The organism is Ancylobacter sp. VNQ12, from assembly GCF_049445835.1.
Taxonomy (GTDB): Bacteria; Pseudomonadota; Alphaproteobacteria; order Rhizobiales; family Xanthobacteraceae; genus Ancylobacter.
Window position 1 is genome coordinate 57,672 of the sequence record NZ_JBMSDU010000015.1, and the last position, 54,886, is coordinate 112,557.

General features: G+C 66.5%; 53 protein-coding genes and 1 pseudogene (2 of these 54 only partly in view). 33 read left to right on the forward strand and 21 right to left on the reverse strand.

Annotation, left to right across the window (positions count from 1 at the left end; all coding sequences use genetic code 11):
* Window positions 1-742, reverse strand: the 5' portion of a protein-coding gene (locus ACO2RV_RS18080; protein WP_423295533.1) for an ABC transporter permease. It extends 116 nt beyond the left edge of the window; 742 of the gene's 858 nt are visible here — the first part of the coding sequence; its start codon is at window positions 740-742; the stop codon falls past the left edge of the window.
* A gap of 147 nt (window positions 743-889) precedes the next feature.
* Window positions 890-1,510 carry a helix-turn-helix domain-containing protein gene (locus ACO2RV_RS18085; protein ID WP_423295535.1) on the reverse strand — a complete coding sequence of 207 codons (621 nt, stop codon included), beginning with the start codon at window positions 1,508-1,510 and terminating at the stop codon, window positions 890-892.
* A 196-nt stretch (window positions 1,511-1,706) separates the two neighbouring features.
* On the opposite strand from ACO2RV_RS18085, the gene ACO2RV_RS18090 reads away from it, so the two are divergent.
* Together ACO2RV_RS18090 and ACO2RV_RS18095 are read left to right on the forward strand one after the other, a co-directional pair.
* Complete coding sequence (locus ACO2RV_RS18090; protein WP_423295537.1) at window positions 1,707-3,200, forward strand: aldehyde dehydrogenase; 1,494 nt, start codon at window positions 1,707-1,709, stop codon at window positions 3,198-3,200.
* 10 nt (window positions 3,201-3,210) lie between these two features.
* Window positions 3,211-4,116: a dihydrodipicolinate synthase family protein gene (locus ACO2RV_RS18095; RefSeq protein WP_423295539.1), complete on the forward strand. Its 906-nt coding sequence runs from the start codon at window positions 3,211-3,213 to the stop codon at window positions 4,114-4,116.
* A 9-nt stretch (window positions 4,117-4,125) separates the two neighbouring features.
* Here ACO2RV_RS18095 and ACO2RV_RS18100 read toward each other — a convergent pair whose 3' ends face one another.
* Window positions 4,126-5,049 (reverse strand): LysR substrate-binding domain-containing protein, encoded by a 924-nt coding sequence (locus tag ACO2RV_RS18100; RefSeq protein ID WP_423295542.1) that lies wholly within the window; start codon window positions 5,047-5,049, stop codon window positions 4,126-4,128.
* Between the two features lie 157 nt (window positions 5,050-5,206).
* Between ACO2RV_RS18100 and ACO2RV_RS18105 the strand changes: the two genes are divergently transcribed.
* From ACO2RV_RS18105 to ACO2RV_RS18135, 7 genes are all read left to right on the forward strand, one after another.
* Window positions 5,207-6,067 carry an isocitrate lyase/PEP mutase family protein gene (locus tag ACO2RV_RS18105; RefSeq protein WP_423295544.1) on the forward strand — a complete coding sequence of 287 codons (861 nt, stop codon included), beginning with the start codon at window positions 5,207-5,209 and terminating at the stop codon, window positions 6,065-6,067.
* Between the two features lie 55 nt (window positions 6,068-6,122).
* Entirely contained in the window at window positions 6,123-6,998 is an 876-nt protein-coding gene (locus tag ACO2RV_RS18110) for a hypothetical protein (protein ID WP_423295546.1), read from the forward strand.
* 5 nt (window positions 6,999-7,003) lie between these two features.
* Window positions 7,004-7,855 carry an MBL fold metallo-hydrolase gene (locus ACO2RV_RS18115; protein WP_423295548.1) on the forward strand — a complete coding sequence of 284 codons (852 nt, stop codon included), beginning with the start codon at window positions 7,004-7,006 and terminating at the stop codon, window positions 7,853-7,855.
* A 65-nt stretch (window positions 7,856-7,920) separates the two neighbouring features.
* Window positions 7,921-8,931 carry a Bug family tripartite tricarboxylate transporter substrate binding protein gene (locus ACO2RV_RS18120; RefSeq protein ID WP_423295551.1) on the forward strand — a complete coding sequence of 337 codons (1,011 nt, stop codon included), beginning with the start codon at window positions 7,921-7,923 and terminating at the stop codon, window positions 8,929-8,931.
* A gap of 77 nt (window positions 8,932-9,008) precedes the next feature.
* A complete protein-coding gene (locus ACO2RV_RS18125; protein ID WP_423295553.1) occupies window positions 9,009-9,473 on the forward strand; it encodes a tripartite tricarboxylate transporter TctB family protein in 465 nt (154 codons plus the stop codon).
* A gap of 10 nt (window positions 9,474-9,483) precedes the next feature.
* On the forward strand, window positions 9,484-10,989 hold the full coding sequence (locus ACO2RV_RS18130) for a tripartite tricarboxylate transporter permease (protein WP_423295555.1): 1,506 nt from the start codon (window positions 9,484-9,486) through the stop codon (window positions 10,987-10,989).
* Between the two features lie 24 nt (window positions 10,990-11,013).
* Window positions 11,014-11,427, forward strand: coding sequence for a GlcG/HbpS family heme-binding protein (locus tag ACO2RV_RS18135; RefSeq protein ID WP_423295557.1), 414 nt, complete (start codon window positions 11,014-11,016; stop codon window positions 11,425-11,427).
* A 74-nt stretch (window positions 11,428-11,501) separates the two neighbouring features.
* Here ACO2RV_RS18135 and ACO2RV_RS18140 read toward each other — a convergent pair whose 3' ends face one another.
* The 7 genes from ACO2RV_RS18140 to ACO2RV_RS18170 form a co-directional block, all read right to left on the reverse strand.
* Window positions 11,502-12,278, reverse strand: coding sequence for an SDR family NAD(P)-dependent oxidoreductase (locus ACO2RV_RS18140; protein WP_423295560.1), 777 nt, complete (start codon window positions 12,276-12,278; stop codon window positions 11,502-11,504).
* Window positions 12,278-13,657, reverse strand: a complete 1,380-nt coding sequence (locus tag ACO2RV_RS18145; RefSeq protein WP_423295563.1) for an MmgE/PrpD family protein — start codon at window positions 13,655-13,657, stop codon at window positions 12,278-12,280. Before ACO2RV_RS18145 ends, ACO2RV_RS18140 begins: the two co-directional genes overlap by 1 nt.
* Complete coding sequence (locus ACO2RV_RS18150; protein ID WP_423295565.1) at window positions 13,654-15,159, reverse strand: tripartite tricarboxylate transporter permease; 1,506 nt, start codon at window positions 15,157-15,159, stop codon at window positions 13,654-13,656. Before ACO2RV_RS18150 ends, ACO2RV_RS18145 begins: the two co-directional genes overlap by 4 nt.
* Entirely contained in the window at window positions 15,156-15,641 is a 486-nt protein-coding gene (locus ACO2RV_RS18155) for a tripartite tricarboxylate transporter TctB family protein (RefSeq protein WP_423295567.1), read from the reverse strand. The genes ACO2RV_RS18150 and ACO2RV_RS18155 overlap by 4 nt, the downstream gene beginning before the upstream one ends.
* Before the next feature lie 69 nt (window positions 15,642-15,710).
* Window positions 15,711-16,697 (reverse strand): Bug family tripartite tricarboxylate transporter substrate binding protein, encoded by a 987-nt coding sequence (locus ACO2RV_RS18160; RefSeq protein ID WP_423295569.1) that lies wholly within the window; start codon window positions 16,695-16,697, stop codon window positions 15,711-15,713.
* 60 nt (window positions 16,698-16,757) lie between these two features.
* Window positions 16,758-18,194 (reverse strand): MmgE/PrpD family protein, encoded by a 1,437-nt coding sequence (locus ACO2RV_RS18165; RefSeq protein ID WP_423295571.1) that lies wholly within the window; start codon window positions 18,192-18,194, stop codon window positions 16,758-16,760.
* Window positions 18,195-18,213: 19 nt separating this feature from the next.
* Window positions 18,214-18,882 (reverse strand): FCD domain-containing protein, encoded by a 669-nt coding sequence (locus ACO2RV_RS18170; protein WP_423295573.1) that lies wholly within the window; start codon window positions 18,880-18,882, stop codon window positions 18,214-18,216.
* A gap of 241 nt (window positions 18,883-19,123) precedes the next feature.
* On the opposite strand from ACO2RV_RS18170, the gene ACO2RV_RS18175 reads away from it, so the two are divergent.
* Window positions 19,124-20,053 carry an alpha/beta fold hydrolase gene (locus ACO2RV_RS18175; RefSeq protein ID WP_423295575.1) on the forward strand — a complete coding sequence of 310 codons (930 nt, stop codon included), beginning with the start codon at window positions 19,124-19,126 and terminating at the stop codon, window positions 20,051-20,053.
* Window positions 20,050-21,636, forward strand: a complete 1,587-nt coding sequence (locus ACO2RV_RS18180; protein WP_423295578.1) for a rhodanese-like domain-containing protein — start codon at window positions 20,050-20,052, stop codon at window positions 21,634-21,636. Before ACO2RV_RS18175 ends, ACO2RV_RS18180 begins: the two co-directional genes overlap by 4 nt.
* 131 nt (window positions 21,637-21,767) lie before the next feature.
* On the opposite strand, the gene ACO2RV_RS18185 is transcribed toward ACO2RV_RS18180, so the two are convergent.
* From ACO2RV_RS18185 to ACO2RV_RS18195, 3 genes are all read right to left on the reverse strand, one after another.
* Window positions 21,768-23,342: a tripartite tricarboxylate transporter permease gene (locus ACO2RV_RS18185; RefSeq protein WP_423295580.1), complete on the reverse strand. Its 1,575-nt coding sequence runs from the start codon at window positions 23,340-23,342 to the stop codon at window positions 21,768-21,770.
* Between the two features lie 9 nt (window positions 23,343-23,351).
* A complete protein-coding gene (locus ACO2RV_RS18190; protein ID WP_423295582.1) occupies window positions 23,352-23,852 on the reverse strand; it encodes a hypothetical protein in 501 nt (166 codons plus the stop codon).
* Between the two features lie 68 nt (window positions 23,853-23,920).
* Entirely contained in the window at window positions 23,921-24,916 is a 996-nt protein-coding gene (locus tag ACO2RV_RS18195) for a tripartite tricarboxylate transporter substrate binding protein (protein WP_423295584.1), read from the reverse strand.
* A 425-nt stretch (window positions 24,917-25,341) separates the two neighbouring features.
* Here ACO2RV_RS18195 and ACO2RV_RS18200 point away from each other — a divergent pair, with 425 nt between their 5' ends.
* The 5 genes from ACO2RV_RS18200 (at window position 25,342) to ACO2RV_RS18220 (ending at window position 30,178) form a co-directional block, all read left to right on the forward strand.
* A complete protein-coding gene (locus tag ACO2RV_RS18200) occupies window positions 25,342-26,448 on the forward strand; it encodes an AbrB family transcriptional regulator (RefSeq protein WP_423295586.1) in 1,107 nt (368 codons plus the stop codon).
* A complete protein-coding gene (locus ACO2RV_RS18205) occupies window positions 26,432-27,226 on the forward strand; it encodes an SDR family oxidoreductase (protein ID WP_423295588.1) in 795 nt (264 codons plus the stop codon). The genes ACO2RV_RS18200 and ACO2RV_RS18205 overlap by 17 nt, the downstream gene beginning before the upstream one ends.
* Before the next feature lie 11 nt (window positions 27,227-27,237).
* Window positions 27,238-28,341 (forward strand): isocitrate/isopropylmalate dehydrogenase family protein, encoded by a 1,104-nt coding sequence (locus tag ACO2RV_RS18210; RefSeq protein ID WP_423295590.1) that lies wholly within the window; start codon window positions 27,238-27,240, stop codon window positions 28,339-28,341.
* On the forward strand, window positions 28,328-29,434 hold the full coding sequence (locus ACO2RV_RS18215; protein ID WP_423295592.1) for a tartrate dehydrogenase: 1,107 nt from the start codon (window positions 28,328-28,330) through the stop codon (window positions 29,432-29,434). The genes ACO2RV_RS18210 and ACO2RV_RS18215 overlap by 14 nt, the downstream gene beginning before the upstream one ends.
* Before the next feature lie 69 nt (window positions 29,435-29,503).
* Window positions 29,504-30,178 carry an FCD domain-containing protein gene (locus ACO2RV_RS18220; RefSeq protein WP_423295594.1) on the forward strand — a complete coding sequence of 225 codons (675 nt, stop codon included), beginning with the start codon at window positions 29,504-29,506 and terminating at the stop codon, window positions 30,176-30,178.
* 190 nt (window positions 30,179-30,368) lie between these two features.
* On the opposite strand, the gene ACO2RV_RS18225 is transcribed toward ACO2RV_RS18220, so the two are convergent.
* Both ACO2RV_RS18225 and ACO2RV_RS18230 read right to left on the reverse strand, forming a co-directional pair.
* The gene (locus tag ACO2RV_RS18225; RefSeq protein WP_423295596.1) at window positions 30,369-31,397 is read right to left on the reverse strand and encodes a PdxA family dehydrogenase; all 1,029 of its coding nucleotides are present in this window, start codon (window positions 31,395-31,397) and stop codon (window positions 30,369-30,371) included.
* A 4-nt stretch (window positions 31,398-31,401) separates the two neighbouring features.
* Entirely contained in the window at window positions 31,402-32,142 is a 741-nt protein-coding gene (locus ACO2RV_RS18230; protein ID WP_423295598.1) for an FCD domain-containing protein, read from the reverse strand.
* A 296-nt stretch (window positions 32,143-32,438) separates the two neighbouring features.
* Between ACO2RV_RS18230 and ACO2RV_RS18235 the strand changes: the two genes are divergently transcribed.
* Window positions 32,439-33,524: a tartrate dehydrogenase gene (locus ACO2RV_RS18235; protein ID WP_423295600.1), complete on the forward strand. Its 1,086-nt coding sequence runs from the start codon at window positions 32,439-32,441 to the stop codon at window positions 33,522-33,524.
* Between the two features lie 45 nt (window positions 33,525-33,569).
* Complete coding sequence (locus tag ACO2RV_RS18240; RefSeq protein WP_423295602.1) at window positions 33,570-34,997, forward strand: MmgE/PrpD family protein; 1,428 nt, start codon at window positions 33,570-33,572, stop codon at window positions 34,995-34,997.
* A gap of 149 nt (window positions 34,998-35,146) precedes the next feature.
* Here the strand turns inward: ACO2RV_RS18240 and ACO2RV_RS18245 are convergent, their stop codons facing one another.
* From ACO2RV_RS18245 to ACO2RV_RS18255, 3 genes are all read right to left on the reverse strand, one after another.
* Window positions 35,147-35,935, reverse strand: coding sequence for an SDR family oxidoreductase (locus ACO2RV_RS18245; RefSeq protein ID WP_423295604.1), 789 nt, complete (start codon window positions 35,933-35,935; stop codon window positions 35,147-35,149).
* A 65-nt stretch (window positions 35,936-36,000) separates the two neighbouring features.
* Window positions 36,001-37,242 carry a glutamine amidotransferase-related protein gene (locus tag ACO2RV_RS18250; protein WP_423295606.1) on the reverse strand — a complete coding sequence of 414 codons (1,242 nt, stop codon included), beginning with the start codon at window positions 37,240-37,242 and terminating at the stop codon, window positions 36,001-36,003.
* Window positions 37,239-38,165, reverse strand: a complete 927-nt coding sequence (locus ACO2RV_RS18255; RefSeq protein ID WP_423295608.1) for a GntR family transcriptional regulator — start codon at window positions 38,163-38,165, stop codon at window positions 37,239-37,241. The genes ACO2RV_RS18250 and ACO2RV_RS18255 overlap by 4 nt, the downstream gene beginning before the upstream one ends.
* A 301-nt stretch (window positions 38,166-38,466) precedes the next feature.
* Here ACO2RV_RS18255 and ACO2RV_RS18260 point away from each other — a divergent pair, with 301 nt between their 5' ends.
* Genes ACO2RV_RS18260 through ACO2RV_RS18290 form a run of 7 tightly spaced genes read left to right on the forward strand, consistent with a single transcriptional unit; the run spans window position 38,467 to window position 45,254 of the window.
* Window positions 38,467-39,276, forward strand: coding sequence for an ABC transporter substrate-binding protein (locus tag ACO2RV_RS18260; protein ID WP_423295610.1), 810 nt, complete (start codon window positions 38,467-38,469; stop codon window positions 39,274-39,276).
* Between the two features lie 46 nt (window positions 39,277-39,322).
* Window positions 39,323-40,051 carry an amino acid ABC transporter permease gene (locus tag ACO2RV_RS18265; protein WP_423295612.1) on the forward strand — a complete coding sequence of 243 codons (729 nt, stop codon included), beginning with the start codon at window positions 39,323-39,325 and terminating at the stop codon, window positions 40,049-40,051.
* Window positions 40,041-40,817: an amino acid ABC transporter ATP-binding protein gene (locus ACO2RV_RS18270; protein WP_423295614.1), complete on the forward strand. Its 777-nt coding sequence runs from the start codon at window positions 40,041-40,043 to the stop codon at window positions 40,815-40,817. Before ACO2RV_RS18265 ends, ACO2RV_RS18270 begins: the two co-directional genes overlap by 11 nt.
* Window positions 40,818-40,829: 12 nt before the next feature.
* Window positions 40,830-41,993 (forward strand): M20 family metallopeptidase, encoded by a 1,164-nt coding sequence (locus tag ACO2RV_RS18275; protein ID WP_423295616.1) that lies wholly within the window; start codon window positions 40,830-40,832, stop codon window positions 41,991-41,993.
* A gap of 3 nt (window positions 41,994-41,996) precedes the next feature.
* A complete protein-coding gene (locus ACO2RV_RS18280) occupies window positions 41,997-43,094 on the forward strand; it encodes a mandelate racemase/muconate lactonizing enzyme family protein (protein ID WP_423295618.1) in 1,098 nt (365 codons plus the stop codon).
* A gap of 1 nt (window position 43,095) precedes the next feature.
* Window positions 43,096-44,271 carry a M24 family metallopeptidase gene (locus tag ACO2RV_RS18285; protein ID WP_423295620.1) on the forward strand — a complete coding sequence of 392 codons (1,176 nt, stop codon included), beginning with the start codon at window positions 43,096-43,098 and terminating at the stop codon, window positions 44,269-44,271.
* A 59-nt stretch (window positions 44,272-44,330) separates the two neighbouring features.
* Window positions 44,331-45,254: a dihydrodipicolinate synthase family protein gene (locus tag ACO2RV_RS18290; protein ID WP_423295622.1), complete on the forward strand. Its 924-nt coding sequence runs from the start codon at window positions 44,331-44,333 to the stop codon at window positions 45,252-45,254.
* Between the two features lie 42 nt (window positions 45,255-45,296).
* Here the strand turns inward: ACO2RV_RS18290 and ACO2RV_RS18295 are convergent, their stop codons facing one another.
* Window positions 45,297-45,683: a transposase gene (locus tag ACO2RV_RS18295; RefSeq protein ID WP_423295624.1), complete on the reverse strand. Its 387-nt coding sequence runs from the start codon at window positions 45,681-45,683 to the stop codon at window positions 45,297-45,299.
* 407 nt (window positions 45,684-46,090) lie between these two features.
* Between ACO2RV_RS18295 and ACO2RV_RS18300 the strand changes: the two genes are divergently transcribed.
* The 8 genes from ACO2RV_RS18300 to ACO2RV_RS18335 all read left to right on the forward strand — a co-directional run bounded on the left by ACO2RV_RS18300 (window position 46,091) and on the right by ACO2RV_RS18335 (window position 54,123).
* Window positions 46,091-47,344 carry a transporter substrate-binding protein gene (locus tag ACO2RV_RS18300; protein WP_423295626.1) on the forward strand — a complete coding sequence of 418 codons (1,254 nt, stop codon included), beginning with the start codon at window positions 46,091-46,093 and terminating at the stop codon, window positions 47,342-47,344.
* A 70-nt stretch (window positions 47,345-47,414) separates the two neighbouring features.
* Window positions 47,415-49,037 (forward strand): urea ABC transporter permease subunit UrtB, encoded by a 1,623-nt coding sequence (urtB, locus tag ACO2RV_RS18305; protein WP_423295628.1) that lies wholly within the window; start codon window positions 47,415-47,417, stop codon window positions 49,035-49,037.
* Window positions 49,034-50,128: an urea ABC transporter permease subunit UrtC gene (gene urtC, locus ACO2RV_RS18310; protein WP_423295630.1), complete on the forward strand. Its 1,095-nt coding sequence runs from the start codon at window positions 49,034-49,036 to the stop codon at window positions 50,126-50,128. The genes urtB and urtC overlap by 4 nt, the downstream gene beginning before the upstream one ends.
* Window positions 50,128-50,886, forward strand: coding sequence for an ABC transporter ATP-binding protein (locus ACO2RV_RS18315; protein WP_423295632.1), 759 nt, complete (start codon window positions 50,128-50,130; stop codon window positions 50,884-50,886). Before urtC ends, ACO2RV_RS18315 begins: the two co-directional genes overlap by 1 nt.
* 2 nt (window positions 50,887-50,888) lie before the next feature.
* Window positions 50,889-51,581 (forward strand): urea ABC transporter ATP-binding subunit UrtE, encoded by a 693-nt coding sequence (gene urtE / locus ACO2RV_RS18320; RefSeq protein WP_423295634.1) that lies wholly within the window; start codon window positions 50,889-50,891, stop codon window positions 51,579-51,581.
* A gap of 34 nt (window positions 51,582-51,615) precedes the next feature.
* The gene (locus tag ACO2RV_RS18325; RefSeq protein WP_423295636.1) at window positions 51,616-52,551 is read left to right on the forward strand and encodes an acetamidase/formamidase family protein; all 936 of its coding nucleotides are present in this window, start codon (window positions 51,616-51,618) and stop codon (window positions 52,549-52,551) included.
* A 310-nt stretch (window positions 52,552-52,861) separates the two neighbouring features.
* Complete coding sequence (locus ACO2RV_RS18330) at window positions 52,862-53,203, forward strand: ArsR/SmtB family transcription factor (RefSeq protein ID WP_423295638.1); 342 nt, start codon at window positions 52,862-52,864, stop codon at window positions 53,201-53,203.
* Complete coding sequence (locus ACO2RV_RS18335) at window positions 53,200-54,123, forward strand: SRPBCC family protein (protein WP_423295640.1); 924 nt, start codon at window positions 53,200-53,202, stop codon at window positions 54,121-54,123. The genes ACO2RV_RS18330 and ACO2RV_RS18335 overlap by 4 nt, the downstream gene beginning before the upstream one ends.
* A gap of 54 nt (window positions 54,124-54,177) precedes the next feature.
* On the opposite strand, the pseudogene ACO2RV_RS18340 reads toward ACO2RV_RS18335, so the two are convergent.
* A pseudogene (locus ACO2RV_RS18340) lies at window positions 54,178-54,450 on the reverse strand (SDR family NAD(P)-dependent oxidoreductase); the annotation flags it as partial.
* A 112-nt stretch (window positions 54,451-54,562) separates the two neighbouring features.
* Window positions 54,563-54,886 carry the end of an NADP-dependent oxidoreductase gene (locus ACO2RV_RS18345; RefSeq protein ID WP_423295642.1) on the reverse strand. 678 nt of this gene lie beyond the right edge of the window, so the window shows 324 of its 1,002 coding nt (coding positions 679-1,002); its start codon lies off the right edge, out of view; the stop codon is at window positions 54,563-54,565.

A 54,886-nucleotide genomic window follows, 5' to 3' on the forward strand; every position in this document is an offset into this window, starting at 1 on the left:
GCGTCTGCCTCGTGTAGAAGTCGACGAGATTGGCGACCATCATGTCCTGCCGCCCACCGAGGAGGGCGGGGGTGATGTACATGCCGATCGACAGGGTGATGTTGATCAGCACCCCGGCGATCACGCCCGGCATGGAAAGCGGCAGGGTGATCTTCCGGAAGATCCGCAGCGGCCCGGCGCCCATGGTTTCGGCGGCGAGGATGAGGCGGCGGTCGAGCGAGAGCAGGCTGCCGAGGATCGAGAGGATCATGAAGGGCAGCAGGAAGTTGATCATGCCGAGAATGACGCCGACCCGGTTGAACATCATCGGCAGGTTGAGCGTGCCGCCGCTCAGCAGGCCGAGGAGCTGGTTGATCAGGCCCTGATTGCCGAACACCGCCACCAGCGCGAAGCTCTTGACCAGAATGCTGGTCCAGAACGGCAGCATGACCATGATGAGATAGGCGGTGCGCCGGCGCGGCGTCTGTGCGGCAAGGTGGAGGGCGACGGGATAGCCGAAGGCGAGGCTCACCAGCGTGCCGCCGAGGGCGATCTCGAAGCTGTTGCGCAGCACTTTGAGGAACAGCGTGCTGGTGGCGAGATCGGCGTAGGCGGCCAACGAGAACTGCCCGTCATAGACACTGGTCCAGACTGTCAGGCCAAGCGGATAGAGCAGGATCAGCAGCATCACCGCCGTCAGCGGAGCCAGCAGGAGGAGGGCCGTCCCTGAGCTGAGGTCCGATGCGGAGGATGAGTTGGCCAAGGCTGGCGTGTCCTTCGGTTTCCGGGCGGGGCCGGGCAACACGGTGCCCCTGGCGGCTCGGCTTCGCCCCGTGGGGCACGAAGGGACTATGACAGCCGACTTTTAGTTCTGCAATGTTGAATTTCAAAATTCTGAAAACTAAAACCGCTAAATATCCGCGTTCACCCAGAACACCGATGCGGGGCGCGAGCCGGGATTCGCGAAATGGTGCGGCTTGTCGCTGGAGAAGGCGAAGCAGTCGCCCTCGTTGAGGCTGAACGTCTCGCCGTCGATCTGCAATTCGAGCGAGCCCGACAGCAGGAAGCCGATTTCCTCGCCCTTGTGCGAATAGGGCTGGGGGCCGGAGTTGCAGTTGGGCTGGATCACCATGAAGAAGCCGCGCAGCCGCTCGCTCGCTGCCGGCGAGGCGATGTCCTTGCGGATGCCGTCGATGTCGAGCAGGCGCGAGCGGTTGCCGGCCCTTACGATATAACGGCTTTCCGAGGTGCTGCTCTTGATCTGCGAGGGATCGATCAGCCAGGCCGGCATGACGCCGAGGGCGTTTGCAACGGTATAAAGCGTGCGCACGGTCGGCGAGACGAGGCCGCGTTCGAGCTGCGAGAGCGTGCCGATGGAGACGCCGGTCGCCTTGGCGAGATCCGATAGTGTCATGCTCGCCTTGAGCCGGAGGTCGCGAATCCGCTGGCCCAGCTTCTGGGTTTCCTCGTCGGGATTGCTCACGCCGGTCGGCATGCGGGCGGTGTCGTCAGCGATCTTCATGGGCGACATGGAGGGGAAAATTCCGTTTCATTCGACCGGCGATCCCGCCGTGACGGCAGGCGTTCACAGTCTATAGCGATAGCGGCTCGCCGCGAATATGCCAATTCATTTTTCAGAAAACCAAAAATTCGGTAGTGACGCTGAAAAGGACGCCCTATCATGAAGGCCGTCCGCCTCACCGGCCGCATTCTCGGGATTTCCTCTCATGTCCGCTTCTTCCGCTTCCATCGACTGGCACGCGCGTGCCGCGGCGCTGGCCCTCAACGGCCAGGCCTTCATAGGCGGCCGCTATGTCGGCGCGCTTTCGGGCAAGACGTTCGACAGCGTCAATCCGGCGACCGGCAAGGTGCTGACGCCGATCGCCGCCTGCGACAGCGAGGATGTCGACCAGGCGGTGAGGGTGGCGCGCGCCGCGTTCGAAAGCGGAGCCTGGTCGCGCATGGCGCCGCGCGAGCGCAAGAAGCGGCTCAAGGCCTTCGCCGAACTCATCGCCGCCCATACGGAAGAACTGGCGCTGCTCGAAACGCTGGACATGGGAAAGCCGATCCGCGACAGCCTCGCCGTCGACCTGCCGCTCTCGGCGCAGTGCATCGACTGGTACGCCGAGGCCATCGACAAGGTCTATGACGAGATCGCCCCCACCGGCCCCACCGCCCTATCTCTGATCCGCCGCGAACCCCTCGGCCTCGTCGCCGCGGTGGTGCCGTGGAACTTCCCGCTGCTGATGGCGGCGTGGAAGCTCGGCCCGATCCTCGCCGCGGGCAATTCGGTGATCCTGAAGCCGGCCGAGCAGTCGTCACTCACGGCCATCCGGCTCGGCGCGCTGGCGGCCGAGGCCGGCATCCCCGACGGCGTGTTCAACGTGCTTCCGGGCTTCGGCGAGACGGCCGGCCGCGCGCTCGGGCTGCACATGGACGTCGACGCGGTCGCCTTCACCGGCTCGACCGAAGTTGGCAAATATTTCCTTCAATACTCCGGCCAATCCAACATGAAGCGGGTCGGCCTCGAATGCGGCGGCAAGAGCCCGAACATCATCCTCGCCGATGCGCCGGACCTTGACGCGGCCGCCAGCTCCGCCGCCTGGGGCATCTTCTACAATCAGGGCGAGGTCTGTAACGCCGGCTCGCGGCTCGTGGTCGAGGAGAGCGTGAAGGAACAGGTGGTCGAGAAGGTGATGGCGGTCGGTGGCGCCATCAAGCTCGGCGATCCCCTGGATCCGGCGACCGAGATGGGCGCCATGGTCGACGAGCGCCAGACCGAGCGCGTCATGGGCTATATCGAAAAAGGTGTGAGCGAGGGCGCGCGCCTGCGCATGGGCGGCAAGCGCCTCGCTGCGGATGGTTGCTTCATCGAGGCCACCCTGTTCGATGGAGTGACCGGCGACATGACCATCGCCCGCGAGGAAATCTTCGGCCCGGTGCTCGCCACCATCGCCGCCCGCGACATCGATGACGCCATCCGCATTGGCAACGACACCACCTATGGTCTCGCCGCCGCTGTCTGGACGCGCGACATCAACAAGGCATTCAAGGCCTCCTCGGCATTGCGGGCCGGTGTGGTGTGGGTGAACTGCTTCGACCACGGCGACATTTCCTCGCCCTTCGGCGGCTTCAAGCAGTCCGGCTTCGGTCGTGACAAGTCGCTGCACGCACTTGAGAAGTACACCGAGCTGAAGGCGACCTGGATCAATCTGGGCTGAGGGGGCGGAAATGGCCGAATTGATGTTTCGCGGGCTGATACCCGCCTTTCCGACGCCGCTGAACGAGGACGGCTCGCTCGACGAGGCCAACCTCGCCACCATCGTCGACTACCAGATCGTGCGCGGGGCCTCCGGCCTCGTGCCGGTCGGCGGCACCGGCGAAGCCAATTCCTTCGGCCTCGCGGTGCGCAAACGCGTCGTCGAGATCACCGTCGCCACCGCCGCCGGCCGGGTGCCGGTGATCGCCGGGGTGCTCGACCCCGGTCTCGGCGGCGCGCTGGAGAGCGGGCACGCCTATCGCGAGGCCGGTGCCGACGGGCTGATGGTGATCCCGCCCTATTATGCCCGGCCCGATCAGGAGGGTACGCTGCGCTACTTCCGTGCGCTGGTGCCCGAGCTCAAGTTGCCAATCGTCTTCTACGACAACCCCTACCGCACGAACATGGTCACGCTGCCGGCCACCATCGCCCAGCTCGAGCGGGAGGGGCTCATCGTCGGCATGAAGGCCTCAAGCACCGATCTCTATCACTTCGCGCAGACCGCAGGGCTGGTCAGCGACCGGTTCTGCCTGCTGTCCGGCCAGGACACGCTCTTCGTCGAGCAGGTGATGCTGGGCGCGAAGGGCGGGGTCCTCACCTCGGCCTCGCTGTTGCCGGGCTATTGGGACAAGGTGCAAAAGCGCACGCAGGAGGGGAGGGTCAAGGACGCCCTGGCGTTGCAGGAGCGGCTCCATCCGCTGATGGATGCGTTGTTCAGCGAGCAGTTCCCCGAGGCAGTGCGGCGCGCCTTCGCGCTCATCGGCCTGCCGATCGGCCGCTCCCTGCCGCCCGTCGGCGCACTATCCGCCGCGGCGGAGTCGCGGCTCGCCGCGGCCATCCGCGCGCTCCTCGATGACGGGGTGCTGATCGCGCCGTGACGCTCCGGGTCAAAGGGGCGTCTCTGCCGCGTCGATGTCAGCCGGCGGGCGGTCCAGCTGGTTGCGCAGCCATGCGCGGAAGCGGGTGATCCGGCGGGGGGCGGGATGTAAATCCCTGTAGATCAGGAAGAAGCCGTCTCCCGCCTCGTACCAGTCGTCGTCGAACAGCGTGACCAATGTCCCCTTCTGTACATCGGTCTCGAAGAACCCGCGTCGGCCGAGCACGATGCCGACACCGTCGAGCGCGGCGCTGTAGGCCATGTCGGAACTGGTGAACGTCATCCTGTGGGGGAGGGGCACGGGAGGCGCGCCCGTCACGGCGTACCAGCGGTTCCAGTCGTCGGCGCCGAGCGGCGTCTGGAGCAGGACCATGTGTTCCATATCCTGCGGGCGCGTCAAATTCGGGTTGGCCTTGAGATAGGCCGGGCTGCACACCGGCGTCAGGGCGCGCGGTATCAGGAGCTCCGCGCGATAGCCCGTACGACGGTCCATGTCGGAGCCGATGCGGATCGCGACGTCGAAGCTGCCCGGCATCGGATCAGTAGGCAATGCGCTGGTGATCAGCACCTCCTGATCGGGGAAATACTGATGGAAATCGGGCAGACGCGGGATAAGCCACAAACGGATGAAGAAGCGTGATCCCCAGATATGCAAGGGCTGGGAATCACCTTCGGCGCTGATGCGCTGAGTGCCCGCCTCCAGGCGGCTCAGGGCGTCCTCGACCGTCTCGTGATAGGCGCGGCCCTTGTCGGTCAGGTGCACTTCGGTGCCGGCACGACGAAACAGACGAATGCCGAGATGGTCCTCAAGCTTGCGCACCTGGCGGCTTACGGCGCCGGGTGTGAGGCTGAGTTCGGCCGCTGCCTTGCTGAAATTTTCGAGGCGCCCGGCCGCCTCGAAAATGCGGACGGCGTTAAGCGGTGGCAATCGCATGGTGCCGCCGTTTTGAGTTTTTGTCACAATGCCGGGACTATAACTCGTTTGACGCAGGTGGGAAGCCTGCGGCTACTTTCCACCCAGCATGAGTTCCGCTCGGGCCGGCGCGCAACGCGACGGCTGACAGAAGGCGGGCCTGCGGGAGGAAATTCCAGTGAAGGCAACCGCGCGCCGCGAGCGCCTGCGGGCGATTCTGTCCGGATCGTCCTGCATTCTCCCGGCCTCCGTGCATGATCCGCTCTCGGCACGGATCGCCGCCGATCTCGGCTTCGAGGCGGCGATGCTTGCGGGCTCCGTTGCCTCGCTCGCCGTGCTTGGCGCGCCGGACCTGATCCTCGTCACCCTCTCGGAATTTGCCGAACAGGCCCGTCGCATCGTCCGGGTCTGCGACATTCCGCTCATCGTCGACGCCGACCATGGTTATGGCAATGCGCTTAACGTGATGCGCAGCGTCGAGGAACTGGAGGCGGCCGGCGTTGCGGCCCTCACCATCGAGGACACGGAACTGCCGGTCGGCTATGGCCGCGCCGGCACGCGGCTGGTGACGGTCGAAGAGGGCACGGCGAAGGTCAGAGCCGCGCTTGCGGCACGGGACGATCCTTCGCTGCTCGTCATAGGACGCACCGGTGCGGCGGCGATCGCCGGCATCGACGACGCGATCGCCCGTTGCCTCGCTTATCAGGAAGCTGGCGCCGATGCGGTGTTTCTCTCCGGCCTCGCGCGCCGCACGGATCTCGAAAAGCTCGGCGCGCGGATGCGGGTGCCCATTCTACTCGGGGCGCTCTCGTCGGAGTTGCAGGACACGACCTACCTCGCCTCGCAGGGGGTACGGATCGGGCTTCAGGGGCACCTGCCGCTGCGCGCCGCGCTCAAAGCGGTGCACGACACACTGCTCGCGCTGCGCGAGGGGCGGCACCCGGCCGAAATCGACGGGCTCGCCCCCGCTTCCCTCGTGGAGAGGCTCACCCGCGAGGTGGATTACCGTCGATGGACCAGGGAATATCTGAATGGCTGACACAGCGATCGCCATGATGCGGCCTGCCGCAGGTCCGCAAACGGATAGGCGGGACATGGGGCCCATCCTCACCCTCGTCCCGGACGCCCTCTACGCGCTGCAGAATGTCTTCGCGCTGGACGGGCGCGTAAGCTCCTATCCCGCCAATGCCCGCGGCTTCACCGTGTCGAACTGCTACCTGATCAAGCAAGGCGACGATGCCGTGTTGCTCGACAGCGGTTATGCGGCACATGAGCGCTCACTGCTGGCGCAGATCGACACTCTCCTGGAGCCGGAGGCGACGCTTTCCGTCTATCCGCTGCGCATCAACGAATACATGTCGGTGTGCAATGTCGAGGCGATCGCCGCGCGCTTCAACGTCGTCCAGTGCTATTCGGGTAATCCCGACGCGGCGCTCTGGGTGGATTTCGGCGGCCGCTCCGATGCCGCCACGCAAGGCCGAGGTAAGCCCTACACGCTCAAGACGACGCTCGTCGCCCGCAAGCAGACGCTTTATGTCGGCCGCGACGCGAGCCGGGCCATCGATGCCTTCCAGGCACCCATCCGGCTCATCGGCACGCGATGGATCTACGATCCCGCCACGCGCACGCTGTTCACCTCCGACAGCTTCTCGCACGAATGGTCGCCGAGCCCCCATGGCCCCTGGGACACATGGGCCTCGGACAACACCACCGACGCCGCCCACATTCGCAGCTTCCTGCTCAACACCCGCTATTGGTGGCTGGAAGGCGGCGACACCGCATCCCTTCGCCGCAAGATCGCGGGCGTGATCGAGCGCTACGACATCGAGAACATAGCGCCCGGCTACGGGCGGGTGCTGCGCGGGCGCGACCTGGTCGAACGCCAGTTCGCCATGTTCGACGAGGTGCTCGCCGGCCTCGACCGCAGCGCGGTGCGCGCCCGCTATGTCGACCGCGACGAACTGAGGTGACCGCCATGTGCCCGCACGATGTACCGCTCCTCAAGAGGTCTTTGCCGCGCGAGCTCGCTGAGGGTGTGTGGTGGCTCGGCGACTGTCTGGAGCAGCGCGCCAACGGAAAAATCTATCATACCTACAATGCGGCCTATCTGCTGATCGGCCGCGAGGCCTCGATGCTGGTCGAGACCGGTCATCCCAAGGATTTTCCGTTACTGGACAGGCAGTTGCGTGAACTTCTTATCGGCAAGCCGCCGCTCAAGTACCTGTTCGTCACCCATCAGGAGACGCCGCATTCCGGCGGGCTCGGCCGGGTCCTGAGCCGTTATCCCGATGCGTTGCTCTGCGGTGACCTGTGCGACTACCATCTCGCTTTTCCCCATCTGGAAGGGCGCATGCTGCCGATGAAGGGCGGCGACGAGATCGATCTTGGCGAACGCCGTTTCGTCGCGGTCGAGCCGGTCATTCGCGACCTGCGAACCACCTGGTGGGGTTTCGATACCAAGGAGCGCGTGCTGTTCCCGGGCGACGGCTTCGCCTACAGCCACTATCACGAGGATGGCCATTGCGGCCTCTACGCCGAGGAGGCGGTGTCGCTGAACATCCCGGAAGTGTCCGCCGTCTTCGCAGACCGCGCGCTGTTCTGGACCAAGTTCACCGACATGAATCTCTATGCGGACCGGCTGGAGTGGCTGGTCGACGAACTCGATGTCCGGGCGATCGCGCCGGCCCACGGGCTGCCGATTCTCAACCCCGCGCAAACCGTGCCCAGGATCAAGGAGGGGCTGCTGTACGGGAGTTCGGTGCCGGAGTCGGGCACCGAGACCGGGCTTGCCCCGCCGAAGGAAGTCGAGGTGGCGACGTCACGCTAGAGGACGCGCCGCGAGGAAACGCCAAGCTGCACGACAACCACAAATACGAGGAGGGAGCGATGACGATGAATAGGACAATCGAACGTCTCGACCGTGGCGCCATTACGCGCCGCACGCTGATTGCCGGCGCGCTCATGGCGGGCCTTGTGGTGTCTTTCGCGCCGGCCGTTGCGCAGAATTATCCCGACAAGGCGATAAAGCTCGTCGTTCCCGGCACGGCCGGCGGCGGCATGGACGTCATCGCCCGCGTGGTGGGAGACAAGGTCGGCGCCATTCTGAAGCAGCCTGTCGTCGTGGAGAACAAGGCGGGAGCGGGTGGCAACATCGCCGTCGACTATGTCGCAAAGTCTCCGGCGGACGGCTACACGATCCTCATCGGCCAGACCGCGCATTTCGCCATCAATCCATGGCTCTATTCCAAGCTGGCCTTCGACCCGATGAACGACTTCATCCCGGTCGTGCTGCTGGCCGATGCGCCGAACGTGATGGTGGTCGACGAGGAGTCGCCCTATCGCAATCTCGCGGACATCGTCGCTGCGGCGAAGGCCGACAACAAGGGGCTTGCGCTCGCCACCCCCGGCAACGGCACGGTGTCTCATCTCACCGGCGAACTGTTTCAGAAGACCGCGGGCATCAAGTTCACCCACGTTCCCTACAAGGGCGCGGCCGCGGCCCTCACCGACGTCATGGGTGGCCGTGTTCCGGTCATGCTGTCCTCGGTTCCGACCGCGCTGTCGCAGATCCGGGCGGGCAAGCTTCGGCCGATCGCCGTTTCCGCCGACAAGCGCAGCCCTGCGCTTCCCGACATCCCGACCATCGGCGAGCAGGGCTATCCCGGATTCAATGCCGGCACTTGGTATGGATTGCTGGTTCCCAAGGGCACGCCGGCCGAGGTCGTGCAGGCCATCAATGCCGCCGCCAACGAGGCGCTGAAGATGCCGGAGGTCCGCGAGAAGATCCTGCAGGAGGGTGGCGATGTCTATGGCGGCACGCCCCAGCAGTTCGCGACCATGCTGAAGGCCGACTACGAGAAGTGGGGCGCCGTCGTCAAGGAATCGGGCGCGAAGCTCGACTGAGCCTCGGCAAGCCGCGACCGGAGACGCAGAGACGGGTCCGGTCGCCCGTTCGCCCTCTTGCAGACAGGGAATCCGCGATGCATGCCGCGATCCGCGCGCCCAAGGAATTCTGGCTCGGCGTCGTCTATCTGACGTTCGGAGCCGTCGGCCTGTGGTTCGGTCTCGACTACCCGCTGGGCACGGCGGATCGAATGGGACCGGGTTATCTGCCCTGCCTCGTATCGGCCCTGCTGATCATCTTCGGCGTCGTCTCGCTCATGCGGGCGACACGGCTCGAAGGCGATGAGATCGGCGCCATCGCCTTCCGGCCGCTCTTGTGCGTACTCGGCGGGGTATTGGCGTTTGCCGTGCTGGTGGAGCGCGTCGGCCTCGTCTGTTCGATCTTCATCCTGGTCCTGATGAGCGCTGCCGGAAGCCGTGCGTTCCGGTTCGAGTGGCGGGCGGGACTCGGTCTGGTCGCCTTCGTGGTCCTCTGCTGTCTTGTCTTCGTGAAGGCGCTCGGGGTGCCGCTGCCGTTGCTCGGCAGCTGGCTCAGCCGCTGAGGAGCGACAGATGGAACTCGTCTCTCATCTGGTCATCGGCGTCGAGACGGCCTTCAGCGCCACGAACCTGCTCTACTGTTTCATCGGCGTGCTGCTTGGCACCGCGATCGGCGTCCTGCCGGGCCTCGGGCCCGTCGCCACCATCGCCATGCTGTTGCCGCTGACATTCGGCCTGCCGGCCGACACGGCCCTCATCATGCTGTCCGGCATCTATTATGGTGCCCAGTACGGAGGATCGACCACCGCCATTCTGGTGAACCTTCCCGGTGAAAGCTCCTCCGTCGTCACAACGCTGGACGGCTACCAGATGGCACGGCAGGGGCGTGCCGGCGTGGCGCTCGCCACCGCCGCGATCGGATCCTTCGTGGCGGGCACGATCGCGACCTTGGTCATCGTGCTGTTTGCGCCGCCACTCGCCGCGCTCGCCCTGGAGTTCGGACCGGCGGAGTATTTCTCGCTGATGATCCTGGGCCTCATCGCCTCGGTGGTGCTGGCGCATGGATCGCTGATGCACGCCTTCGGCGTGATCCTGCTCGGCCTGCTGCTCGGCTTCATCGGCACGGACGTGAATTCGGGTATGGCCCGCTATAGCTGGGACGTACCGGAACTCGGCGACGGCCTCAATTTCGCAATTCTGGCCATGGGAATGTTCGGCATCGGCGAGATCATCGGCAATCTCGGCAATGAAGCGACGCGGGACGTCCGCACGCATCGGATTTCCAGCCTGATGCCGAGCCGCGCCGATTTCCGGCGCATGGTGAAGCCGATCCTTCGCGGCACCGCCTTCGGTTCGATCCTTGGCATTCTACCGGGTGGCGGCGCCATGCTGGCGGCTTTCGGCGCCTACTCGCTGGAGAAGAAGCTCTCGCGCACGCCGGGGGATTTCGGGCGTGGCGCCATCGAGGGCGTCGCGGCGCCGGAGTCGGCCAACAACGCTGGCGCCCAGACCTCCTTCATCCCCATGCTCACGCTTGGCATTCCCTCCAACGCCGTCATGGCATTGATGATCGGCGCGATGATCATTCAGGGAATTCAGCCCGGCCCCTCCGTCATGACGGATCAGCCCGCCCTTTTCTGGGGGCTCATCGTGTCCATGTGGGTCGGCAACCTGATGCTGCTGGTGCTGAATCTGCCGCTGGTCGGGCTCTGGGTGAAGTTGATCTCGGTGCCCTACCACTTTCTCTATCCCACGATCCTCGTGTTCTGCTGCATCGGCGTCTTCAGCCTCAGCAACTCCACCTTCGACATCTACGTCATGGTCGTCTTCGGGCTGCTCGGCTACCTCTTCAGGAAGATCGGCGCGGAGCCGGCACCGATGCTGCTCGCCTTCATCCTCGGCCCGATGATGGAGGAGTATCTGCGGCGGGCGCTGCTGCTGTCCCATGGCGACCCGCTGACTTTCATCACCAATCCGATCAGCGGCACCCTTCTGGTTCTCGCCGCGATCCTCATCGTGATGGTCCTGCTGCCGTCGATCAGCCGGGGACGGGTCGAGGCATTTCAGGAAGAAGTTTGAAGCGGTTCAACGAGGCGTCACGACATGCAGCTCGAAACGGCGCAGACCATACTTGCAGCCGCCCTCAAGACGGCACGGCAGGCCGACTTCAAGCCGCTGGCGGTCGCGGTGCTCGATGCGCGCGGAGCCATCCGGGCGTTGGCGACGGAGGACGGCACCAGCATAAAGCGCGCCGAGGTGGCCATCGGCAAGGCGCACGGTGCCGTGGCTATGGGAATGGGCTCGCGCGAGCTTTCCCGGCGTCCGGCGCATTTCCTCGCGGCCGTGACGCATGCGGTCGGCGGCTTCCTTGTTCCCGTGCCCGGCGGTGTCCTGGTTCGCAACCAGGCGGGAGAACTGATCGGGGCAGTGGGCGTGTCCGGCGAGACGTCGGACAATGACGAACGGGCGGCTATCTCCGGCATCGAAGCCGCCGGCTTCACCGCCGACGGGGGATGATGCGGCAGGCTTGTCGATCGCACCTTCGCGGCGTCGGCCCACCGGGTGGGCGAGGGGTGTACCTCGGCGCGGTTCTACATATAGGCGCCGCCATTGACGTGCAGCGTCTGTCCGGTGACGTAGCGCGCCGCCGGGCCAACGAGGAAGCGGACCATGGCCGCCACCTCGTCCGGGGTACCGCGGCGCCCCAGCAGGTTGGCGGTGGCGGCGTGGTGATGGGGCCGATGGCCGCCCTCGCGCACGGTTTCGATCAGGCCGGGCGAGACGAGGTTCACGGTCACGCCGCGCTCCGCCATCTCATGCGCAAGGGCCTTGGTCAGTCCGTCCAGCCCGGCCTTCGCCGCGACGACATGGGCGCGGTTGCGCGCGCCGATGTAGGCTGTGAGCCCGCCTATGTTGACGATGGCGCCTTGTCCCGAACGAGCCAGCGGCTCCAGAGCGGCTTTCGCGATCAGGAAGGGCGCGTCGAGCGAGAGCGCCATCACCGCGCGCCAATGCTCATAGGTCAGCTCCGCCAGCGGCGCCTCGCCCCGGACGGCCGCGTTGTTGACGACAATGTCGAGTCGGCCGAAGGCCTTGAGGCAGGCCTCGACCATCGCGGTCACGTCCTCGGGACGAGCGACGTCGCCGAGCACGCCCAGCGCCCTGCCGCCACTGGCGGTGATCGTCGCCACCACGGCATCGACCGCCGCGCGGTCCTGCCGCCCGGCGACCACGACGCTCGCGCCGCCTTCGGCAAGGGCGAGGGCGATGGCGCGGCCGATATTGCGCGAGGCGCCGGTGACGAGGGCGACGCGCCCGGCAAGCTCGTTGCCGGAAAAGGTGAAGGCTTCGGGAACCAGCGCGCTCATCAGGCGTCCCGTCGTGCTGGTGCGAGATCGACGGCGCCGCCTGCGGCGAGGGTGGCGAGGGCCTGTCGCAGCGCGACGATGTCATCGTCTTCCATGCCGCCGAAGCGCAGATTGGCCTCGAACTTGGCGGCCAGCTCCGCCTCGGGCAGCGGTTCATGCGCGCCGCCACGCATATGCGGCTGGCGGAAGTTGAGCGTCCGGCCGTCCTTCAGCATTGCCTCGAGATGGCCGGAGAAGTTGCGCGGGTACTCGTCCAGCGGATCGATCTCATAGGAGATGCGGGCGGCCAGCGCCCGCACGGCGGGATCCTGCGAGCGCACGTCGGTGAACTGGCCGAGCCCGGCTGCGCCGTCAATGAAGGCGACCGCCATACAATAGGGTGTGGAGAACTTGCCGGCATAGCCATTCGGCGGGTGATGCTTGGAGGCGAGCGGCTCCCAAAGCCGGTGGACCGTGCCTTCGCCGACCTTGCAGCGGATTGAGACGATGTCATCCGCCTTGACGCCTGCTGCGGCGAGCTTCAGCGCGCAGTCGACGAAGGGCTGGGTCATGGTTCCGCAGGCATAGGGCTTGAAGGCGAGACCCTCGATCACCCAGCGCGTGCCGAGACCCTCGGTCAGCCGGGCGAAGTCCGGCGTCTTCGAGGGCGCGAATGCCCTGAACATGCCATGCGCTCCCTCGAACACGGTCAGCGGCCCGGCGAAGCCGGCGCGGGCGAGATGCACGGCGCGCAGGCCGGCCTGTGCCGCCGCTCCGGCGTGCAGACGTTTGGTGGAGGAGCCGTCGGCGAGATATTCAATGATGCCGGAGGCGAGGCTGCCGGCGATGCCGAGCGCGCGCGCCGTTGTCGGCGCGTCGAGCCCCAGCACGGCGGCGACTGCGACGGTGGCGGCCGGCGCGCCGAAGATGGCCGTCGGGTGGAAGCCGGCCTTGTGCGTCGCCTGCGGAGCGACGAGGCTGAGCCGGCACATCAGCTCCGCGCCGACGGCGATGCCGCGCATCACCGCTGCGCCGGTGAGCCCGTGCTGCTCGGCGGCGGCAAGCGCCGCCGGCACCACCACCGCACCGGGATGAACCGGGCCGCCCTCGAAGGTGTCGTCGAAATCCTCGCCATGCGCCGCCGTGCCGTTGACCAGCGCGGCGTCGTACATGCCGAGCCGGCGGGCATGGCCGAGCGCGGTGCAGCGGCCCTCGTCCACCGCGCTCGCCAGCGTCGCCCGGACATAGTCGGTGTCGCGTGCGGCGAGGATCAGGCCGGCAATGTCGACGAGCAGGTTGCGGCAGACGCCGGTCGCTGCCGGTGTCGGCTGCGCTCCAGTAGCGAAGGCGCCGATCTCCATCGCCAGAGGTGTGGCGGGTGGCATGCTGTGCTGGTTCATCCGTGCGCCTCCTGGAGCTTGGCTTGTCGGGCCTTGCGCGCGTCGCGCAGCTCGCGCGTCAGTGAGAAGATGACGAAGCCGGCGGCGACGAGCAGCAGGCCGACGCAGATGGGATCCTGCAGGAACACCATCATGTCGCCGCCGGACAGCACGAGCGAGCGGCGGTAGCTCGATTCCACCATGTGCCCCAGTACGACACCGAGGATCATCGGCAGGAACGGAAACCTGGCAAGGCGCATCAGGTAGCCGACGACGCCGAGCGCCAGTGCGATGCCGAGATCGAAGGTCGAGTTGTTGAGGGTGTAGATGCCCGACAGGATCAGCGCGAAGATGAAGGCGGCGCGGAAGGGGCGCGGCCGATTGACCAGCCACACCGCCGCCGGCAGCAGCACCACCCCGACGCCGATCTGCGCGATGATCGCAACCAGGGAGCCGACATAGAGACTGTCGATCACCTGAGGGTTCTGCTCGAACAGGCGCGGGCCGGGGAGCAGGCCGTGCATGAGCAGGCCGCCGAGCAGCACCGCCGTCGAGTTCGAGCTCGGTATGCCGAAGCTCAGCAGCGGGATCAGCGCCGTGCTCGCCACCGTGTTGTTGGCGGCTTCGGGCGCGGCGACGCCTTCCTCCGACCCCTTGCCGAACTTCTCCGGCGTCTTCGACCAGCGCCGCGCCTCATTGTAGGACATGAAGGCCGCGATCGAGCCGCCGCCGCCCGGCGTCAGTCCCTCGAACAGGCCGAGGATGCAGCCAATGGTCTGCGAGCGCTTCAGCCTGTTCATCATCGCGAGGCCGGGCAGGCGGATGCGTACCGAATCCTTGAGCTGGGTCAGCGAGACAGAGCCGGACTGGCTCATAAGTTCGGTCAGCGCGAACAGGCCGACCATGACCAGCACCGGCTCGACGCCGTTGAGCAGGTCCGGCACATCAAAGGTGAAGCGGGTGACGCCGGAGATCGGGTCGGTGCCGACGGTGGCGATCATCAGGCCGATCACCGCCGCCGCCAGACCCTTCACCAGCGAGCCGCCGGTCATCGAGGCGATGACGCTGAGGCCGAGAATGCCGAGGCCGAAATAGGATGGCGGCGTGAAGGCCAGCGCCAGCCAGGACAGCGGCTCGGTCAGCAGAATGAGCATGGCGAGACCGAACAGGCTGCCGACCACGCCGGACATCAGCGAGATGCCGAGCGCCTCGCCGGCGCGGCCCTGCCGATTGAGCTCATAGCCGTCGATGACCGTGGCGGCGGACGAATTGGTGCCGGGCGTGCGGATCAGGATTGCCGGGATCGAGCCGCCATATTCGGCGCCGATATAGACGCAGGCGAGCAGCGCGATCGCCATCGCCGGGTCCATCGTGTAGGTGAAGGGCAGTACCAGCGCCATAGTGATCGAGGCGGAGATGCCCGGCAGCGCGCCGCCGAGTATGCCCCAGACGAGTCCCATGATGGCCACGAGGATGAGCGGCGTGCCGATGAGCAGATGGACGATGTCCCAGAACGTCGTCATGAGAACAGCCCCTGAAACAGCGTGCCGACCGGCTGGTTGACGCCGAGGAGCTTCACGAACACGGCCCAGTAAAGCAGGGCGCCACCGATCGCGGCGGCTGGAACCGTCCAGCGCCTCGGCGCGCCCTCGTAGAGCGCAACCGTGCCGATGAGCAGCGCGACGCCGAGGAGATAGCCGACATAGGGCAGGAGCAGCACATAGGCGGCGCCGAAGGCGAGGAAGCCGAGCGCCCGCGGGATTTTCGCGTCGCGCTCCTCGTCCTCCTCGCCGCCGCCGGCGAGCCCCGCGTCGGCGCGGGCTGCAAGCACCGCACGCGCCACGAGGATAAGCCCGAGTAGCGCCAGCGCGACGGCGAGCGCATGCGGCAGACCTACCGCGCCGACCTCGTCTTCCAGTGTGCTGTTGGCGATGGTGCCGGACGCCCAGTAATAGGCGCCAGCAAGCGCGAGCAGCACGATGCCGCTCCAACCGTCTTTGTTCATGACAGGCCCTTTCCCGGAGCTGCGGCGCGACCGGCGCGATGGCGCACCGGCCCCGTTGAACCGCCGGCGCTACTTGATCGCGCCGGTCTCTTTCAGGAACGCCTCGGTGGTGTCCGCGAAGCCATTTACGAAGGCCGGGTAGTCCTTGTGGCCGATGAACTGGGCCACGAGCACCTCCTCAGTGTACTGCTTCTTGTAGTCGGGGTCCTGAAGCACCTTCTGCAGCGCCTCGTCCCACACCTTGGTCACGTTGTCGGGCAGCCCCTTGGGCCCGGCGAGGCCGCGGAACTTCACCAGCTGCACATCGAAGCCGGCTTCCTTCACAGTGGGGACGTCCGGCTTCTGCGGCAGGCGCTCAGGATTGAAGGTGGCGAGCACGATGATCTTGCCGGCCTCGATCTGCGAGCGCAGTTCCTGATATTCACCGATGCCGATGTCGAGCGTGCCGTTCATCACGTTGAGCATCATGTCGCCGCCGCCCTCATGGGTGACGATGGCGGCATTCACGCCGGCCGCGCGCTTGAGCTGCTCGGCGGCCTGGCGCTCCAGCGAGGCGGGATTCGCCGCGCCCCACTTGCCGCGGTCCTTCTTGGCCTTGTCGATCACGTCCTGCAGCGACTTGTAGGGGCCGTCGGCGCGGGTAAAGATCACCTCACTGTCGGCGAAGAGGTTCGCCAGCGGCTCAAGGTCCTTGTACGTCTTCGGCGGCTTGGAGAGCAGGGACGTGTAGATGTAGGTCGGCGTCGTGGCGTAGAACACGCTGCCGTCCGGCGGGGATCCGGCGACGCGGGCGACGGCCTTCGCGCCGCTGCCGCCCTGCACGTTCTCGACGACGAAGGTGGCGTCGATATACTTGCCGAGATATTTCGTCAGTTCGCGCAGGAACACATCCGACCCGCCGCCGGGACTGGAGTGCGTGACCAGCGTCACCACTTTCTGCGGGTACGGCGCCGGTTGTGCCGCAGCCCTTTCCGCGAAGAGACTGCCGCCGGCCAATGCGCCGGCGAGCATCAGCGTCAAACCCGCCCTGCGGGTCAAGCCTGCCTTGAAGTCCATGTTCGTTCCTCCCAGTAGGGCGGCACCTCTTCGGGTTGCTCGCCGGTTTGTTCGTCCAGGCTATTCCGCGACGGCTCTTATCTCCCCGGTGTCGGAGGCGGACAGCAGCGTCATGAGCCGCCGGATATCCGCGCCGGAGTCGATGCCGCGGGCGAGCGCCAGGACTTCCTTTTGCGCCGCATCCTCCAGCACGCCCTCGGCGCACATGAAGAACTTGCCGTCGAGATCGGCGTCGCTGATCGGGTTGAGGGGGCCGCCGCGATAGCGCTCGTCCGCCCATTCGATGAGGGTCCGGCCGTCCTTCGTCTTCACCTCGATGCGCGAGCGGATGAGGTCGTAGCCGCGCGCGTCGATCTCGGGATCCTCGATCACGTCGGTGCGGGCCTGAAGATCCTGCATCGCGGGGCCTGCCACGAAGGCGTCCTCGAATTCATGATGGCTGGCGCGGCGGCGCAGCACGATCATCGCCAGCAGCGCCGGCATGGAGAACTTGGCCTGCAAATGGTTGCGGGCGATGGGGTAGCGGATCGGCTCGATGATGTTCTTGCCGGCGAAGAAGCGGATGCGTTCCACCTGCTCGGGCCTCAGGTCGTGGTCGAGCACGAGCTTGAGCATCGCGTCCATCGACTGGTGGGTCAGGATGCCGGAGGGATAGGGCTTGATCGACACACCGGGGCTGTCGATGGTCAGCGGCGCGCCGAAGCCCTGCCTGACCTTCTCGGCATCGAAGCCGTCGGCCATCACCGAGAAGAAGCCCCAGGGCCCATCGAGCGCGGCAGGGTCGGCATCGAAGCCGCGTGCCGCAAGCAGGGCCGCCGTGATGCCGTTCTCGCAGGCGCGGCCGACATGCAGCGGCTTGGTCATGGTGCCGAAATTCACCCTTATGCCGGCTGCCAGGCTCGCGGCGATGCCAAAGGCATGGGCGAGGCGCGGGCCGGTGAGGCCGAGCAGCTTGGCTGCGGCGACGCAGGCGCCAAAGGTGCCGACCGTGCCGCTGGAATGATGGCCGCGCCGGTAATGGCGGGGCAGCATCCATTCGGAGATCTTGCACTCCACCTCGAAGCCGAGCTGGAAGGCCAGCATGACCTCGCGTCCATCGCGCTGGCCGAGCATGTCGGCAACCAGCAGAGCCGCCGTCAGCGGCGGGACGGTGGGGTGGGTGAGCAGCCCATAGACATGGGCAGGGTCGTGCGAGACTTGGGTGTCGTCCCAGTCATGGGCGTGGCCCGCCGTGCCCCAGACGCGGGCGGCGAGTGCAGCGGGAACGCGCCGGCTTCCGGCGGCCGGAAGCGGCGCGTCGGTGCGCCCGCCCTGGTCGAACGCATCCTCGATCAGGATGCGGACGGAGGGCTCCTGACTGCCGGCGAGATAGAGGCCCACCGCGTCGACGATGCAGCGGCGGCCGATGCGCAGCGCCTCATCGGGAAGGTCCGCATAGGTCGTCGTCTCGACAAACCGCAGCGCCTGGCTGGTGATCCCGGTGTCGGCAGCAGTCATGAAGCACTCCTGAAATTGGTTAGGTAAGGCGGGCATTGGCGATCAGGCGCTGCTTGGCCGACATCACATGGGCCATGTGCGCCGCCTGGGCTCGGTCGGCGTCGTGTGCCGCGATGGCCTCCACCATCGCGTGATGTTCCCGGTTCGACTCCTGCATGGAGCCGACGAGCATCAGATTGCGGGCGCGGTAGAGCTGCAGCTGCCGGATCAGCGAGAGGTACTGGCTGGCCAGCACCGGATTGGCGGCGTGGGCGACGATGTATTCGTGCAGCGCGAAGTTCTCACGCAGGTAGCGGTCGGTCTCGTCGGCAGCGATCGCCTCGTCCATGGCGGCGACGAAGCCGCGCAGCGCGGCGATCTCAGTGTCGCTCGCGCGCAGAGCCAGTAGCCGGCCTGCGAGGGCGAACAGGAAGGCGCGCACGTCATAGATCTGCGCCGCCTGCTCGGGAGAGAGATGGCGGACGAACACGCCCCGATTGGGGATCTGCTCGATCAGCCCGCTGGCCTCGAGCGAGCGCAGCGCCTCGCGGATCGGCCCGCGGCTGGTGCCGAAGCGCAGCGTCAGTTCCTTCTCGTTGATGCGGTCGCCCGGCGCATATTCGCCGCTGAGAATGACCCGCTGGATCTCCTCTTCGATGAGCATCGGCAGAGAACGAGACTTCAGCAGTTCAATCGCGGGTGTCGGCATATGTCCCCCTCCGTCGCCGGCGATCCAACGGCACTCTCGTCCTAATGTCAATTGAAGATTGTAGGACAATTTATGAACAGTGTTTCCGCTGGAGATGAGCCGTGGACCATGCCGCGGGACTATTCGGTAGCATCCCCACATCCGGCGCCAGACGTGGCGCACACATCGCACCTTGCCACTGCAAAATTGTTGACAGTTGTCAATTGTGCGATAAACCGGAGTCGCATCAGGGAGGACAGCCATGGCCTTAGCAGAAGCCGCACCGGAGCTCGTGCCATCGACAAGGTTGATGGAGGGCTTCACGCTCCAGCGCATCAAGACGCGGGGCGCGGAAATCAACGTCGCCACGGCCGGGGATGGTCCCCCGCTGCTGCTGATCCACGGCAACCCACTGACGCTGGTGAGCTGGCACAAGGTCGCGCCCTCGCTGGCGCGCGACTTCTCCGTGGTCGCCATCGACATGCGCGGCTATGGCGACTCATCGAAGCCCTATGGCGGCGAGGACCATTCCGGCTATTCGTTCCGCTCCATCGGCGAGGACGCCTTCGACGTGATGGACGCGCTCGGTCACAAGACCTTCGCGGTCGCCGGGCATGACCGTGGCGCGCGGGTCGGCTTCCGTATGGCGCTCGACCAGCCTGAGCGCGTCACGCGCTACGCCGCGCTCGACATCGTGCCGACCCATCACGTGCTCAACAACATCACGCTGGGCTGGGCACGGGAGAGCTATCACTGGTTCTTCATGGCGCAGAAGGCGCCGTTCCCGGAAAACCTGCTCTGCGCCGACCTCGACTATTACATGCGTTACAAGCTCAACAAGAAGGGCGTCGGGCTCGACATCTTCACGCCCGAGGCGATCGCCGAGTACATACGCTGTGCGACGCCGGAGCAGATCCACGCCGTCTGCGAGGATTATCGCGCCACCGTCACTGTCGACCTCGACATGGATACGGCCGACTACGGCAAGCGCCGCATCGCCTGCCCGACGCTGGTGATCTGGGGCACCAACAGCCATTGCGGCCGGCATTTCAAGCCGGTCGAGGCGTGGTCGGAATGGGCCGACGACGTCATCGGCCTACCGGTGCCAACCGGGCACTATCCGGCCGAGCATCGTCCGGACCTCGTCTATTCCGCCTTCTACCGCTTCTTCCGCGGTGAGCCGGTGACATGATGCGGATGATCACGGCGGAGGCGGCCAAACGCCGCCTCCATGACGGTTCCGAACTCGCCTTTCTCGATGTTCGCGATCCGGCGGCGTTCGGCGAGGGGCACCCGCTTTTCGCCATTCCCTGCCCCTATTCGCAGCTCGAACTGTCAGCAGTTGCGTTGGTTCCGCGGCGGGACTGCCCGATCGTGCTTATCGGCGGCGGCGACGGTATTGCGGAGCGGGCGGCGCGACGGCTCGCGGCCTGCGGCTACACCGATATTGCCGCGATCGAGGGCGGCGTGCCGGCCTGGCGTGCGGCGGGATTCGGCCTGTTCGCCGGTGTCAACGTGCCGAGCAAGACGCTCGGCGAGATGCTGGAGCATGCCCATCATCCCACGATGATCGAGGCCGCGACGCTCGCCTGCTGGCAGGATGAGGGGCGGCGCCATCTGTTCTTCGACGCCCGTCCGCCGGCGGAATACGCCAAGATGCGCATCAGGGGCGCGTCGTGCCTGCCCAATGGCGAACTCGCCCACCGGCTCGGCGCCGTGCTGCCGGACGCGGAGACGCCGGTGGTGATCACCTGCGCCGGACGCACGCGCGGCATCATCGGCGCGCTCGGGCTCAAGGCGCTCGGCATTCCAAATCCCGTGCTGGCGCTGGAGAACGGCACGCAGGGCTGGGCGCTGGCCGGCTTCCCGCTGGATCGCGGCGGGGTGGCCGATGCCCTTCCCGAACTTGACCCGCAGGCGCGGACTCTCAGCCGGGCGCGCGCCCGGCAGCTCATCGCCTCCGGCAGGCTCTCGAATGTCGACGCCGCAACCGCTCAGTCCCTGCTGGGCGAGGGTGGGCGCACGACCTTCCTGTTCGATCTCCGGAGCGCTTCCGAGCGCGAGGCGCGTGCCGTGCCTGGCTCAGTGCCGGCGCTGGCGGGGCAGCTGGTGCAGTCGACCGATCAATATGTCGGCGTGCGCCATGCCCGGCTGATCCTGCTGGACGATACCGGCCTGCGCGCCGCGCTCGCCGCGCTGTTCCTCAACGCGCTCGGTTTCGAGACACATGTGCTCGCGCTCGACGACGAGCCGGATGCCGCCGCGCCCGCTGTTCCGCCTTCGGGGCTGCGGGTTCCGCCGCTGCCGGCGCCGCTGGGCGCCGGGGAGGGCATTGGCTTCGCGCGCGACGGCGTGCCGGTGCTCGATCTGCGCCCCTCGCAGGAATGGGAACGCAGCCGGCTTGCCAGCGCGCGCTGGGCGAGCCGGAGCACGATCCTTGGCACGCTGCCGGCAGGCGCTCGCCGTGTTCTCCTCCAGGGCGACGCGGCGAGCGTTGCGGCTGCCGCGCTCGACCTCGCCGAAGCCGGCATCGCCTGCGACTGGATCGCGGCGGATCTCGATGCCTGCGCCGCTGCCGGCTGGCTGGTCGACGCCACGCCTCGCCGGATGACACGCGACGAGGCACTCGACCGCGTGTGGTTCGTGCATGATCGGCACGACGGCAATGCCGACGCCTCGCGTCAGTATCTGGCCTGGGAGATGGGGCTGATCGACCAGCTCGACGAGGCCGAGCGCGCCTCCTTCGGCGCGTTGCCGCAGGGCGTGTTCGGCTAGCTCTTCGTCTCCGTCTGAAACGTAAACCCCTCCCGTGGCAAGCGGGAGGGGATTTGTTTTGCGCCACAGGTGGATGCAGAAAGAGAAGGGCGGGTGAAACCCCCGCCCTTGACCTGGATCTGGCGCGGATCTCAGCTTTTCAAGCTGCTGGAGCCGGCTCGTGCCGCTGCTGCTTCCTGCTGGAGGCGCAGCATCGCCGCTTCCTCCGCCGCTTCGGCCCGGTTCTGCTTGCGCTTGCCCCAGGCGGTCATGCCCAGCGACAGCAGCATCACGCCGACGATGACGAGCGCGCCGGGGCGCTGGAGAATATAGAGCGGGTTGCCGCCGCTGAGCTGGTAGGAGCGCAGGAACTCCGTCTCGAGCATGCGCCCGAGCAGGATCCCGACGACCACCGCCGAGACGGGGTACTGGTAGCGCTGCAAGGCGAAACCGAGCAGGGCGAAGACGAACAGCGTGATCGGTCCCGCCGTTTCGCCGGTGACGGCATAGGTGCCGAGCGTGGCGATGACAAGGATCGCTGGCAGCACGTAGCGGGTGCGCACCTTCACGATGTTGCTAGCGACGTAAATGAAGCCGATGCCGACCGCCAGCAGCACGATGGCCTGGACGATGTTGTTGAGGATGATGGCGTAGACCATCGGTTTCTGCGTCTCGATGAAGCTCGGGCCCGGCACGATGTTGTGCATCATGAAGGCCGCGATCAGGATCGCGGTGGCGCCGCCGCCGGGAATGCCGAGCGCCAGCATGGTCGCCATGGAGCCGCCCTCAGCGCTGGCGACGGCGGATTCGGCCGCCACCACGCCCTTCGGATTGCCCTTGCCGAAGGTCGCGCTGTCCTTCGCGGTGCGCTTGGTCTCGGCATAGGCGATGAGGTTGCCGATGGATGAGCCTACGCCGGGCACGGCACCGATGATGATGCCGATGATCGAGCCGCGCAGCAGCACGCCGGGGAACTTCAGCGTGCCCCAGCAGCCCTTCAGGATACGGCGGACGCTGACCTCGCGCGAGCCTTCCGCCTCGATGATGTAGTCGCGTCCGGCAAGGCTGAGCAACTGGCCGGCGGCAAGCAGACCGATCATCGCCGGAATCGGCGCGATGCCGTCCAGCAGCACGGGCAGGCCCATCGTGCCACGGGTGAAACCGGCGGTGTTCATGCCGATCGTGCCGAGCAGGATGCCGAGGGCGGCCGCCAGCAGGCCCCGGCTGATATAGGCCGAGCCGAGCGAGCCGAGCAGCAGCATGCCCCAGATCGCCACCGCGAACATCTCGACCGGTCCGATGCGCAGCACGATGTCGGCGAGCGGCTCGACCACCAGCAGCAGCAGCAGGTAGCCGCCGATGCCGCAGATGGTGGACGCGAACAGTGCATAGCCCAGCGCCTCATTGTGCTCGCCCTTCTGCGACATCGCATAACCGTCGAATGTCGTGGCGAAGGAGGAGGGCGATCCGGGAATGTTCATCAGGATCGCCGGTACCGACCCGCCGAAGCCCGCGCCGGTATAGACCGAGGTGAGGAAGACGATGGCGGAGAAGAAGTCCATGTAGAGCGACATCGGCAGCACGATCGCCATCGCCATGGTGATCGAGATGCCGGGAATGGCGCTGAAGACGAGGCCGACGATCAGGCCTGGGACGATCCATCCCCATGACCCGACGGACGAGAACATGATGCCCAGGGCTTCCTGGAAGGCCGAAATGTCGATCACGTTCGTGCCTCAAAGGATGGTGGTGAACATGGGGAAGGGGATCAGCGCGCGGAAGCCGTAGATCCCGACCAGCGTGACGGCGAGCGAGAAGGCGATCAGGTGGAACGGCCGCCTTTCGCCGCAAATGGCCATCGCCGCCGCGGTGAACAGGAAGATCCCGATGTCGAAGCCGATCACGTCGATCAGAATGACGAGCAGGCCGAGCGAGAGGCCGAGGGCGGCCATGCGGATGACATCCGAGCGTTCCGACGGCAGCGTCGGCGAGAGCGGGTCCTGTTCCCTCGGGGGCAGTGTGGCCACCTCGGCGTCCACGCGGTGGAAGCACTGCGGCACAATGAATAGGTACATGGCCAGCGCGAACAGGGCGATCGGCTGGACCAGAAGCAGATTGTTGATGCTGAGCGACACGCTGCGGGCGTCCAGGAGATACCAGAACACGGCAGCCGCGATGAGCGTGATGAGGGCCAGATGAACATAGTCGATGGTGTATCTGTGTCGACCGATACGCATCATCATCTCCGTTCGTGAAGGGGGAGAGAGCGGGCGAGACCGGGGTCCCGCCCGCGCGGCGATGCGGATTACTTCAGCAGGTCGACGTACTTCGCCATCTTGGTGGCATTATCGAGATAAGCCTTGTTGGAGGCTTCGGGGCCGAACCAGGTGGTGGCGAGGTCCTGAAGTTTGAGGGTTTCGATCGCCTTCGGATTCTTGCTCGCGCGCTCGACCGCGGCGGCGATGGTCTTGTAGATCTCCGGCTGCTCCTCCTTGAGCTTGGTCGTGACGGCCCAGCCGCGCTGCGAACCCTCGACGAAGTCGCTCTTGACGCCGCTGGCGGCCAGCAGCGGAGCCTCCGGATACCATTCGACCGTCTGGTCCGCGAAAATGGCGAGCGGACGGACCTTGGTCTTGAGCGGCAGGAAGCCCTCGCCGCCGACAAAGCCGACGTCGACCTGGGCGCCGGCGGTGGCATTGCGGGCCGGTCCTCCGCCGTCATAGGTGACGATACGCAGCTTGGTCGGATCGATTTCCGCCGCCTGGAAGGCGAGCACCATGTTGGCATAGTCCGCCGAGGCGGGCTGCACGCCGATGCTGAGGCTGGTCGGGTCGGCCTTTAGCTTCTCGATTACCTGCGCGAAGGTCTTGATCGGGCTGTCCGCCGAGGTCGCCGCGAGCGTGTAGTCGCGGGACGGCAGGTTCAGCATCGTGAAGTCCTGCACCTTGTACGGCGCGTTCTGCAGCAGAACGGTCAGCGGTATGTAGGGTGCGGCCGAGGTGCACAGGATGCTGTAGCCGTCCGCCGGCTGGTTGAGCGCATAGGAGTTGCCGAGTTGGGTGCCCGCACCCGGCTTGTTCACGATCACCAGCGGCTGTCCCAGCTCCTTCTCGAGATAGGGCGCGAAGGCGCGCGAAAGCCGGTCATTGTACCCACCCGTTGCGAATGGCACGATGACGTTGATCGGACGTGAAGGGTAGGTTGCCGCGCGCAGGACTGACGGCATAGCAATCACGCCGCCGGCGACGGCGAGCCCGCCAGCAGCGACTTTGAATGCACCTCTGCGTGTGAAATCTGTCATGTTTTCCTCCCGCCGTTCCATCTGAGTTTGATTGGCCCGCGGCGATGCGCTGGACGGCCATGTGGATTAGGCGGGGTCAGACTGTTCCTGTATTCGTCAACTGTCAACAGATTTGCCGGGTCAATTGACGGTACGTCTGGTTGGCGTTGTCCATACGCTCACGCAAACTGCGTTGAAATATAACGAAGCTAACGGCTGAGGCGACGGAGGGATCTTTGGCGCGTTATCGGATGCCTTTGATCTGTTGACAGTTGTCAATAATGCTGCCTCAATCGCCTCAAGGTGCCCGCCGGCGACTTCCGTCGCTTCGAGACGGATGCCAGGGAGGCCGCCATGACCGTTCGCACGTTTCTCGCCCGGTGCCGTCCATCGCCGGCGGAAGGCTCCGCGCTGGAGAAGGGCAAGCATCGGCGGGTTCGCGTCTGATGGCCGACATTCCGGAGGAGACGGTTGTCGCGCGCGTGAAGTCGTACCGGTCGATGGGTTGGTGGCTGCGCGTCGCCACCACCTATGCGCTGGCGGCGGTCGCCGGCTACATCGCTTCGCGCCTTCATGTCCCGCTACCCTGGATGCTCGGGCCGCTTTTTGTCTGCGGCGCGCTCATGGTCGCCGGTGCGCCGCTGCAGGCGGGCCCGCATCTGCGGGAGATCGGGCAGGTGATCGTGGGTCTTGCCATCGGCATGCGGTTCACGCCGCATCTGCTGCTGGTGTCGCTGGAGCTTCTGCCGGCGATGCTGGCGGCCACGCTCTACATCATCGCGGCGACGTTCCTCGGCGCGTTGCTCATGCGTCCGCTGGCCCGGATCGATCCGACGACGGCATTTTTCGCCACCGCTGCTGGCGGCATGGCGGACATGGCCGTGGTTGCGGCGGCGCGCGGGGGCGACACCAATGCGGTGTCGATCGTCCATGCCTTGCGGGTGACGACGGTGGTCAGCGTGGTGCCGTTTCTGGTGTTCGCGCTGGGCGAACAGGGAACGGTCAGCGCCGGCGAGGCCAATCTGGCCAGCGACCTGCCGCTGCTGCTGCTGGGGCTCGTCATCGCCTATCTCGGCGCGCAGCTGCTGCGGCCGACTGTCATTCCCAATCCCTGGCTGCTCGGCTCGCTGCTTCCGAGCGCGGCGCTCGGCGCCTCGGGCCTGCTCAACGTGGCGGTGCCGGGCATGATGATCGTCGCCGCCCAGATCATGATCGGCGTCTGGCTCGCCATGCGCTTCCGGCGCGACCTGTTCGTGCGCCTGCCGCGCGTTGCCGCGGGTGGCCTGATCGTGGGCCTGCTGCTCATCGCCGCGGCTGCCCTCGGCGCCGAGTTCCTGTCGCTGGCCACCGGCTTGCCCATGACCACCAGCTTTCTCGCGCTCGCGCCGGCCGCCATCACCGAGATGGTGCTCACCGCCAAGGCGATGCACGCCGATGCCGAGCTGGTGACGGCCTTCCACATCGTGCGCATAGCGGTGATCGCCTCGACCATCCTCGTCGTCTTCCGCGTCTACCGCTTCGTGCTCAGAGGCCATTATGGATCTGGGGTTTGAGGGCCGTCGGGCGGTCATCGTCGGCGGCAGCTACGGCATCGGCGAAGCCTCCGCCGAGATCCTCCTGCGCGAGGGCGCGGATGTCCTCATCGCCTCGCGCAGCCGCGACAATCTGCGGGCGGCATCGGAGCGCCTCGTCGCCGCCACCGGCCGGGCGCCCGCCGTTTTCGTCGCCGATGTCGTCGCCGATGCGGAGGCGGCAACCGAGCTGGCGGCAGAGGCGCGCCAGCGCTGGGGCGCGCTCGATGTTCTGATCAGCGCGGTCGGTGGCAGCGTGCGGGCCGATTTCGCGGATCTGACCGACGAGGACTGGCTCGGCAGCTATCATTTCAACGTGCTCTCGACCGTGCGGGTGGTGCGCGCGGGCGTGTCGCTGCTGGAGCAGGGGCGGGCGCCCGCCATCGTCACCCTCGGCGCGGCCGCCGCCAAGATGCCCTATGCGCATCAGGTCATGACCAACGTCCACAAGGCCGGGCTGCTCGGCCTGGTGAAGACGCTGGCGCTGGAACTGGGGCCGAAGGGCATCCGCATCAACAGCGTCGGGCCCGGCCGCACGAAGACCTCGCTGTGGATCAACCGCGCCAGCCGCATGGCCGCCGAGCGCGGCGTGCCCATCGCGGAGATCTTCGAGGAGTTCTCGCAGGAGATTCCGCTCAAGCGCTTCGCTGAAGCGCCGGAGGTCGCGGTGATGGTCGCGTGGCTCGCCAGCCCGCTCGCCAGCTACGTCACCGGGCAGGCGATCAATGTCGACGGCGGCATCGCCCGCGGTCTCGTATGAAGGAGAAAGACGTGCCGGACAGCAACAGTGCCCCGCTTCGCATCGGCGTGCTTGAGGGCGACGATATCGGCCATGAGATCGTGCCGGCGGCGCAACGCATCGCGGCGACCGCCGCGCATGCCGTGGGCCTCGACATCGACTGGCTGCCGATCCCGATCGGCCGGCGGGCGCTCGACGAGCTCGGTCACACCATGCCGCCGGGAACGCTGGAGACGCTGGGAACGCTGGACGGTTTCATCCTCGGGCCAATCGGGCATCAGGCCTATCCCAAGGTGCCGGAAGCGATCAATCCGCACCCGATCCTGCGCAAGAGCTTCGACCTGTTCGCCAATGTGCGCCCGACCCGCTCCTATCCGGGGCTCGGCTGCCTCTATGACGACATCGATCTCGTCATCGTGCGGGAGAACAATGAGGGCTTCCAGCCCGACCGCAATGTCGTCGCCGGCTCGGGTGAGTTCCGGCCCACCCACGACACCACAATTTCGGTGCGCGTCATCACCCGCGAGGGTAGCCGCAAGGTCGCCCGCGCCGCGCTGGAGATCGCCCGCGCCCGCGAGAAGCGCCTGACCGTGGTGCACAAGAACACCGTGTTCAAGCTCGGTTGCGGCATGTTCGTCGAGGAGTGCTACGAGGCCGGCAAGGACTTTCCCGATGTGACCATCGAGGAAGTCATCGTCGACACCTTCGCGATGAAGCTGGTGCGCGAGCCGCAGCGCTTCGACACCGTCGTCACCACCAACATGTTCGGCGACATCCTCACCGACGAGGCGGCGGGGCTCGTGGGCGGGCTCGGCATGGCGCCGGGCCTGTGCATCGGCCGCGGCGACATCGCCATGGCGCAGGCGACCCATGGCTCGGCGCCCGACATCGCCGGCAAGGGCGTCGCCAATCCCTACGCCATGATCGAATCGACCCGCATGCTCATCGAGTGGCTCGGCCGCCGTCGCGGCATTCCCGCCGCCGGCCGCGCCGCGGCGCTGATGAAGCTCGGCATCGACACCGCGCTCGCCGATCCCGCCACCCGTACCCCCGACATTCGCGGCACCGGTGCGCAGGCCGACATGGTCGCCGGTATCCTCATCGCTATGGAGAACTCCCGTCATGCGGCAGCATAAGATCGCCCTCATCCCCGGAGACGGCATCGGCTCCGATGTCATCCATGCCGGGCGCCGTGTGCTCGACGCGCTGGCCGCCGCCAATGGCAGCTTTGGCTTCCAGTTCGAGAGCTTCGACTGGGGTTCCGACCGCTACCGCCGCGTCGGCACGATGATGCCGGAGGACGGCGTCGACACGCTGCGTGGCTTCGACGCCATCTATTTCGGCGCCGTCGGCGATCCCGGGATTCCTGACCACATCACGCTGTGGGAACTGCGCCTCGCCATCTGCCAGGGGCTCGACCAATACGCCAATGTCCGCCCCTCGCGGCTTCTACCGAACATCACCGGGCCGTTGCGCCCCGAACTCGGTCGCGACATCGACTGGGTGATCGTGCGCGAGAATAGTGAGGGCGAATATGCCGGGGCCGGCGGGCGGGCCCATCGGGGGCTGCCGATCGAGGTAGGCCTCGACGTCTCCGTGTTCACCCGCGCCGGCATCGAGCGCATTGCGCGTTTCGCCTGCGAGCTCGCCATGTCGCGACTGCGCCGTAAGCTGACCATCGTCACCAAGTCCAACGCCCAGCGCCACGGCATGGTGCTGTGGGACGAGGTTTGCCGCGGCGTGGTGCGCGACTTCCCCGAGCTCGATGTCGACTGGATGCTGGTCGATGCCATGACCATGCGTATGGTGCTGCGCCCGGGTACAGTCGATACCGTGCTCGCCACGAACCTGCATGCCGACGTGCTGTCCGATCTCGCCTCGGCACTGAGCGGCAGTCTCGGCATCGGCGCCACCGGCAACCTCTCGCCCGACCGCAGCGCGCCCTCCATGTTCGAGCCGATCCACGGCTCCGCATTCGACCTGATCGGCAAGGGCATCGCCAATCCGATCGGCGCCTTCTGGAGCGCGGTGCTGATGCTGGAGCATCTGGGTGAGACGCATGCCGCTGCGCAACTGATGGACGCCATCGAGCAGGTGACGCGGGACGGCGTCGCCCTGACGCCCGATCTTGGCGGCACGGCGCGCACCGACGATGTCACCGAGGCGGTGATCGGCATCATCAGAGAACGAATTGTCGCAGACGGAGCTGCTGCACGTAGCGTGGCTTAGAAATTACAAGCCTTCCGGGGCGGGATTGTCTACAATTAACGGATGGATATGAATCGCGAGCCGAGCCATTTGAACGATCTCTCCGTTGTGAAGAGCGTTTCGCTCACGAGCGCGCTCGAGAAGGAACTCGAGCGCCTCATCCTCACGGGTGAACTGGAGCCAGGTGAGCGGATCAACGAGATCCATCTCTCCAATCGCTTCGGCACCAGCCGCGGCCCCATTCGCGAGGCGACGCGCAGCCTCGAGGCGAAGGGGCTGGTGGAGGTCGTGCGCAACCGGGGCGTCTTCGTGCGGCGCCTCTCTGTCGAGGACGCGATCGAGATCTATGACGTGCGCGCGGCACTGTTCGGCCAGGCGGGGCGCCTGCTTGCCGAACGCATGACCGATGGGTTGCTCACCGAACTGACCAAACTGGTGGACGAGATGGACATCGTCGCCGAGCAGGGCAATTTCGACGAGTACTACCCGCTCAATCTCGCCTTCCACAATCTTATCGTCACCTCGTCCGGCAACCGGACCCTGGTTGCTGAATACCACCGTTTCGTCAACAAGCTGCATCTGTTCCGCGCCCGCGCGCTGGTGCAGGGCGGCGGCCTCGCCGTCTCGAACCGCGAGCACCGGGCCATGCTGGAGGCGCTGGCCTCCGGCGACGGCGACAGGGCGCAGATGACGCACTGGCGCCATGTGGCGCTCGCCAAGCGGCGCCTCATCGCCGCCGTCGACGGGGCGTCGCGGATCGACTGACAAGGCGAGCGGGTCCTTATCCCGGCTGCCCCTTCGTGGATCATCCTCATTCCGGACTTGCCCCGGCAACCCAGCCTTCTGTTGGTACCGCAGGGGCGCTGGATGGCGGCAAGCTTCTCCCTCTTCCCGAGAGGGGGAGGGAAGTAAGAAGTCGGCTCATTACGCCAGCGTTGCGTCCTAGACCAAGGCCTCACGCCGCCGCAGCGCGCGCCTCGATCTGCCGCGAGGCGACGCGCGCGGCGAGGCGGATGGCGGATTCGAAGGCGCCGATATCGGCCACGCCCTTTCCGACGATATCGAAGGCCGTGCCATGGGCGGGGGTAGTGAACACCACCTCGAGGCCGGCGGTGATGGTCACGCCCTTGTTGAAGCCCTTCAGCTTCGTCGCGATCTGCCCCTGGTCGTGGTACATCGCCAGCACGCTGTCATAGGCGCCGCCAAAGGCCTTGAGATAGATGGTGTCGGCCGGCCATGGCCCGTCACAAGCAATGCCCTCCTTTGCCATCGCCTCGATCGCCGGGCGGATGATGTCGATCTCCTCGGTGCCGAACAGGCCGCCTTCGCCGGCATGCGGATTGAGCGCCGCCACGGCGATGCGTGGCGTGTCGATGCCGGCCTTGCGCATGGTCTCGTCCGCCAGCTTCAACGCGCGGCAGACGGAATCATAGGTCACCTGCTCGACGGCGGTGCGCAGCGACACATGCGAGGTGACCCGCGTCATCCACTGGCCCTCCAGCACGTTCATCTCGCTGAACGGACCGGTGTGGGCGAGCAGATGGGCGAACATCTTGTGCTCGTCGGCAAAGCGCCAGCCACCCCTAAACATGGCCTGCTTGTTGAGCGGGGCAAAGCACACGCCGTCGATCTCGCCGGCCTTGGCGAAGTCGATGGCGCGGGCGAGCGTGTCGCCGGTGAGCCGGCCGGACTCGGGACTGGCGACGCCCAGTTCGAAGGCGCTTGGATCGGTGTTTTCTAGGTCGACTAGCGGCACGCCGGGCGCATTCCAGTCGACGGTCGCTGGGGACGTATAGCGCCGATAGGCGAGGGCCACGCCCGCCTGCCGCGCGCCGAGCTCCAGAACGCGCGCGTCGCCGACCACGACGAGCCGCGCGACATCGCGCCCACGGCCTTCGTGCAGGATGCGCGCCGTCTGTTCCGGCCCGATGCCGGTGCAGTCGCCGGGTACGAGCGCGAGGATCGGAAGCGATGAACGGGTCATGGAACTACCTGCCATTGTATTTCGGTGTTCTGGGGTCCAGCGGGCTGAGCCGCGCGGGCGTGGCGGAATCGTCCTCCAGCGTGCGCAGGAAACGCGCCTTGCCGGCGAGGATGTGCCGTTCGAGCAGCCGCGCCGCGGCCGTGCCGTCGCTCTGGCGCAGCGCCTCGACGATCGCCTTGTGCTCGTCATTGGAGGTGCGCATCGAGCCGGCGAGCACCAGGCCGCGCCGGCGGAACAGATGCAGCTCCGCCTCCAGCAGCGGGTAGATCTCGATCAGCTTCTCATTGTCCGAGGCGATCAGCACCGCGTGGTGGAACTGATTGTTGAGCGTGTAGAAGGTGGCGATGTCCGAGGCCTCGATGGCCGCTTCCATCTGCGCGATCAGCTCGTCCATCCCGCGAAGCTGGGAGGTGGTGATGATCGCGGCGGCCAGCCGTCCCGCCGTCCCGAACAGCCCGGCGCGGATGTCGTAGAGGTCGAGCGCCTCCTTGGTGCTGACCTCGCGGACAAAGAAGCCCCGGTTGAGCTCGCTGCGCAGCAGCCCGATCTGTTCGAGCGCCCGGCACGCCTCGCGCACGGGCCCACGGCTGATGCCGAGCCGCAGAGCCAGCGTGCTCTCATTGATGCGGGTGCCGCCGGTAAGCTCGCCGGTGCCGATCATGCGCTCGATCTCGCGCTGGATGAGCGGCACGAAGGACGCGGTGCGCGGAATGCGGGCAGGGGAGGAGGGAGCGTGGCGCGGCATGGCCGCATCTCGCCCCTGGAAATGAAAATTGTCAACACTAAACCGCGGTGTGGTGACGAAAGCGGGCTATTTGGCTTTCGTGGCACGTGCCCATGCGGAATGTGCGCGAGTCGGAAATTCTTACGAAAAGTGAATGATTGTAACGAATGATGGCATCACGCGGAGGCCGAAAAGCGCGGGATGTCCATAGGCGATCCGGGTGCTTCGGTTAAAATTGTTGACAGTTGGCGAAATCGCGAACAGTGTCCTGTCGCCAAATTGGGCCGTTACCGCTGCCCGACATTCCAGGAGTTTCCATGACGACCTATTCCATAGCGGTCATTCCCGGCGACGGGATCGGCAACGAGGTGGTGCCCGAGGCGCAGCGGGTGATCGAGGCGGCCGCGCGCAAAGGCGGCTTCTCCTTCGACTGGACCCATTACGACTGGAGCTGCGAGCGTTTCGCCAAGACCGGCGCGATGATGCCGGCCGACGGGCTCGACCAGATCCGTGGCAAGGACGCCATCTTCCTCGGCGCGGTCGGCTTTCCCGGCGTGCCGGACCACGTCTCGCTCTGGGGCCTGCTCATCCCGATCCGTCGTGGCTTCCATCAATATGTGAACCTGCGCCCGGTGAAGCTGCTCGCCGGCGTCGAGAGCCCGCTCAAGGGGCGCGGTCCCGGCGACATCGACTTCTACGTCGTGCGCGAGAACAATGAGGGCGAGTACTCCTCCATCGGCGGCCGGCTCTATGAGGGCGGCGCGGATGAGCTCGTCATGCAGCAGTCCATCTTCACCCGTCGCGGCTGCGACCGGGTGATGCGCTACGCTTTCGAGCTGGCCAAGGGTCGCAAGAAGCACGTCACCTCGGCCACCAAGTCGAACGGCATCAGCCACACTATGCCCTATTGGGACGAGCGCTTCGCGGCCATCTCTCAGGAATATCCCGGCTTCACCACCGATCAGTTCCACATCGACATCCTGACCGCGCATTTCGTGCGCAACCCGGACTGGTTCGACGTGGTGGTCGCCTCGAATCTATTCGGCGACATCCTTTCCGATCTCGGCCCGGCCGTGGTCGGCTCCATCGGCATAGCGCCCGGTGCCAACATCAATCCCGAGAAGGAATACCCCTCCATGTTCGAGCCGGTGCACGGCTCGGCGCCGGACATTGCCGGCAAGGGCATCGCCAACCCCATCGGCCAGATCTGGTCGGGCGCGATGATGCTGCGCCATCTCGGCGAGGAAGCCGCCGCCCGTTCGATTGAGAACGCGATCGAGGACGTGCTCGCCCGGAGAGACAGCCTCACCCGCGACCTCGGCGGCACCGCCACTACGCGCGAACTGACGGACGCCATCATCGGCGCCTTGTCCTCCGCGGCCGCGCATGCGCCGGCGGCCTGAAGAAACCCAACGACAGAACGGGAAACGCCCCAAAGGAGCCGTTACATGACGCTGCACCAGACCAATCCCGCGCATGCCCAGCCGATCGTCGAGGGCCTGACGCGGCAGGTGGCCGAATTCGTCGTCGGCACCAACCTTGCCGACCTGCCGGCGGAGGTGGTCGAACTGGGCAAGAAGTCGATCCTCGACGGTATCGGCCTCGCGCTCTCCGGCTCGGTCGCCAAGAGCGGCGAGCATATCCAGAGCTATCTCGCCGGGCTCGGCATCAAGGACGGGCCGGCGACGGTGATCGGCACCTCGCTGAAAGTGCCGCCGCGCTTCGCTGCCTTCGCCAACGGTGTCGGCATCCATGCCGACGACTATGACGACACCCAACTCGCCGTCGCCAAGGATCGCGTCTACGGTCTGCTCACCCACCCCACCGCGCCGGCATTGCCGGCGGCGCTCGCGGTAGCGGAAGCCGGCGGGCGTTCCGGCGCCGACATGATGCTGGCCTATCATCTCGGCGTCGAAGTGGAGTGCAAGATCGCCGAGGCGATCAACCCGCGCCACTATCAGCACGGCTTCCACGCCACCGCGACTTGCGGCACCTATGCGGCGGCCGCCGCCGCCTCGAAGCTCAAGGGGCTGTCGGTGGAGCAGGTGGTGCGCGCCTTCGGCTGCGCCGGCAGTCAGTCGGCGGGGCTGCGGGAGAATTTCGGCACCATGATGAAGCCATTCCACGCCGGCCGCTCTTCCGAGAGCGGCGTCGTCGCGGCGGATTTCGCCGAGCTCGGCTGGACCACCACCGACAAGATACTGGAGGCGCCGCGCGGCTTCTTCCAGGCAGCCGGCGGCGGCTTCGACGCCGCCGCGATCGCCGGCAAGCTCGGGCAGCCCTGGACCTTCGCCTTCCCCGGCGTGTCGATCAAGCCGCACCCGTCGGGTTCACTCACCCACCCCGGCATGACCGAACTGCTGCGGCTCATCCACGCGCATTCCATCGCGGCCGGCGATGTGGAACGGGTGGATGTCGGCACCAACCAGAACATGCCGAATGCGCTGATCCACCATCGTCCGAAGAACGAGCTGCAGGCCAAGTTCTCCATGGAATTCTGCATGGCGATCCTGCTGCTGGACGGGCGCGGCAGTCTGCCGGAATTCACCGACGAGACAGTGGAGCGCGACGACGTCAAGGCGATGATCGAGCGGGTGAACTTCCACGTCCATCCCGACGCGGAAGCGGCCGGCTACGACAAGATGACGACGATCATCGACATCCACATGAAGGACGGACGCGTCATCTCCGGCCGGGCCGATTTCGGCAAGGGCAGCCCCGCTAACCCGATGAGCTATGACGAGTGCGCGGACAAGTTCCGCGGCTGCGCCGAGTTCGCCCGCTGGGACAGGGCCAAGACCGAGGCGATCATCGAGACGGTTCGCCGGCTCGAACGGGTCGGCGATGTTCGCGAACTGACCCGCCTCTGTGCGTGAGGCGTGCCGGCCCCGAACGCCTCTCCCCGTCAATGGCGGGGAGGGGCGCGGTCGAGTTGCCGCCGTTGCATTCCCAACGTCGTCATCCTGTCGAAGGGCAAATCACGGCGCATTCCAGGCCATCGCCTTTCCGGCAATTGGTGGTCCGCTCAAATGCCGCGGATGAAGCCGCCATCCACCCGGATTTGCGAGCCGGTGACATAGCTTGCGCGAGCGCTGGCCAGGAATGTCACGACGTCGGCAAATTCCTGGGGATCACCATAGCGGCCCATGGGAATGGTGGCGCGTGAGGCCTGCGCGACCTCGTCGGGTGTCGCCCCGGTGCGTTTGGCCGCCGCCGCGTCGAGTTCGTCGACCCGTGCGGTGTGGATGCGGCCCGGCAGCACGCAGTTCACCGTCACCCCGTCCTTGGCCACCTCGCCGGCGAGGGTCTTGGCCCAGCCGACCACGGAGGCGCGCAGCGCGTTCGACAGGCCGAGATTGGGGATGGGCTGGGCGACGCCGGAGGAAACGAGATTGATCACTCTCCCGAAACCGCGCGCCTGCATGCCCGGCAACAGCGCGGCCGTGACGGCGAAGAGTGAGGCCGCCATCGCCTCGAAGCTGCGGCTCCACTGTTCGCCGCTCGCCTGTGCCACCGGGCCGGGCGGCGGACCGCCGGAATTGTTGACCAGCACGTCGACGGGCCACGCCCCCGGCGCGGTGAGGCGCGCCAGCGCGGCGTCGAGACTGGCGCGGTCGGCGAGGTCGAGCACTAATGTCCCGGCTTGTCCGCCCGCCGCGCGGATCGCCAGCGCCCCAGCCTCGACCCGCGCGGCATCGCGGCCGCTGACGATGACGCGGACTCCCTCCGCCGCCAAGGTGCGGGCGACGGCCTCGCCGAGCCCGCGGCTCGATCCCAGCACCAGTGCGGTACGGCCTTCCAGACCAAGATCCATGGTTCAGTTCTCCCCGCCGGGACGAAGGGCGCGACGGGGGACAGGGGAGTGTATCGGCATGACAGTCAGTCCGTGATGCGGTGAGTGGGGTAGCGGGTCGCCATGGCAGCGAGGAAGCCGGTGAGCAGCGGATGCGGGTGACCGGGGCGGCTCGACAGTTCGGGATGGCCCTGCATGGCGAGAAAGAAGCGCAGCGCCGGCACCTCGATGGCATCGGCATGGCAGTTCTCCGCCTGCCGGCCCGAAATGACGAGGCCAGCCTCCGTGAGGCAGGGCTCCAGCGCCGGATCGAGTACGAAACGGTGATTGCATCGCACGTCGATCCGCTCCTCACCGACCAGCGTGGCGAGGCGGCTGCCGGGCGCAAGGCGGCAGGACTGCGTGCCGAGCCGGTGCAGGGGGCGGCCATATTCGTCATGTAGCCGTACGAAGGTCTTGGTCTGCGCGTCCGGGTCGGCCTCGGCGAGGTTGACGTCGTTCATGCCGCAGATCTCCTGCGCCACGGCCGTCACCATGGTCTGCATGCCGAGGCAAAGGCCGACGGTCGGCACATCGCGGCGGATCGCGACGCGGGCGGCCTCAATCTGGCCGCGCACCTGCTCCATGTCGGAACCGCCGGGCAGCACCAGCCCGTCGACCTCGGCGAGCCGGTGTTCCCATGCCGGCTCGTCGCGCGGATCGGCGAAGGAGAGTTCGAGCCCGACGCCCAGCGCCTCGGCGGCGTCGCCGAGGGCGGCGAGATTGGCGGGGTAGACCTCACGGTGATGGGCCTCGCCGCCGGCCATCAGCACGCGTACCCTACGGGGGGCCGAAGAAGGGGCGGGAAGGGGTTCCGTGCCGGCGTCGACCGGGACCGGGCGGCCGTACGCGTCGCATCGCCAGCGACCGGCGAGTGCGCCATCTGGCACCTCCCGTAGTGTGAAGAGGCCATTCGCTTCGTTCACGTCGAAGATCTCGACCGGGCGCCCGGCGCGCGTGGCGGTGGCAAGAAGGCGCGCCTGCGCCTCTTCATGGGCGGGCAGGGCAGGGTTGAGCGGCACGACCACCGTGCCGGGCAGCTGCACGACCGCACCGCGATCGACCGGCGGCGGGACCGGGCGGCCGATCGCCCGCTCCGCCCAGACCAGCCCATTGGGAGCGAGTTCGCCATGGGCGAGCACATGCTGTGCACAGTCGAAGCGGGCATGGCCGGCGCCGCCGCCGGTGAGCGTCACCAGCTCGGCGCCGCGGGCGGCCGCGAAGGCGCCGGCGATCATGCCGTCAAGCGTCGGCAGGAGCGTGGCGTGGCGAACCAGCAGCAGCGTCATGGCGCGACGCTCCCAGTGGCAGCGCCATTCGCTTTGCCGGCAAAGGAGGGAGCCGCCCGATAGGCGTTGCCGAGATGGGCGAGCATCAGTTCGGCGGCGCGGGTATTGTCGCCAGCGGCGACCGCATCGAGGATGGCGAGATGCTCGCGGCACCAGTCGCGCACGCGGCGGCGATTCACATAACCGCCGAATTCGAGCAAGCGCCGCAGGCGGTTCTGTTGCTGGATCGACTGGAGCAGGAAGATGTTGCCGCTGAAACCGGCAATGGTCTCGTGAAAATGCGCGTCGGTGTCGAAGAGCTGCCGGGCATCCACCGAGGCGATATGGGGGTGGGACTCGAGATAGTGATGCTGGATTCGCAGCCGCTCCAGCGCCCCCGGATCGGGCCGGAAGGTCGGCAGGAGCAGTCCCTGCGGCTCAAGTATCCGGCGGAAATCATAGCTGTTCTGTAAGGCGAGGCCGGTGTCCAGAGTCGGCAGGAAAGTCCAGCCGCGCCCGGCATTGCGCTCCAGCAGACCGTCATTGACGAGGCGCGAGAGCGTTCGCTGGAGCAAGGTGCGGTCGACATCGTAACGCCGCGCGATCTCCGCCTGAGTGAAGGAGACCGGCAATTGATCGGCAAGCCGGTCATTGACAATGTCGCCGTAAAGGTCCTGGTCGGCGGTCGGCGGCACTTCGAGGCTGAGACGGTGCAACTCCTCCGGCCTCGCCTTCAGGAAGAAGCCCTGGTTGCGCCGCGCCTCCACCACATCGTGCTCGGCGAGCAGGGTCAACGCCGCGCGGACCGGCGTGCGCGAGACTTGCAACAGGTCGCTGAGCTGCTGTTCGCGCAGGTGGTGGCCGACCTCGAAACGGCCGCCCCGGATGGTGTCAAGAATCTGGTTCGCCAGGCGAACCCGGGTCGGACTGGAACTGCGCGCCATAGAGCACCGCATTTGTATGAAATATGTTCTCTCATACAATATGATCTGACGTTCCGACAAGTCGAAGCCTGATGGTAATTGCTGCCCGAGGGACATTCCACGCATGGCATGTGCGGCCGGAAACTACGCATTTTGCCGATGAAATGAAGGGTTTTCGGCACAAGTCGCTCATTCTTTGTGCAGTGCAGGAAGTGGCCGGCGCTTGACACTTCCCGCACTCCAATTTTGTATAAGTAGCATCATTTAGTGCAATCCAGTGTCGACAAAAATCAACATCTTCCAGATCACACAGGGGATCCGCATGTTCCGCAAAGTGGTTGCCGCACTCGTCCTCCCGCTCGGCCTGATGCACGCCGCCGCGGCCGCCGAGCTGCCGAAAACCGGTCTCGTCGAGGCCGGCGCGCTCACCTATGGCGTCGCCGCGACCTTCTCACCGTTCGAGTTTCAGAGGGACGGCAAGCTCACCGGCTTCGACATCGACATGATCGAGGCGCTGGGCAAGAAGCTCGGGGCGTCGCCCAAGCCGCTCAACATGGAGTTCAAGGGCCTCATCCCGGCGCTGCAGGGCAACCGGATCGATATCATCAACTCGGCGATGTACATCAATCCGGCCCGCTCCGAGCAGGTCGACTTCGTGCCCTATCTCAAGATCGGCAACATGGTCATGGTGCAGGCGGGCAACCCGGCCAAGATCACCGGCCGCGACGACAGCCTGTGTGGCAAGAGCATCGCCGTCACCCTCGGCGGCATTCAGGAGAGCCAGGCCCGCGCCGACGACAAGAACTGCAAGGACAAGGGCCTGCCGGCCGTGAAGGTGCTCACCTTCCCGACCGCCCAGGATTCCGCGCTCACACTTCGCCAGGGTCGTGCCGACGCCTATTACGATTCCACTCCCGGCGCCGCCGATCTCTTGCAGAAACTGCCGGGCGTGTTCGAGACCGCCGGTACCGAGTTCGAGGCCAACACCTCGATCGGCATGGCCACCCGCAAAGGTGATGCCGCCATGCAGGAGTCGCTGAAGGCGGCGCTGAAGGAGATTGTCGCCGACGGCACCTACGCGGCGTTGATCAAGAAGTGGAACCTGCCCGCTTCCGTGGCGATCTTCAACTGATCGCCACGTCCAGCCTCGGGGACGCCAGGACAAGGAGAAGACGCGCATGATGTCGTTCGATATCGTCCTCGGCTACATCGTCTCGCCCGCCTTCTTCCATGGCGCGGTGCTGACGCTGCTGATCACCGTAACCGCGCTGTTCTTCGGCGTCCTCGCCGGCCTCGTCATCGCCCTGCTGCAGGAGACGCGGATGCGCCCCCTGCAGATCTTCACGCTGATTTATGTCTGGCTGTTCCGCGGCACGCCGGTGCTGTTCCAGATCATCTTCATCTACAACGTGCTGCCGACCTTCGGCATCCGCCTCTCGGCCTTCCTCAGCGCGGTGATCGCGCTGGCGCTGAACGAGGGCGCCTATATGGCGGAGATCCTGCGCTCCGGCCTCGATGCCGTGAAGAAGGGCCAGCGCACGGCCGGCCTCGCGCTCGGCCTCACCACCGGCCAGGTGATGCGCTGGATCGTGCTGCCGCAGGCCGCGCGCATCGTGCTGCCGCCGATGGGAAACCAGATGATCGGCATGCTGAAGACCAGCGCGCTCGTCTCGGTGATCGCGGTGGAAGAGTTGCTGCTCGTCGCCAACCAGACCGCCAGCGCCTCCTTCCGCTATCTCGAGGCGCTGACGGCCGCAGGCATCTATTACCTCGCGCTCACGACGATCTTCATGGTGCTGCAGGCGATGATGGAGCGCAGCCTCGACCCCAAGAAGCACCGTCGCCGCGAGAAGCGTCCGCTGGTCGACCGTCTGCTGCTGGCTACGGAGAGCGCCGATGTCCGCTGAAGCCCAACGGTCCGGCACGCCGCAGGCTTCCACCCCGCCGCTGCTGGAGATCATCGGCATCGACAAGCATTTCGGCGGCTTCCATGCATTGAAGGGCTGCTCGCTGGATGTCGCCCGCGGCGAGACTGTCGTGCTGATCGGTCCTTCCGGCTCGGGCAAGTCGACGTTGCTGCGCTGCGTGAACCTGCTGGAGCCGGCCGATGGCGGCGACATCTTCTTCGAGGGCGCCAACATTTCCCGCGACCTGAAGAGCGCTGCCCGCATCCGCCGCAACATTGGCATGGTGTTCCAGAATTTCGAGTTGTTCCAGCACCTTTCGGCTGCCGAGAACATCATGCTCGCGCCGATGAAGGTGCGCGGACTGTCCCGCGCCGATGCGCACGACCTCGCGCTCGAACTATTGGGCAAGGTGCGCATTCCCGACAAGGCGGATGCCTTTCCCGACGAGCTCTCCGGCGGCCAGCAGCAGCGCGTCGCCATCGCCCGCGCGCTCGCCATGAAGCCCAAGCTCATGCTCTATGACGAACCGACCTCGGCGCTCGATCCGGAGATGATCCGCGAGGTGCTCGACGTCATGGCCGATCTGTCCGCCGAGGGGATGACCAGCCTGGTCGTCACCCACGAGATGGGCTTCGCCCGCCGGGCCGCCGACAAGATCGTGTTCATGGAAAACGGACGGGTCGTCGAGACCGCGTCGAGCGAGGCGTTCTTCGGCGGCGCGGTCAACGAGCGCGCGCGCCACTTCCTCGACCAGATACTCCACTGACGAGTGCCCAGCATGTCCCTTGCCGTTGCCCCCGACGCCGCCCGCATGAGGCGCGAGCTCGCCGATCTCGTCGCCATCCGCAGTGAAAACCCGCCGGGCCGCGAGGTCGAGGTCGCGCATTACATCCGCGCGTGCCTCGCCCCGCTCGGCTTCGAGATCGCGCTCGACGAGTACAACCCTGGCCGGGTGAATGTGGAGGCGAAGCTGGTCAACGGCCCCGGCCCGGTCTTCGCCTTCAACACCCATATGGACGTGGTGCCGGCGGGCGAGGGGTGGACGTCCGACCCCTTCGTGCTGCGCGAGGCCGATGGCAGGTTGTTCGGCCGCGGTGCCTGCGACTGCAAGGGCCCGCTTGCCGCCATGCTGGAAGCGGTGCGCCAGCTGGCGGCGGGCCGCGCCAGCTGGTCCGGCACGCTGCTCGCCGTCTTCGTCGCGGATGAGGAGATCGCCAGCGAGGGCGCCAGGCTCTACGCCTCGCGCAAGCCGAAGATCGACTTCGCCGTCGTCGGCGAGCCGACCTCGAACACGGTCTATTCCGCCCATAAGGGCAGCTTGCGGCCGCTGGTGCGGGTGCATGGCGTGCCGGCGCATTCCGGCTCGCCGCATCTCGGTGAGAACGCGGTCTATCGCGCCGGCGAGCTGCTGGCGCTGATCGCCGAGACGCATGAGGCCGATGTGCGCCACCGCGCCCATCCGCTGGTCGGCGGGGCGAGTCTCACGGTGACGCGCATCCAGGGTGGCCACGCCGACAATGTCCTGCCCGGTGCCTGCGACATGCTGCTCGACCGCCGGCTGGTGCCCGGCGAGGACGAGGAGGCGGTGAAGGCCGATATCGCCGCGCTGCTGGTCCGCGCCCATGAACGCTCTGGCCTGCGCGCCGAGATCCTTGACTGGAAGCCGACCACCGGCGGCGCCACCGAGACCGCGCCCGACCGGCCGATCGTGCAGGCGAGCCTTGCCGCCTGCCGCGCCCATGGCATCGCGGATGCCGGCCCCTTCGGCTTCCAGGGCGCGTGCGATCTCGTGCATTTCCGCTCCACCGGGGCGGAAGGCGTGGTGATCGGTCCCGGTTCGCTCTCCGTCGCCCACAAGGCGGACGAGTTCGTGCCGGCGGACGAGTTCGAGCTGTCGGCGCTGATCTATCGCGACGTCGCCAAAGCCATGCTGAGCGCCTGAGCCATGCGCGTCTCGCTGCATCGCGCGCTGCTGACCTATGGCGGGGGGCTGGTGCTCCACACCGCCGCGTCGGGCCGTGTTGCCGGGCTCGACACGCTCTATCTGCGCCTCGACGACGGCGAGACGATTGCCGTGGGCGAAGTGCGCCTCAACATCACCTATCTCAACGACCTTGATGCCGATGACGTTCTGGCCGAGACGGTGGCGGTGGTCGAGGCGCTGGATTTCGGCGCGGATCCCGCCGCGCTTCTTGCCGATCTGCCGGCGGCCTTCCGCGCCGCCTCCGCGCCGGTGCGCATGCTCATCGACGGCGCCCTGCACGACCGCGCGGCCAAGCGGGCAGGCCTACCGCTGGTTCGTTATCTCGGCGCGCCGGCGGCGGCAGGTCTCGCCCGCGCCACCAACCAGACGCTGTTCGTCTCCACCGACGAGGTGTTCCTCGCGCAGGCCGAGGCTTATGTCGCGCGCGGCTTCCGCGATCTCAAGGTGCGCATCGGCGCCGGCGACATCGCCGAGGATCTGCGCCGGGTCGGGCTGCTGCGAGCGCGCTTCGGCGCGGCGCTGAAGATCGCCGCCGATGCCAATGGCGCCTGGAGCGAGGACGCGGCGCGCGCCGGCCTCGATGCGCTCGCGCCCTATGGCCTTGCCTATGTCGAGCAGCCGGTTCCCCCCGGCGACTGGGCCGCACTCGACCGTCTCGCGCGGGTGAGCCCCGTTCCGCTGATGCTGGACGAGAGCGTGAAGGATTTCGACGACGTCGCCCGCATCGCCGAGGCCGGCAACGGGCTGATGGCGCATCTCAAGCTGGTCAAGCTCGGCGGCATCGCCCCTGCGGTCGAGGCCGCACGCCGCCTTGCCGCCGCCGGCGTGCCGTTCATGATCGGCCAGATGAACGAGGGCGGCCTCGCCACCGCCGCCGCGCTGCATGCGGCGCTGGCGACCGGACCGCGCTTCGCCGAACTCTACGGCGCCGATGGTCTCACCAATGATCCCGCTTCCGGCCTTTCCTATGCCGAGGGTCGCGTCGCCGCCCCGGACGCACCCGGCTTCGGGCTGAATTTCGATGCGAACGCCACGCATCTCATCAAGGAGTTCTCGTGACATGACCGCCACTGCCAGTGTGGTTCAGGGACAGGAATCCGCCTTCCCCAAGGCCGAATATGACGCCCGTGTCGTCCGCGCACGGCAGGGGCTCGTCGCTGCCGGCCTCGACGCCATGATCGTCACCGGGCCGGAGAACATCTTCTATCTCACCGGCCAGCAGACGCCCGGCTACTACACCTTCCAGGCGCTGGTGCTGCCGGTGGAGGGCGATCCGGTCTTCGTCATCCGCCAGCTCGAATATTTCAACTTCATCGCCAACACCTTCCTCGCCGATGCGGCTATCTATCAGGATACCGACGAGCCGGTGCGCTTTCTCGTCGGTCTCATCGAGGCGAAGGGGCTGAAAGGCAAGCGTGTCGGCATCGACAAGCGGGGCTGGTTCCTGCCCATCGCCACCTATGAGGCGCTCGCCGCCGCGCTTGGCACCGTGCACGACGCCGCCGGCGTGGTGGAGAAGCTGCGCATGGTGAAGTCGCCGTTGGAGGTGGATAAGCTCGTCCGCGCCGCGACCTATGTCGATGCGGGAATGAAGGCCGGCCTTGCCACTGTAAAGCCCGGCAACACCGAGAACGATCTCGTCGCGGCCATGATGAGCGCGGCGATCGCCGCCGGCTCGGAATATATGGGCATGGAGCCGCTGGTTTCCTCAGGTCCGCGCTCGGGCGTGCCGCACGGCACCTGGAAACGCCGGGTGATGCAGGCCGGCGATCCCGCCTTTCTGGAGATGGCCGCCTGCCACGACCGCTACCACGCCGCGCTGATGCGCTCGGCCTGGATTGGCACTCCGCCGGCAGAGGCGGTGGAGATGATGAAGGTCTGCCAGGAAGCGCTGGCCGTCGCGCTCGATGCGGTGAGGCCGGGCGAGGCCTGCGAGGTGCCGCACATTGCCTGCCAGAAGGTGATCGACGCCGCCGGCTACACCGATGCCTTCCGCAAGCGCCTGGGCTACAGCGTCGGCATCTCCTTCGCGCCGGATTGGGGCGAGGGTGGCATTCTCAGCCTCAATGCCGGGGTGAAGACCGAACTCGTGCCCGGCATGGCGTTCCACCTGCCGCCGGCGCTGCGCATCTATGGCCGCTTCACCGTGGGCGTCAGCGAAACCATCGTCGTCACGGAGACCGGCTGCCGCGTGCTCGGCTCGGTCGACCGCGCGCTTCTCTTGGTCGCGGCCTGAGCGCCGACGCCGAAGCTCTGTCGGCGCAGCTTGCCGCCGCATGCCTGAAAGGCTTTTCCATGAAAGACATCACTGAAAGCCGCGCGCGTCTCGCCGGCATCTTCAACATCACCGTCACGCCCTTCGCGGCGGACGGCTCCATCGACACCGCTGGCCTTGCCCGCTCCATGGAGCGGGTGATCGGGCTCGGCTATGACGGCATCCTCATTGGCGGTACCTATGGCGAGTTCCCCGCCATGACCGCCGAGGAGCGCGCCGGGCTGTTCCGCACGGTGATGGACGTGGTCGGCGACCGCGTGCCGGTGATGCTGTGCTCGGCCGGCTCGGATGCGCGCACCGTGCGCGAACTCACCCAGCTCGCCGGCGATCTCGGCGGCCTGCCGATGGTCACGCCTCCCTATGTCTCGGAAGTCACCGACGGCCAGATCGTGGCTTTCTTCAAGGACATGGCGCCGCTGTCGAAGACCGGCATCCTCGTCTACAACGCGCCCGGCATCGGCATCACGCTGCAGCCGGACGTGATCGAGGAGCTCGCCGATATCGAAGGCGTGGTCGGCATCAAGCAGGGCGACCTGTCGGTGACCCCGATCGACAAGATCGCAAATCGGCTGGGCGGGCGGATCAAGCTGTTCTGCGCCTCGGACCTCGCCTTCCTTGGCCCGATGATGGCCGGCTTCGACGGTATCTCCTCGACCAATTCCTGCGCGCTGCCGGAACTGATCCTTGCCACTTACCGGGCGCTGGAGGCGGGCGACGCCCGGACCGCTCGCGAGCTGCACCGCCTCTGGTATCCGTTCCGCGCGCTTGCCCGCACGCACGGCCAGCCGCAGATGGTGAAGGCGGCGATGAACCTGCGTGGCTTCGACGGCGGCAAGGTGCGCCCGCCGCTGCGGGATCTCGAAGGTACGGCGCTCGACGAGGTTGCCGCCATGATGACCGCGCTCGCGGCCCATCCGCCCACCAAGGTCATGTTGGCGGCCTGAGAGCATGAGGCCGCGCGCCCCGGTACAATCGGCGCGTGGCCTCTACCGGGTCATGCGGACCGAGGCGAAGCGGCCGACCACGGCTCCGCCGCTGCGTTCCGCCGCCAGAACCGAGGCCTGGCGCGGCGCAAGAGCGGCCTCCGGGCGCGACATCCCGCGCCGCGCCGACGGCGCCATATCGCCGGGAGGCGGCATATGCAGTCGCTCCGAGAGATTGCTGACCAGTGACCGCAGCCGGTGGTTCTCCGCCTCCAGTTCCCTCATCTGCTGCAGGGCGGGGATGCTCAGCCCGCCGAACCGGCGGCGCCAGCGGTAAAAGGTGCGCAACGAGACCTGGGCCGTGCGACAGATCTCATCGACGGGGACTCCCGCATCGGCCTCCTGAATGAGATGGATGATCTCGCTTTCGGTGAACTGCGAATGTCGCATCGGATCGCCCTTGCTGTCAGACGGATCGGCTGACGGTCGATCCGCTCGGTCGTGCTGCCCTCCAATAATTCGGGCGATGGGCCGCGGCAGTCGGCCGCCCACCGGATAAGCATGCGCTTAATATGAGCACATTACAGTGGATCGATGGCGGAGGTGAGCGAATTTATCATCGCGCGGCACCACCGCTCGCGCTTCTGCGTGGGCTTGTGCATGCGCCCCGCCGGTGCCGGCGACCGCACCCTGCATTGGCGCTGCGGCGTGCGACGCCAATTGGCAATACTGCCAGAAACCATGATCCAGGGGGCCGGTTGGCGCGCCATTGGGCAGCACTGAACATTATATGAGATTGCGCGCGCGCCGCCGCTCAACAGAATTCCGGCATCTTGCGAACACTCGAGGTGTCGACCATGGTGAAGTTCTCCCGGCGTTCCTTCCTGCAGGCCAGCGGTGTTGCCGCGGCAGGACTCGCTTCTCCGATCGGCATGCCCGCCATCCTGCGCCATGCTCAGGCTCAGTCAGGTCCGGTGAAGCTCGGCTGTCTGTTCTCGTCCTCCGGCACGATGGCCAATCTCGAAGGCCGCCTGAACTATGTGGTCAAGATGGCGGCCGACGAGATCAATGCGAAGGGCGGTGTCAATGGCCGCACCATCGACGTGCTGGTCTCCGACCCCGCTTCCGACTGGCCGCTCTACGCGCAGAGCGCCAAGCAGATGTTGCAGCAGGAGAAGGTGTCAGCGCTGTTCGGCTGCTGGACCTCGGTGTCGCGCAAGACCGTGCTGCCGGTGGTCGAGCAGGAAAACGGCCTGCTTTACTACCCGCTGCATTTCGAAGGCGACGAGAACTCCAAGAACGTCGTCTATGTGAACTCGCCGCCGGCGAGCTCGGTGCTGCCCGCCGTCGACTATCTGATGAGCGACGACGGCGTCTCCGCCAAGCGCTTCTTCATGCTCGGCTCGGACTATGTGTGGCCGCGCACCATCAACAAGCAGCTCAAGGGCTACTGGAAGACCAAGGGCATTCCCGAGAGCGCCTGGAAGGAGGAGTACGTCCCCTTCGGCTTCTCCAACTTCCAGACCCTGGTCAACCAGATCCGCGCCTTCGCCGACCAGGGCGGCGGCCAGCCGGTGGTCGTGCTCACCGTGGTGGGCAATTCGATCCCGGATTTCATGCGCGAATTCGCCAATCAGGGCATCCTCGCCACCGACATTCCGGTGCTGGGCCTCGACATGGTGGAGGCCGACCTTGAGGGGCTCGACACTTCCAAGCTGGTCGGCCACCTCAACTGCTGGGCGTATCTGCAGAACGCCAAGGGACCCGCGAACGAGACCTTCCTGAAGAACTGGGCCGGCTATGTGAAAGCCAAGAACGTGCCCTTCAAGGGCGACGTCTCCATCGACCCGATGGTCTCGGCCTACGACTCCGTGCATCTGTGGGCGATGGCCGCCGCCAAGGCCGGCTCCTTCGATGTGCCGGAAGTCTCCAAAGCCTTCGCCGGCCTCAGCTTCGACTGCCCGTCGGGCTACAAGATCGCGATGACGGGCGAGAATAATTACGTCTCGCGCGGCGTGTTCATCGGCTCGGTCAACGATAAGCAGGGTTTCGACATCCTCTGGCAGTCCAAGGACACGCCGAAGCCCGTGCCGTTCAGCCCCTATGGCTGAGCGGAAGTGCCGCCCCTGATCTCCTGAATGGCGGCCGCTGCCAGCCGGGAGTGGCCGCCTTGAGTTCCCGATGAAGCCTACATTCACGCTGCTTCTCCTTCTCGGTCTGTTGGCCGGCGGTTGCTTGCTGCCGGTACCGACAGTCCATGCCGCCGGGCTCGACCGGACAGGGCTCGTGCAGGAGATGTGCGGCGACGCTAGCGCGATGGGCAGGGCGGGCGCGACATTGATCGCCATCGCCGCCTCCGGCAGTGACGACGACCGCGCCTTCGCCGCGCCGCTCGCCCGCGCGATGATCGACCGCCAACTCGCCTGCGACGATGCTGGCGCCGTGCTCGCCGAAGGCGGGCTCGACGCCGGCAGCCGTACGCCACGCGAGGCGGTTGGCGCGCCTCGCTCGCCGCTGCTCAGCCTGAAGAACCGGCCGGTCTTTGAGCTGGCGGATGCCGCCTTCGTGCTGCGCACTGCGCCGACCGCCGGCCAGCGCGCCGCCGCCCTGAGAACGCTGGAACGCCGGCCGGCCATGATCCCCGAAGGCCTGCTCGATAGCGCCGCGCAGGCCGAGAGTGATGCCGGGCTGAAGGCCCAGATCGAGTACCTCGCCCAGAGCGCCGCGCTGAATGCTTCCGACCTGAGCGCGCGCATCCGGGCGATCGGCCGGGTGGCGGAAAACCCGAACCGCCGCGCCCTGACGCAGATCTCGGCGCTGGCGCAGGACCCCGCCTACACATCCAATCCCGCCTTTCGCGCCGCGGTCGACGCCGCAACGGCACGGATCGAGCGCGGCATCGCCATCGGCGACACGCTGGCGACGCTCTACAACGGACTGAGCTTCGCCTCGATCCTGTTCATGGCCGCCATCGGCCTCGCCATCATCTTCGGGCTGATGGGCGTCATCAACCTCGCCCAGGGCGAGCTGATCATGATCGGCGCCTATGTCACCTGGCTGGTGCAGCAGGGGCTGCGGCACATCGCTCCCGGCCTGCTCGACTGGTATCTCGTCCTCGCCATTCCCGTCGCCTTCCTGGCGACGGCAGCCATCGGAGTCGCGCTGGAGGCGACGCTGCTGCGCCACCTCTACAAGCGCCCGCTGATGAGCCTGCTCGCTACTTGGGCGGTCAGCCTGTTCCTGATGAACCTGGTGCGGGTGGTCTTCGGCACGCAGAATCTGCAGTTCGAGACGCCGTTCTATGTTTCCGGCGGCGTGCCGGTAATCGGTGACTTCATCTTCACTTGGAACCGCATGTTCGCCATCGCCTTCGCCGTGGCGACGCTGGCCGTGGCGTGGCTCGTCGTGCGCCGCACGCCACTCGGCCTGAACATCCGCGCCGTGACGCAGAACCGCGACATGGCGGCCTGCATCGGCATTCCCACCCGCCGCGTCGACATGATGGCGTTCGGGCTCGGTTCCGGCCTGGCCGGTCTCGCCGGGCTCGCGCTGTCGCCGATCTACTCGGTGAACACGCAAATGGGGCAGAACTTCATCATCGACAGCTTCATGGTCGTGGTGCTCGGCGGGGTGGGCACCATTGCGGGCACGGTGGTGGCCGCTCTGGGCATCGGCCAGATCAACGTGCTGATCGAGCCGCTCTGGGGGGCGGTCGCCGCCAAGGTCATCGTGCTGCTGATGATCATCGCTTTCCTGCAGTGGCGGCCCGAGGGGCTCTTCTCGGTGAAGGGGCGCCGCAAATGACCGGCTGGAACAAGGACGGCCCCTTCGCGGCGCTCATTCTCGCGCTGCTCGTCGTGGCGGTGGCGATGCCGGCGTTCTCCGGCACGTCGCTGGAACTGTCTCGCTACCTCGTCAATGCCATCGGTCAGCTTGCCGCCTTCGCTGTGCTCGCCGTCTCGCTCGATCTCATCTGGGGCTATCTCGGCATCCTCTCGCTGGGCCACGGGCTGTTCTTTGCCATGGGCGGCTACGTCATGGCGATGTACCTGCTCAAGCACTCCTTCGTGGCCACGGGGACGGTGCCGGATTTCCTTCAGTTCATGGGCTGGAGGGAATTTCCCTTCTACTGGGCGGGCTTCGAGTTCTTCCCCTATGCGCTCGCCGTCGCGGTGGCGGTCACGCTGCTGGTCTCCGGCGTGTTCGGCTATGTCTCGTTCCGCTCGCGGGTCGGCGGTGTCTATTTCGCCATCATCACCCAGGCGCTGGTCTACGTCGCGATGCTGCTGATGTTCCGCAATGACACCGGATTCGGCGGCAATAACGGCATGACGGGCTTCTCCGTCCTGTTCGGCTGGCCGATGGGCACGAGCGGCATGATCACCGCGCTGGCGGTCGCCTCGCTCGCCGCCCTCGCGCTGGTGCTGGTGCTGTGCCGCCGGTTGGTCCGCAGCCGCTTCGGTGCGCTGATGGTGGCGACGCGCGACGACGAGACCCGCCTGCGCACACTCGGCTACGAGACTCTGCGGCTGAAGCTCATCGTCTGGTGCCTCTCCGCGCTCGTCGCCATGGTGGCCGGCATGCTCTATGTGCCGCAGGTCGGCATCATCAATCCGCGCGTGCTTTCCCCGGAATTGTCGCTGGAGATCGCCGTATGGGTCGCCATCGGCGGGCGGGGGCATCTCGTGGGAGCCGTGATCGGGGCGCTGCTGGTTAATGCCGTGAAGTTCTGGTTGTCCTCCGCCGCGCCCGAGATATGGCCGTTCATTCTGTCCGGCCTCATCGTCCTCGTTGTGCTGGTCTTCCCGAACGGCCTCATCGACCTCGCCAGGCTCAAGCTCGTCCGTCCCATGGGCGCCAAGCGTATGGCCGCGGAGATGGAGGAGGCGCGCTGATGGCGGTCACGGCTCTCCTCGTCGACGGCCTCACGGTCCGCTTCGGCAGCTTCCGCGCCATCGACGACCTGTCCCTCGCCATCGACTATGGCGAGGTGCGCGCGGTGATCGGGCCGAATGGAGCCGGCAAGACGACGCTGCTCGACGTCATCTCCGGCATCACAAGGCCGAAGGAGGGCAGGGTCATCTTCGACGCCACCACTGGCGCCGACGTTACCTCCAAGGTCGTCTTCGACATCACCACCCGCAGCGAATCCGCCATCGCCCGCGCCGGCATCCGCCGCAAGTTCCAGAAGCCGAGCGTGTTCGAAGGGCTCAGCGTGCGCCAGCATATAGCCATCGGTGCCGATGCCGGTTTCCGTTCGGAGTTCGACAGCCCGGCCCTGGAGGATCGTATCGGCGAGGTGCTGGAGACGGTGGGGCTGCTCGAACAGGCCGACCGGCTCGCCGGCGAACTCAGCCATGGGCAGAAGCAGTGGCTGGAGATCGGCATGGTGATCGCCTCCGATCCAAAGGTGCTGATGCTCGACGAACCAGTCGCCGGCCTGACCGACGAAGAGACGGAGCGCACGGCGCGGCTGGTGCGTTCGCTGGTGCGGCCGGACCGCGCCATCGTCGTCGTCGAGCACGACATGGACTTCGTCGAGCGCATCGCCGACCGCGTCACGGTACTCCATGAGGGGCGCACCTTGTTCGAAGGCTCGATGGACAAGGTGCGGGCCGACGCGGCGGTCGTCGATGTGTATCTGGGGCGCTGACCATGCAGTTCCGTGTCGAGGCTCTCGACCAGTATTACGGCTCCGCGCAGGTGCTGCGCCATGTCGGCTTCGAGATACAGCCGGGTGAGTGCATGGCGGTGCTGGGCCGTAACGGCGCCGGCAAGAGCACGCTCCTCAAATGCATCATGGGCGTGCTCGCCCCAAGCGCCGGCCGCGTGCTGCTCGATGGCGCCGACGTGACGGGCTGGTCGCCGAACCGCCGCTCGCGTGCGGGGCTGGCCTATGTGCCGCAGGGCCGCGAGATCTTCTCGGAATTGACGGTGGGCGAGAATATCGAAGCCGCGGCGCGGGCGCACGGCACCTACGGCACCAGGGCCATGGACGAGGCGCTCGATCTCTTTCCCGTGCTGCGTGAGATATGGAAGCGGCCAGGCGGCGTGCTGTCTGGCGGGCAGCAGCAGCAACTCGCCATCGCCCGCGCCCTCGTTACACAGCCGCGCCTGCTCATCCTCGACGAGCCGACCGAGGGCATCCAGCCCAACATCGTCGCGCTGATCGGCGAGGTGCTGCGCGCGCTGAAAGGCCGTATGTCGATCCTGCTGGTCGAACAATATCTCGACTTTGCCATCGAGACCGCCGACGCCTTCGTCATCCTTTCCCGCGGCGCGGTCGTCGAGACCGGCCGCGCGCCGACGATGAACCGGGCACATCTCACCCGCTTCATCGCCGTCTGAACCCGCTTTCCGCGCACCGCATCAGGAGTTTCACATGTCGCGCCGCTTTGAAATCCCCGCCACGCCGGAGAACATGGTCTGGGGCTATCTCGACAGCGCAACCCCGCCCATCCTCGAAGTGGCGTCGGGGGACGTGGTGACGCTGCATTCCTTTCCCGCCGGCGGCAAGGAGACGCTGCCCGACACGCTTCCCGTGCCCGAGGACTATAAGCTGGCACTCGACACGCTGCCGCAGGGACCCGGGCCGCACTTCATCACCGGGCCGGTCCATGTGAAGGGCGCCAAGCCGGGCGATGTGCTGCAGGTCGACATTCTCGACGTGAAAGTTCGCCAGGACTGGGGATTCGTCTCCATCCTGCCGCTGCTTGGCACTCTGCCGGACGAGTTCACCGACTACGAGACCATCCATCCGGTGGTGGATCACGCGCGCAATGTCTGCGTGCTGCCCTGGGGCACCGAGATTCCGCTCGATCCCTTCTTCGGTATCATCGCTACCGCGCCGCCGCCGGCCTGGGGGCGCTGCGGATCGCCGGTGCCGCGCGCCTTCGGCGGCAACATGGACAATAAGGAACTGCGCGCCGGTACCACGCTCTATCTGCCGGTGTTCAACGAGGGCGCGCTGTTCTTCGCCGGCGACGGCCATGGTGTGCAGGGCGATGGCGAGGTCTGCATCACCGCGCTGGAAACCGGCGTCACCGGCACCTTCCGCCTGACCGTGCGCAAGGACATGGAACTCGACTGGCCCTTCGCCGAAAGCGCGACCCACCTCATCTCGATCGGGCTGGACGAGGACCTCGACGATGCCGCCAAGCAGGCGACGCGCGAGATGGTGAAGCATGTGTGCGAGCGCACCAATCTCTCGCGCAACCAGGCCTACATGCTGTGCTCGCTCGCCGGGAATTTGCGGGTGACGCAGCTCGTCGACGGCAACAAGGGCATCCACATGATGCTGCGCAAGTCGCTGCTGTGATCGGGCGTGAGCCGGATCGCAATCCGTGAGGATCCAGCTCACGGTCTCCAGCGGGATGTTCCCTCTGGCGCCGGCGGTCGGGCGTCGCTGGACGTGCGAATTTCCCCCAGTCTCTGCTCGATCCGGCTGGCATGCGCGATGCCGACGTGGAAGTGATCCGCGACGCCCTCCGCACGCTTCGTAAGCCGCCCGCCGCGATGGTCCGTCGACGCTGAAGGTCCGGATCAAGGGGGGGTATGCACACCGGAAAACTTAGCTGATCGACGAAGTGTCTCTTGCGCAATCAGCGTGTCGGATGATAGTTAGTGATATGGCTAAGCATCATCCCGAACTCTCGCTGCTGTTTCACGCACTGGCTGATTCGACCCGTCGATCGATCCTGGCCCGGCTCTCTGAAAGGCCTGCGCGGGTCACGGATTTGTCCGAGCCCACTGGTCTTCGCCTGCCCACGGTGATGCGGCACATCGCGGTGCTCGAAGAGGCGGGGCTGATCGCGACCTCCAAGGATGGACGGGTGCGCACCTGCGCCATCGTGCCGGAGGCTCTGGAACCGGTGCGGACATGGCTCGATGAGCAGCGGGCCACATGGGAAGCCCGGCTCGGCCGGTTGGACGCATTTGCAATGAAGGCAATGAGGGAGCGCTCGGAATGACGTCGACGCGGAATTCGGACGACATGCCTGCGGCGGGGCCTGCTGCGCAGGGCCGCTTTGCCACGCTCACCTTCGAGCGGGACGTTGCCGCACCATTGTCGGTGCTGTGGCAGGCTTGGACGGCCCCAGCTGCGCGGGCGGTCTGGGCGGCGCCCACGCCCTCGGTTACCGTGGAGTTTCTCGAAGCCGATACCCGAGTGGGTGGACGCGAAATCTCACTCTGCAAGGTTGAGGGCCAGCCCGACATCCGTTGCGAGTGTGGCTGGCTGGCATTGCAGCCGGCGGTGCGCAGCGTGAACTATGAGATCGTCTCGTCCAGCGGCGTGACGCAATCGGTAGCGCTGGTGACGGCCGATTTCTCCGGCACGGACGAGCGCAGCCGGGTTGTCGTGACGGTGCAGCTCTCTTCGCTGGCGGAGAACATGGAGGCCGGCTACCGGCAGGGCTTCGATGCGGGAGTGGACAATCTCGCTGGTGTGGCCAGACGAACCATGCTGCTGCAGCGGGTGATACAGGCGCCGCGAACCATTGTCTGGAACAGCTGGATGAACCCCGCGGCGTTGCCGCAATGGTGGGGGCCGGACGGGTTTTCCTGCGAGACCAAGAGGATCGACCTGCGAACGGGCGGCGAATGGGTGTTCGACATGATCGGGCCTGACGGCGCGGTGTACCCGAACCACCACCTCTATACCGAGGTCCGCCCCGAGGAGAGGATCGGCTATACGCTACTCTGGGGCGAGAATGGACCGAAGCACGCCGATGCCTGGGCCTCGTTCGAGGATCATGGCGGGGCGACGAAGGTGACACTGGGCATGGTGTTCAGCGCCGAGGCGGAGTTCCAGAAGGCGAGGGGATTCGGCGCCGTGGAACTGGGGCTGCAAACGCTGGGAAAACTGGAGCGCTTCGCAAGATCACGCTGAAATTCCGGGAAGTGGCGGGGCTGCAGCTCATTCAGGTTCCGCCTACGCCCGGAACTCGGCGCCCCCGAACATGCCGACGCCGGCATTGTTGACGAGAACATCGATGCGCCCGGTGAGCGCGAGCACCTGCGACACGAGGGCGGTCACGGAATCATCATCCGTCACGTCGCAGGCCAGCATCGTGACCTGGCTCATGCAGGTTCCGCCCGGTTTGCGGCTGGTGCCGAAGACGGTGAAGCCGGCCCGCGCCAGCGCCTCGGCGCTCGCACGGCCAATTCCGGACGACGCCGCCGTCACGAGAGCCGTTTTCTGAGATTTGGAGGACATGGCTGTCGATCCGGTTTGCTGGACGGGGAGGGGCCGCAATCGCGGCGTGGAACAGGCACAGCCGACACGCGCCACAGGGCCGGTCGAGCTCAGGATGAGGGGGACATTGCCGTCACTTCAGCCTGACGACGACCTTGCCTTTGGAGCGTCCGTTTTCGATGTAGGCCAAGGCGTCATTGGTCGCCTCGAACGGGAAGACCCGATCCACGACCGGGCGAATGATCCCGGCTTCGATCAGAGCCGTGATCTGGCTCAGCTGCACGCCATCCGCCCGCATGAACAGGAAGGAATAGCGCATGCCTCGGGTTTTGGCCTTCCTTCGGATGCCGAAGCTCAGAAGGCGCATGAGCTGCCGCAGCAACAGATTCAACCCCGCCCGTCGGGCGAAGTCCGGGTCCGGTGGACCGGAGATCGAAATCAGCGTGCCGCCGGGCTT

What these genes read in the sequence shown, in the direction of transcription:
- ACO2RV_RS18085 (WP_423295535.1), bottom strand. Translation starts at nt 1,510, where the DNA reads ATGTCGCCCATGAAGATCGCTGACGACACCGCCCGCATGCCGACCGGC.
- ACO2RV_RS18090 (WP_423295537.1), top strand. Translation starts at nt 1,707, where the DNA reads ATGTCCGCTTCTTCCGCTTCCATCGACTGGCACGCGCGTGCCGCGGCG.
- ACO2RV_RS18095 (WP_423295539.1), top strand. Translation starts at nt 3,211, where the DNA reads ATGGCCGAATTGATGTTTCGCGGGCTGATACCCGCCTTTCCGACGCCG.
- ACO2RV_RS18100 (WP_423295542.1), bottom strand. Translation starts at nt 5,049, where the DNA reads ATGCGATTGCCACCGCTTAACGCCGTCCGCATTTTCGAGGCGGCCGGG.
- ACO2RV_RS18110 (WP_423295546.1), top strand. Translation starts at nt 6,123, where the DNA reads ATGGGGCCCATCCTCACCCTCGTCCCGGACGCCCTCTACGCGCTGCAG.
- ACO2RV_RS18115 (WP_423295548.1), top strand. Translation starts at nt 7,004, where the DNA reads ATGTGCCCGCACGATGTACCGCTCCTCAAGAGGTCTTTGCCGCGCGAG.
- ACO2RV_RS18120 (WP_423295551.1), top strand. Translation starts at nt 7,921, where the DNA reads ATGAATAGGACAATCGAACGTCTCGACCGTGGCGCCATTACGCGCCGC.
- ACO2RV_RS18125 (WP_423295553.1), top strand. Translation starts at nt 9,009, where the DNA reads ATGCATGCCGCGATCCGCGCGCCCAAGGAATTCTGGCTCGGCGTCGTC.
- ACO2RV_RS18130 (WP_423295555.1), top strand. Translation starts at nt 9,484, where the DNA reads ATGGAACTCGTCTCTCATCTGGTCATCGGCGTCGAGACGGCCTTCAGC.
- ACO2RV_RS18135 (WP_423295557.1), top strand. Translation starts at nt 11,014, where the DNA reads ATGCAGCTCGAAACGGCGCAGACCATACTTGCAGCCGCCCTCAAGACG.
- ACO2RV_RS18140 (WP_423295560.1), bottom strand. Translation starts at nt 12,278, where the DNA reads ATGAGCGCGCTGGTTCCCGAAGCCTTCACCTTTTCCGGCAACGAGCTT.
- ACO2RV_RS18145 (WP_423295563.1), bottom strand. Translation starts at nt 13,657, where the DNA reads ATGAACCAGCACAGCATGCCACCCGCCACACCTCTGGCGATGGAGATC.
- ACO2RV_RS18150 (WP_423295565.1), bottom strand. Translation starts at nt 15,159, where the DNA reads ATGACGACGTTCTGGGACATCGTCCATCTGCTCATCGGCACGCCGCTC.
- ACO2RV_RS18155 (WP_423295567.1), bottom strand. Translation starts at nt 15,641, where the DNA reads ATGAACAAAGACGGTTGGAGCGGCATCGTGCTGCTCGCGCTTGCTGGC.
- ACO2RV_RS18160 (WP_423295569.1), bottom strand. Translation starts at nt 16,697, where the DNA reads ATGGACTTCAAGGCAGGCTTGACCCGCAGGGCGGGTTTGACGCTGATG.
- ACO2RV_RS18165 (WP_423295571.1), bottom strand. Translation starts at nt 18,194, where the DNA reads ATGACTGCTGCCGACACCGGGATCACCAGCCAGGCGCTGCGGTTTGTC.
- ACO2RV_RS18170 (WP_423295573.1), bottom strand. Translation starts at nt 18,882, where the DNA reads ATGCCGACACCCGCGATTGAACTGCTGAAGTCTCGTTCTCTGCCGATG.
- ACO2RV_RS18175 (WP_423295575.1), top strand. Translation starts at nt 19,124, where the DNA reads ATGGCCTTAGCAGAAGCCGCACCGGAGCTCGTGCCATCGACAAGGTTG.
- ACO2RV_RS18180 (WP_423295578.1), top strand. Translation starts at nt 20,050, where the DNA reads ATGATGCGGATGATCACGGCGGAGGCGGCCAAACGCCGCCTCCATGAC.
- ACO2RV_RS18190 (WP_423295582.1), bottom strand. Translation starts at nt 23,852, where the DNA reads ATGCGTATCGGTCGACACAGATACACCATCGACTATGTTCATCTGGCC.
- ACO2RV_RS18195 (WP_423295584.1), bottom strand. Translation starts at nt 24,916, where the DNA reads ATGACAGATTTCACACGCAGAGGTGCATTCAAAGTCGCTGCTGGCGGG.
- ACO2RV_RS18200 (WP_423295586.1), top strand. Translation starts at nt 25,342, where the DNA reads ATGGCCGACATTCCGGAGGAGACGGTTGTCGCGCGCGTGAAGTCGTAC.
- ACO2RV_RS18205 (WP_423295588.1), top strand. Translation starts at nt 26,432, where the DNA reads ATGGATCTGGGGTTTGAGGGCCGTCGGGCGGTCATCGTCGGCGGCAGC.
- ACO2RV_RS18215 (WP_423295592.1), top strand. Translation starts at nt 28,328, where the DNA reads ATGCGGCAGCATAAGATCGCCCTCATCCCCGGAGACGGCATCGGCTCC.
- ACO2RV_RS18225 (WP_423295596.1), bottom strand. Translation starts at nt 31,397, where the DNA reads ATGACCCGTTCATCGCTTCCGATCCTCGCGCTCGTACCCGGCGACTGC.
- ACO2RV_RS18230 (WP_423295598.1), bottom strand. Translation starts at nt 32,142, where the DNA reads ATGCCGCGCCACGCTCCCTCCTCCCCTGCCCGCATTCCGCGCACCGCG.
- ACO2RV_RS18235 (WP_423295600.1), top strand. Translation starts at nt 32,439, where the DNA reads ATGACGACCTATTCCATAGCGGTCATTCCCGGCGACGGGATCGGCAAC.
- ACO2RV_RS18240 (WP_423295602.1), top strand. Translation starts at nt 33,570, where the DNA reads ATGACGCTGCACCAGACCAATCCCGCGCATGCCCAGCCGATCGTCGAG.
- ACO2RV_RS18245 (WP_423295604.1), bottom strand. Translation starts at nt 35,935, where the DNA reads ATGGATCTTGGTCTGGAAGGCCGTACCGCACTGGTGCTGGGATCGAGC.
- ACO2RV_RS18250 (WP_423295606.1), bottom strand. Translation starts at nt 37,242, where the DNA reads ATGACGCTGCTGCTGGTTCGCCACGCCACGCTCCTGCCGACGCTTGAC.
- ACO2RV_RS18255 (WP_423295608.1), bottom strand. Translation starts at nt 38,165, where the DNA reads ATGGCGCGCAGTTCCAGTCCGACCCGGGTTCGCCTGGCGAACCAGATT.
- ACO2RV_RS18260 (WP_423295610.1), top strand. Translation starts at nt 38,467, where the DNA reads ATGTTCCGCAAAGTGGTTGCCGCACTCGTCCTCCCGCTCGGCCTGATG.
- ACO2RV_RS18265 (WP_423295612.1), top strand. Translation starts at nt 39,323, where the DNA reads ATGATGTCGTTCGATATCGTCCTCGGCTACATCGTCTCGCCCGCCTTC.
- ACO2RV_RS18270 (WP_423295614.1), top strand. Translation starts at nt 40,041, where the DNA reads ATGTCCGCTGAAGCCCAACGGTCCGGCACGCCGCAGGCTTCCACCCCG.
- ACO2RV_RS18275 (WP_423295616.1), top strand. Translation starts at nt 40,830, where the DNA reads ATGTCCCTTGCCGTTGCCCCCGACGCCGCCCGCATGAGGCGCGAGCTC.
- ACO2RV_RS18280 (WP_423295618.1), top strand. Translation starts at nt 41,997, where the DNA reads ATGCGCGTCTCGCTGCATCGCGCGCTGCTGACCTATGGCGGGGGGCTG.
- ACO2RV_RS18285 (WP_423295620.1), top strand. Translation starts at nt 43,096, where the DNA reads ATGACCGCCACTGCCAGTGTGGTTCAGGGACAGGAATCCGCCTTCCCC.
- ACO2RV_RS18290 (WP_423295622.1), top strand. Translation starts at nt 44,331, where the DNA reads ATGAAAGACATCACTGAAAGCCGCGCGCGTCTCGCCGGCATCTTCAAC.
- ACO2RV_RS18295 (WP_423295624.1), bottom strand. Translation starts at nt 45,683, where the DNA reads ATGCGACATTCGCAGTTCACCGAAAGCGAGATCATCCATCTCATTCAG.
- ACO2RV_RS18300 (WP_423295626.1), top strand. Translation starts at nt 46,091, where the DNA reads ATGGTGAAGTTCTCCCGGCGTTCCTTCCTGCAGGCCAGCGGTGTTGCC.
- urtB (WP_423295628.1), top strand. Translation starts at nt 47,415, where the DNA reads ATGAAGCCTACATTCACGCTGCTTCTCCTTCTCGGTCTGTTGGCCGGC.
- urtC (WP_423295630.1), top strand. Translation starts at nt 49,034, where the DNA reads ATGACCGGCTGGAACAAGGACGGCCCCTTCGCGGCGCTCATTCTCGCG.
- ACO2RV_RS18315 (WP_423295632.1), top strand. Translation starts at nt 50,128, where the DNA reads ATGGCGGTCACGGCTCTCCTCGTCGACGGCCTCACGGTCCGCTTCGGC.
- urtE (WP_423295634.1), top strand. Translation starts at nt 50,889, where the DNA reads ATGCAGTTCCGTGTCGAGGCTCTCGACCAGTATTACGGCTCCGCGCAG.
- ACO2RV_RS18325 (WP_423295636.1), top strand. Translation starts at nt 51,616, where the DNA reads ATGTCGCGCCGCTTTGAAATCCCCGCCACGCCGGAGAACATGGTCTGG.
- ACO2RV_RS18330 (WP_423295638.1), top strand. Translation starts at nt 52,862, where the DNA reads ATGGCTAAGCATCATCCCGAACTCTCGCTGCTGTTTCACGCACTGGCT.
- ACO2RV_RS18335 (WP_423295640.1), top strand. Translation starts at nt 53,200, where the DNA reads ATGACGTCGACGCGGAATTCGGACGACATGCCTGCGGCGGGGCCTGCT.